Below are 57,671 nucleotides of genomic sequence, written 5' to 3' on the forward strand. Positions count from 1 at the left end.
ACTTAAAAAAATAGCAAAAAAAAACTTTTTTCGCATGGCTATCATACTCCCGTATCAGATGTGAGAGTATGATAGCCTGATGATACTCAGGCCTCCTTTTCTGACAAGGTATTGCTCCTAAAGACTTTAATCTCCTATTGCAATACTTCTATTTCTTATAGTGAAAAAGAGTTCAAAATGGTTGAACAGGATGTTCAGCCTTTTTATTTTAGGGGGGAGTTAGCTTGGGTTGTATTTTTATGCATTTTTTATTATAATAGATTCACACATTTTTAGAGGAGTTAGTAATTTAAATGGATTTTTCATTTTTGCCTAAGTATTGGGCTTATTTTAACTACGGCGTTGTCGTGACTATCTTGATTTCAGCCTTTGTGGTTTTCTTTGGAACTATCATTGGTGTCTTGGTGGCTCTTGCTAAACGTAGTAATATTAAAGTATTGGACTGGTTAGTGAGTTTTTATGTTTGGGTTTTTCGTGGCACACCGATGGTGGTTCAAATTATGATTTCTTTTGCTTGGATGAAATTTCATAATTTACCCACTATTCCGTTTGGTGTTTTAGATATGGATTTTTCTCGCTTATTACCTGGGATGATTATTTTATCACTCAATAGTGGAGCTTATATTTCAGAAACAGTTCGTGCGGGGATTGATGCTGTGCCCAAAGGACAGCTTGAAGCAGCTTATTCTTTGGGGATTCGCCCTAAAAATGCTATGCGCTATGTTATCTTGCCACAAGCTCTTAAAAATATCCTCCCAGCACTTGGTAATGAATTTGTGACAATTATTAAAGATAGTTCGCTTCTTCAAACCATTGGGGTCATGGAATTGTGGAACGGTGCTCAATCTGTTGTAACAGCAACCTATCTACCGATTGAACCGTTATTATTTGCAGCCTTCTACTATTTGATTGTAACGACTGTTATGTCTGCAATGATCAAGCGTTTTGAAAACCGTTTAGGGCAAGGAGAGAAAAAATAATGTCAGAAGCAATTATTAGCATCAAAGACCTTCATAAGTATTTTGGAAACAATGAAGTGTTAAAGGGAATTGACCTTGATATTTCAAAAGGGGAGGTTGTCGTCATCATCGGTCCGTCAGGATCTGGTAAATCTACTTTTCTGCGTACCATGAACCTTCTTGAAGTACCAACAAAAGGAACAGTAACCTTTGAAGGAGTTGATATCACTGACAAGTCAAATGATATCTTTAAGATGCGTGAAAAGATGGGGATGGTTTTTCAACAGTTTAACCTCTTTCCCAATATGACCGTTTTAGAAAATATCACTTTATCACCGATTAAAACAAAAGGCATTCCGAAAGAAGAGGCGGAGAAAAAGGCTTATGCCTTACTAGAAAAGGTAGGCTTAAAGGACAAAGCTGCTGCTTATCCAGCTAGCCTCTCAGGAGGACAACAGCAACGTATTGCGATTGCACGTGGCTTAGCGATGGATCCAGATGTTCTTTTATTTGATGAGCCAACCTCTGCTCTTGACCCTGAAATGGTAGGAGAGGTACTAAGTGTCATGCAAGATTTGGCTAAGTCAGGGATGACGATGGTAATTGTCACTCACGAGATGGGCTTTGCGCGTGAAGTGGCAGATCGTGTGATCTTTATGGATGGTGGTTATATTGTTGAAGATGGGACACCAAAAGAAATCTTTGATGCTACTAAGGAAGCACGAACTAAGGATTTCCTAAGTAAAGTACTATAAATCAATAATGATTCCAATATGAAAAATATGACAGATAAGGATGTTTATCTGTCTTTTTATGTGCTATAATGATGAAAAATTACTACAAAGGAAGGGTGAAAGATAGTTGTTATTAATAGATGCCAAAGTTGATGTGGATTATCAAGTTCAGCATATTGATTTAAACGAGGAAAGTTGCAGGCATTTGGCGACTATGGGTTTAAAGCAGGGGACTCACTTGAAATTAGTCGCCAAAACCAAATCAAATGCTATTGTCATGGTTAAAGGAGCTAGGCTTGCTTTTGATAATGCTATCTTGGAGCGAGTAAGTGTTGTGCTTTACGAGGGAGAAGGGCAGCTGATATCGTTAGCTGACTTACCTGTTGGTCACTTTGCCTATGTCAAAGAGATCAATACTGTTGGAGAAGCGAAACGACGGTTGATGGATATGGGATTGACCAAGCATACGAAGATCTGTCTTAGAAAGGTTGCCCCTTTAGGTGATCCGATTGAAATTAGTCTGCGAGGTTATGAATTAACGCTTCGTAAATCAGAAGCTCAGTTGATTACAGTGGTCGAGGAGGAATAAGAAAAATGGAAATCGCCTTGATTGGAAATCCGAACTGTGGGAAGACCTCTTTGTTTAACCTTATGACAGGAAATCGGCAGCGTGTGGGAAACTGGCCTGGTGTGACGGTTGAAAGAAAGTCTGGTACTTACAAATCCGATAAGTGCTTAGTCATCCAAGATTTACCAGGAATCTATTCGATGTCGCCTTACTCACCTGAGGAGTTGGTAGCTAGAGATTATCTGTTGAGCCATGAGGCAGACGCCATTTTAAATATTGTTGATAGTACAAACTTGGAGCGTAATCTTTATTTGACCACTCAGCTGTTGGAGGCTGGGCTACCTGTGACGATTGTGCTTAATATGAGTGATATTTTAAAAAGTCAAGGGAAAACTATCGATGAAGAAAAGCTGAGCTATCATATGGGTGTGCCTGTAGTGTCAACCAGTGCCACTAAAAACACAGGTATTGAGAAAGCAATCAAGTTGGCTAAAAAATCGGCTCAAGTTGACAGCTCTTTTGCCTATCCGACTTATGATAAAAGATTTGAGGTGGCTTTAGCTGAAATCATAGACGTTTTAGGAACAGCAGTTTTAGCAAGTGATGCACGATTTTATGCCATCAAGTTGTTTGAAGGAGATGAGCAAGTTTGGGAACAGCTTTCCTTGTCTGATTTTCAGAAAAAAGAAATCAAAGATATCATCAAGATCACCGAGGAAATCTATACTGAAGATGCGGAATCCATTTTAATCAATGAGCGCTATGCTTTCATTGAAAAGGTTGCTAAGATGGCACAGACCAAGGAAGATGATTTTGCCTTGACCTTGTCAGATAAGATTGATCAGATTGTGACCAATCGCTTTTTAGCCCTTCCGATTTTTGCTATGGTGATGTGGTTGGTCTACTATTTATCTATTCAAACGGTTGGGATTATGGGAACGGATTGGGCTAATGATGTTCTTTTTGGTGAGTGGGTTCCAAATGCTGTAGGCTCTGTTTTAGATAGTCTCAAGGTTGATGCTTGGATGCAGGGCTTGATCCTAGATGGGATTGTAGCGGGCTGTGGGGCAGTTCTTGGTTTTGTGCCTCAAATTTTTGTCCTCTTTCTATGTTTGGGTATTTTAGAAGATGTTGGTTATATGAGTCGTGTCGCCTTTGTGATGGATCGTATTTTTAGACGTTTTGGCATGTCGGGTAAGACCTTTATTCCCATGTTGATTGCGACAGGTTGTGGGGTTCCTGGTGTCATGGCTAGTCGGACCATTGAAAACGAACGAGATCGCAGAATTACCGTGATGACCACTACCTTTATGCCGTGTTCGGCTAAATTACCCATCATCGCCTTAGTAGCAGGTGCCTTTTTCCCTAAAAATCCTTGGATTGCCCCAAGTGCTTATTTTGTAGGAATTGGTGCCATTATCCTATCTGGTATTGCTCTTAAGAAAACACAGCTACTCGGTGGGATGGCCAGTCCGTTTATCATGGAGTTGCCAAGTTATCACCTTCCAAAAACACGTTCGGTTTTGCGTTATGCTTTTAATAAGGCTATGAGTTTTATTAAACGTGCCGGCTCTGTGATTTTTGTCATGAACATCTTGATTTGGTTCATGAGTACTTATAGCTTTACTTTAGAAGCTGTCGATACAGAAAATAGTATTTTGGCAAATATTGGGCGGTCTTTCTCTGTTTTATTTACTCCACTAGGTTTTGGTAACTGGCGTGCTACTGTCGCAACAGTAACAGGTTTGGTGGCTAAGGAAACCGTGGTTGCTACCTTTGGTATTCTTTATAATGTCAAGGATGCTTCAGAAAGCAGTCACGGCTTATGGTCTAATCTACAACTGGATTACACGGCCTTATCAGCTTATTCTTTCTTAGTCTTTAATCTCTTATGTGCGCCTTGTTTTGCGGCGGTAGGAGCGATTAAGAGAGAGATGAATAGTTTAGGATGGACTTGGTTGGCGATTGCTTTTCAGACGGGATTAGCTTATAGCGTGAGCTTGATTATTTATCAACTTGGTTTATTGCTAACAGGGCATGCTGTGACTATTTGGACAGGCTTAGCTGTGCTTCTTGTCTTGGTCTTTGCTTACTTGATTATGAGAAAGCCAAAGTCTGAGGAAGTTAGGGTAATCAGTTTAGAAAACCTTGTTGGTCAAAGTTCTTAGGAGGTTATGATGTCATTAGCAACCTTAATTATTTTAATTGTTTTAGTTATCTTGTCAGTCTGGATTATTAAAAGTACCCTACAAAAAAAAGGAGCTTGTAGCGACTGTGACTGCTCTTGTGCTATTAAAGATGAGATAAAAAAGAATAATACTGAAATCAATAAATCATGATAATCATCTAACTTATCAAAAAATTCTGAAAAAAGGTGGGTCAAGGCCTACCTTTTTTGTTATAATAGTCTCAATACAATGTTCAAGGAGAGATTATGGCTCAGATAATTGATGGAAAAGCATTAGCTCAAAAGATGCAGAAAAAGTTAGCAGAAAAGGTAGCTCGTTTAAAGGCGGAAAAAGGTGTCGTACCAGGGTTAGTGGTGATTTTAGTAGGGGAAAATCCAGCTAGCCAGGTCTATGTTCGTAATAAAGAGCGTTCTGCCTTGGCTGCTGGTTTTAAAAGTCAGGTTATTCGCTTGCCTGAATCAACTTCACAAGAGGAGTTGTTGGATTTGATTGCGATCTATAATGCGGATACTTCTTTTCATGGAATTTTGGTACAACTACCCTTGCCTGATCATATCAATGAAGAAGCTGTGTTATTAGCGATTGATCCTAATAAAGATGTAGATGGTTTTCATCCGATGAATATGGGTCGTTTATGGAGTGGACATCCTGTTATGGTACCTTGTACACCAGCTGGAATTATGGAGATGTTTAAAGACTATCATATTGATCTGGAAGGGAAGCATGCCGTGGTGATTGGGCGTAGTAATATCGTTGGAAAACCAATGGCTCAACTCTTACTTAATAAAAATGCAACGGTGACCCTCACGCATTCTAGAACGCATCATTTAGCAGAGGTCGCTAAAAAGGCTGATATCTTAGTTGTGGCAATTGGGCGTGGGCATTTTGTGACAAAGGATTTTGTTAAAGAGGGCGCGGTAGTGATTGATGTCGGCATGAACCGTGATGAAAATGGAAAGCTGATTGGGGATGTTAAGTATGATGAGGTAGCTGAACTTGCCAGTTACATCACCCCTGTACCAGGTGGTGTAGGCCCTATGACCATTACCATGCTGATGGAACAAACCTATGAGTCAGCCCTTAGAAGTGTGAACAGATGATAATAGAGGAAAGTTTAGCTAAAAAGGTTGTGGTAAAGCGTGAGCCAAATGCTTACAAATGGGCTTTTGGACGTGTTCTCTTAGTAGGTGGTCAAGCTCCTTTTGGTGGTGCTATTATTATATCAGCCCTAGCCTGTGTGAAAAGCGGAGCAGGCTTAGTGAGTGTGGCAACTGATAGGGAAAATCTGACTGCCCTTCACACTCACTTACCAGAAGCGATGGGATTTGATATGCGCGATCAAGATTTGTTGGCGCGTGAAGTGGATGCAGCAACTGTTATTTTGATTGGTCCAGGCTTAGCTGAAAATAGGCTATCTGAAACTATTTTTAACCAAGTCTTAGAAAGAGTTAGAGCAGATCAAGTCTTAGTGATGGATGCCTCAGCCCTAAATTTATTGGCCAAAAAAGAACGTTCCATCTTACCTCATTCATCGCTTGTATTAACACCTCATCAAAAAGAGTGGGAACGTTTGAGTGGCTTATCGCCTGATGCACAAGATGATTTCACCAATTTTAAAGCTTTGAAAGACTTTCCAGATCAGACAATTTTAGTACATAAACGCCATCAAACACGTGTCTATCAAGGAGATAAAGTGGGTCACATTACTGTTGGAGGTCCTTACCAAGCAACAGGTGGTATGGGAGATACTTTAGCAGGGATGATTGCAGGCTTTCTAGCCCAATTTAACCAAGATCTTTGGGAAAGTGTCGCTGCTGCAGTTTATCTTCACTCAGCCATTGCAGACCATCTTTCACAAGATGCTTACGTCGTCCTCCCAACGCAAATCAGCCAATACTTGCCAAAGGCCATGCGACAATTATTAGAATAATATTGATAAAAAATCCAGTCCTTTGTCTGGATTTTTTTATTGAGAACGCTGCTATACTACACTATAGCAGGTTAAGGTAGTCATTGACATTCCTACCTTAACCTTTTAAATCAAAGTCTTATCACAATATAAACTGACGTGTACTGATAAGGAAGATTAGTAACAAAAAGTGAAGTGGTAATGAGGATCACTTCTTTTTTTGTACTAATACAATTTAAAATTGTAATAGGTAGTATAGGAGATCTTATGGCAAAGTTTGATATTATTACAATCGAAGACAAGATTCAGCAGTTATTGGAAGGTGGTTATGACCAAGCTTCTTTTATCTATGAATTCTTGTCTTTTTATGATATTCCCAAGGCGACTATCACCCGTATCCGTAAAGAACAAAGTGGTGAAATCAAGAACAAGCTCTACTTCAAGACTGTTGCGGCTGATAAGTCAGTAGTGGCAGGTGTTGCTGAGATTGAAGAGGTGATTAAAGATAAGAAGTCACAACCCCGCTACATTATTGTGACCAATTTTGTGGACTTTGCGGCCAAGGATACCAAGACTTTCGATACCATACAGATTCCTTTTAAGGACTTGCCAACTTATGCTGATTTTTTCTTGGCTTGGAATGGTGTAGAGAAGGTAGATTATGCCAAGGAAAATCCTGCGGATATTAAGGCTGCGGAACGCTTCACACGTTTGTATGATGAATTAAAGAAAATCAATCACTTTGATGACCGTAGTCAAGAGGAAAAAGAGTTTAACCTGTTTTTGATTCGCTTGCTTTTTCTTTTATTTGCCGAAGATACAGAAATCATGAAAAAGGGTATCTTTACCAATGCCATCAAAACACGCTCGCGAGAAGATGGCAGTGATTTGAATGCTCTTTTCAATCAGATATTTGCTAGCTTAGATATTGCTAACCGTTTCAGCCAAGAAAGCTGGTTGCAAGAATTTCCTTATGTCAATGGAAAACTCTTTACTGATGCCGCGACCAATTTAGTATTTGATAAGAAAACGAGAAAGTTAATCTTGGAAGCTGGCGAGCTCCTCAACTGGACTGACATCAATCCTGATATTTTAGGGGCTATGATTCAGACGGTTGCTAGTAGTGAACACCGTTCAAGCTCTGGTATGCACTATACTTCAGTTGAAAATATCATGAAGGTTATCAAGCCGCTCTTCCTTGATGAACTGACGGCTAATTATCAGACTATCGTGGATAAAATCAATGAAAATGAAGACAAGGATGTTACTGAAAAAACGAGACGTGAAAATCGTAATACGTTCATTCGGGAACTTGAAAGCCTTTTGAATAGAATCTCTCATATCAAATTCCTTGATCCAGCTTGTGGTTCAGGAAACTTTCTTATCATCACTTATAAAGAAATCCGACGTTTAGAGATTAAAATACTAAAATCACTTCGTGAATTAAGTCAAAATGACTCATTTGCTCTTTTTTCTAACATCAGCCTCAATCAATTCTATGGCATCGAGCTAGATGACTTTGCTCATGAGGTGGCTCGTCTTTCCCTCTGGATAGCTGAGCACCAAATGAATGTGGAAACGGAAAAAGAAATCTCAATAAAACAAGCCTTCCTCCCTCTTCGCGATGCAGGAAATATCACCCAAGGAAATGCCCTGAGACTTGACTGGGATAGGGTTGTACCACACACTCCGACTGATGAAATCTACCTGATAGGAAATCCGCCTTATATTGGTAGTAGTTTACAATCCAAAGAACAGAAGGAAGATATAAAAGCTGTTAGCCTTGGGAATCGTAAGGCTTCAAAAATGGATTATGTAGCTGGTTGGTTTTATAAGGGAGTTTCTTTTATCAATACAGCAAATGCTAAATTAGCTTTTGTAACGACAAACTCTATTTTTCAAGGGGAACAGGTGGCAATCATTTGGCCAACATTGTTAGATAGAATGGAATTTGAGTTTGCGTATACCTCATTTAAATGGGGGAATAGTGCAGCCAATAATGCAGGTGTAACAGTGGCTATTGTAGGAATATCGAATCGAAGTAATGTAAATGAAGAACGTTATATTTATGATGAGAACTTAATTAGACAAACAGCAAAACACATTACTCCTTATTTGACTGAAGGTGACGATATTATTGTTTCTACAAGTAGCAAAGCGCTAAATGGTTTACCTAAGATGTCAAGAGGAAACGGTCCATATGATGGCGGTGGCCTGTTGTTCTCTATATCTGAGTATCAAGAATTTCTAAAAAACTATCCAGATTTGACTTCAATCTTTAAGAAATTTAAAAGTGGGGAAGAGTTTATTAAGGGAACATATAGATATGCTCTATGGCTGAATCAAGATGATTATTTTAAGTTGCAAAAAAATCCTATTATTTCCCAAAGATTAAACCATGTCAAAAATTTTAGATTATCAGCAAAATCTGAAGCAACAAATAAATTGGCTGAAATACCGTGGAGATTCGGTGAAATAAAGGACTTTTCTGAACAAGCTATTTTAATACCTAGAGTGTCTTCTGAAGCACGGAAGTATGTTCCAATGGATTTTATTAGCGGAGGGGATACAATAGTTTCTGATGCAGTAATCACTATCTACAACGCCCCTGTCTATCTTCTTGGTCTTCTCATGTCACGGCTTCACATGACTTGGTTGCGGGCTATCGGTGGAAAGTTAAAAACAGATTATCGTTATTCTGCTGGTCTGGTCTACAATACCTTCCCTGTACCAGAGTTATCCACTAAGCGAAAAAATCAAATCGAAGAACAAGTCTTTGAAATTCTCGACCTACGGGAAGAATTAGGTGGTACCTTGGCAGAACTATACCATCGTGATACCATGCCACAAGCTCTCAGAGAAGCCCATCAGGTACTAGATGGTATAGTTGAACGTGCCTACAAGGAAACACCATTTACCAGCGATGAAGAACGCCTTAGCCACCTTTTGAAACGCTATAAAGAAATAAAGGAGCAGTCATGAGCCAGCTTTTTGAAGTGACCTATGGTCAGAAGAAAACCAGCGTCAATACCAATGAACTGGGCATGCGCGAGATGCAGGCGCGTGTCTATGAAAAAAGAAATAGCCCTTACCTATTGGTCAAGGCACCACCAGCCTCAGGTAAGTCTAGGGCACTTATGTTTGTTGCCTTGGATAAGCTGAAACGCCAAGGTTTGAAAAAGGCTATCATAGCCGTGCCTGAAAAGTCCATTGGCAAGTCTTTCCGTTCGACCAAGCTTTCCGACTTTGGTTATTACTGGGATTGGATCGTCAAAGAGGAGAACAACCTAACAACATCAGGCACTGCCAAAAGCAAGGTAGAAAAGTTTATCAACTTTATCCAGTCTACTGATGAAACAGATGATGTCTTGATCGCAACCCATGCCACGCTCCGCTTCGCATCTGAACAACTGGATGCCAGAGATTTTGATGATTGCTTGCTCGCCATTGACGAGTTTCACCATGTATCTCAGGACGATAATTCTGTCTTGGGAACTGCCCTGCGGGAAGTCTTGCAAAAATCAACTGCCCATGTCTTTGCCATGACAGGTTCCTATTTCCGTGGAGATAGTGTGCCTATCTTGGACCCAGCGGATGAGGCACGTTTTGAGCGTGTGACCTATACCTACTATGAACAGTTGGAGGGCTATCAATACCTCAAGTCCTTTGTCATGAACTACAAGTTTTACCGTGGTCGCTACACGGATGCCTTTCCAGATTTATTGCCAGAGTTCATTGACAAGAAGACCATCATTCACATTCCAAATGTCAATTCTGGCGAGTCTTCAAAGGATAAGTATGGAGAAGTGGATGAGATTTTAGATTGTCTGGGGGATTACCTGCATAAAGATGAGCATGGGATTATTCATCTGCGTTCTAAGACAGGTAAAATCTTGAAGATTGCGGACTTGGTGACAGAAGATGGTCGTGACCTGGTCAGCGCTTATTTGGCGAAAATGGACCGTGAAGAAGAGCTAGATATGATTATAGCTCTAGGGATGGCTAAGGAAGGGTTTGACTGGCCGTTTGCGGAATACGCCCTGACCATCGGCTACCGTTCTTCGCTGACAGAGATTGTCCAGATTATCGGACGGGTTACACGGGACAGTTCAAACAAGACCAGAGCCCAATTTACTAATCTAATCGCAGAGCCTGATGCAGAAGACCAGGAAGTACAATTCTCCGTCAACAATATCATGAAGGCCATTACTGCCAGTCTGCTGATGGAGAATGTTCTCTCGCCGTCTTTCAAGTTTAAGCGAAAGGAGAATGATGGTCAGAAAGCCAATGGAGCCGAAATCTTTATCAAGGGTCTGGCCAAGCCATCAACGGAACGCACCCAAAAAATCATCGAACAAGATATTACAGACTTAAAGGCCTCTGTCTTGCAAGATGATGTGGTGCAGGCAGCTATTTCTGCAGGTGCAGAGAGCAAGGTCATCAATAAACAGTTGATTCCAAGGGTGATTGCGACCCGTTATCCAGACCTGACACAGACAGAGGTTGAAGAAGTTCGTCAGCATTTGGTAGCTGACTTGACCTTATCCAATGCTAAGAAAGATAGCGAGAACAAGAAGCTCTTAAAAATGGCGGATAAATTTATCAACATTGATGACTTGAGTATTGATTTGATTGATAGTGTCAATCCTTTCCAAAGTGCTTATGAGGTGCTATCAAGAGATGTGGACAGTCGAACTTTGAGCCTGATTGCACGGGTATTTGATGCTAAAAAAGTAGAATTTACTATTGATGAACTGCGCATGCTCTATCCTCAAATCAAGGCATTCCAAGCTGAGCATGGACGCTCACCAAGGCGAAATACTTCAGATTTAGAAGAAGAACGCCTTTATTTTGCCTTAGCTAAACTGGACGAACTCCGTCGTGAAAGGGATAATCAATGATAGAAAATTTTGCAACCTTAGATGATATTTTTGCTGATGAAGCTTTTGACAGTCTGGTAGAAGGGATTCGCGTTGTTAAAGTAGAAAAACTACACCCAGAGATTGAGAAATTTATGGAAATTATTCACTGGGTGAAGGAACATGGTCGAGAGCCACAAAGAAGCACTCAAATTAAGGAACGACAGTTATTCAGTCGCTTGAAGGCTATCCGTTCGGATGAGGACAGAAAGGCATTGGTTATTGCTTATGATGAGTTGGATTTGCTAGGAGTGGGACATGGTAGATGACTTAGATGATATTTTAAATGATGATGAGTTGTTTGAAAACTTTGAAACAGACAAGTCCTTATTTAGCACCAAACGTTATCAGGGAACTGTTAGGGCTTCGAGTAAGTCTAGTAGTCGCAAACGTGTTCAGACGGGATTTGAGGTCTATCGGAACTTATTTACCCAAGTTCATGCGGATGTTGCCAGCGGTAAACGACAGATAAAATCTATCGCAGAAACTAGCCAAGGAAACCGTATCAGCCAAAAAAATCCCATCAAACAGGGGAATTTTTATGTTGATAATGGTATCATGCTGTATGTTGCCAAAATTTATGATCCTAAGACAGGTGTGGAAGTCAACCAGTCAACAGATCGTAAGTATAAGGTCCATACGGTTTATGAAAATGGTACGGAGAACCATGTTTGGCTCTTGAGTTTGATTTCTTCTCTGTACGATAAAAAGCGTTCGGGGAGATTGGTGACAGAACCCTTGGACACCATCTCTATACTAGGTGAGGAAGCTTCTAAATATCAGACCACTGGCTACATTTATGTTGTTAGATATGCAGGAAACGATAGTAGATTTACAAAATTGGATAACCTATATAAGATTGGAGTGGCGACAGACATCAAAAAAAGGCTCTCCAATAGCCAAAACGAAGCGACCTATCTGTTTGCTCCAGTTCATCTAGTAGCCAGTTACGACATTCAAAATGTTTCTGCCAATAAGCTAGAAAAATACCTACATGATGCTTTTAGTGATAAGCGGGTTCAATTAGAGACGATCTCTCCAACAGGTAAAACAATTTCAGTAAATGAATGGTTTGTGGTAGATTTAGATGAGATTGAACGGCAAATAAATAAAGTATTAACGTTAATTAGATTGTAAATTATCACAAGAAGTTAGTATCACACTAACTTTTTCAAGAGTCATGTCGAAAAATAATTGATAACAAAACATAACCCCATTGAAGTGCTAGAAGTCGCACCTCAAAAGTTAGAATTTTTCTGTCTAACTTTTGGGGTGTGTTTTATGTTGTTTCGCTCTTTTTATTTTCTTAGAGTGATTGCTGTTTTTCCTGTCTTTTGTCCCACCATTTTTAAGGGAAAAATGCTATAATGGGAGTAATTATGCATAAATGAAGGAGGGAGCATGTCGGATTATTTATCAGTGTCGAGTTTGACCAAGTATTTAAAATTAAAATTTGACCGCGACCCTTATTTAGAGCGGGTTTATTTGACAGGGCAGGTTTCTAACTTTAGAAAGCGTCCCAAGCATCAATATTTTTCGCTCAAAGATGAAAAGGCTGTCATACAGGCAACCATGTGGGCAGGAGCTTTTAAAAATCTGGGCTTTGAATTAGAAGAAGGGATGAAGATTAATGTGATTGGTCGGATTCAACTTTATGAGCCTAGTGGAGCTTATTCCATTGTGATTGAAAAGGCAGAGCCAGATGGGATTGGTGCCTTAGCCATTCAGTTTGAGCAACTCAAAAAAAAGCTGACGGAAGCAGGTTATTTTGACTCTCGTCATAAGCAAGCTCTTCCTCGTTTTGTAAAAAAAATAGGAGTTATCACAAGTCCTAGTGGTGCGGTGATTCGTGATATTATCACAACGGTTTCAAGGCGTTTTCCAGGAGTTGATATTCTCTTGTTTCCTACCAAGGTTCAAGGAGATGGAGCTAGTCAAGAGATTGTAGAGAATATTCGTTTAGCTAATCAACGAAAAGATTTAGATCTTCTGATTGTAGGGAGAGGAGGAGGTTCTATTGAAGATCTCTGGGCATTTAATGAAGAAAGTGTGGTTGAAGCCATCTTTGAATCCCACCTTCCAATTATCTCTAGTGTAGGGCATGAAACGGATACGACCTTGGCAGACTTTGTTGCTGATCAAAGAGCTGCAACACCAACAGCTGCAGCGGAATTGGCTACTCCAATCACTAAAAGTGATGTTCTTGCGAGCCTTCAAGATCGTCAAAATCGTCTCTACCAAGCAAGTAGGCAGTTGATCATCAGACGTCAAGAGCGGCTAGATAAGTTGCTGTCATCGGTGATATTTAGGCAGCCCGAACGGCTCTATGATGGGCATTTACAAAAGTTAGATCGCCTTAGTCAACGTTTAGAGCAATTGACAAGAGAGCGACTGACACAAAAGAGACAGGCAGAGCAACTCGTGCTTCAACGTCTCAAGTCATTTGATTTAAAAGGACAAGTCGGTTATTTAAAAGAGAGAGTAAGGCAACAAGAGCGCCTACTTCTTAGTCATATGTCTAATCACTATGACAATAAATTAGCGCGTTTTGAAAAAGCACAAGATGCCTTGTTATCACTTGATACGACGCGAATTGTGGCAAGAGGTTATGCCATTGTTCGACAAGAAGATACGATTTTGGCAAGTGTTCAAACACTTACTAAAGGAGACCAGATTAGTATTCAGCTAAGAGATGGTCAAATAGATGCAGAGGTAAAAAATGTCAGAAAGTAAAAAAACATTTGAGGAAAATTTACAAGAATTGGAAATGATTGTCAGCAAGTTAGAAACTGGCGATGTGGCTCTTGAAGAAGCGATTACAGAATTTCAAAAAGGAATGCTCTTGTCTAAGGATCTCCAAAAGACCTTACAAGATGCTGAAAAGACCTTAGTCAAAGTGATGAAAGCTGATGGAACAGAAGAGGAAATGGACTAAGTGGTGGATAAAATCAAGAGCATTGACCAAGCAATGAGGTCTTATTATCAAGAGGCCTTGATTTCAAGTGATTTGGTAGAAAGTATTTTATATTCTATTGAGGCAGGCGGTAAGCGTATCCGCCCCTTAATTTTTTTAGATCTTTTAGAAGGATTTGGCGTGGCTTTGACAAGGGCGCATTTTCAAGTAGCTGCTGCACTTGAGATGATTCACACAGGAAGCCTTATTCATGACGATCTTCCAGCTATGGATGATGACGATTACCGTCGTGGGCGTTTAACCAACCATAAAAAATTTGATGAAGCCACTGCTATTTTAGCAGGAGATAGCCTTTTTTTAGATCCATTTGGTCTTTTGGCAAAGGCTGAGCTAAAAGCAGAAGTCGCACTAGCTTTGGTGCGAGAGTTGTCAGAGGCTTCAGGCAGTCATGGGATGGTTGCAGGACAGATGTTAGACATCAGGGGAGAAGAAAAAAGACTACCATTAGAGGAGCTGCAAAAAATCCATGCTCATAAAACAGGAAAGCTTTTGGCCTATCCTTTTGTCGCAGCAGGGCTTCTTGCAGAAGTTGATGGCCATAGTCTAGATCTTTTACGTCAAGCAGGAGAATTAGTTGGTCTAGCATTTCAGGTGAGAGATGATATTTTAGATGTTACTGCTGATTTTGACGAACTTGGTAAGACCCCCAAAAAAGATCTTCTGTCAGAAAAATCAACTTATCCTAGTCTGTTAGGCTTAGACGCCTCAAGAGCTATTTTAAATCAGTCTTTAGACGATGTGTTAGCCATTTTTAAAGAATTAGAAGCTAAACAAGGCTTTAATAAAGATGAAATTACGAAGATAATAGAGAGGTTACGACTACATGGCTAAGGAAAGAGTGGATGTTCTAGCTTATAAACAAGGTTTATTTGATACTAGAGAACAGGCTAAACGTGGTGTTATGGCAGGTCTTGTCGTAGCGGTAGTAAATGGTGAGCGTTTTGATAAGCCTGGTGAGAAGATTGATGATGCAACAGAGTTAAAGTTAAAAGGGGAAAAACTCAAGTATGTTAGTCGCGGAGGCCTGAAACTTGAAAAAGCTTTATCGAGCTTTGGGATTCTATTGACCGATCAAATCACTCTTGACATCGGTGCTTCAACAGGAGGCTTTACTGATGTGATGTTGCAAAATGGTGCTAGATTAGTTTATGCAGTTGATGTTGGGACTAATCAATTGGCTTGGAAACTGCGTCAAGATGAGCGTGTCGTTAGCATGGAACAATACAATTTTCGCCATGCTAAGCCAGAAGATTTTGATCAAGGGCAACCAAGTTTTGCTTCTATTGATGTTAGTTTTATTTCTCTTCGTCTGATTTTACCCGCCTTATATCAGATACTGGCTCAAGACGGTCAAGTAGTGGCTCTCATTAAGCCACAGTTTGAAGCTGGTCGGGAGCAGATTGGAAAAAATGGGATTATCAAAGATCCTAAAGTACATGCCATGGTGTTAGAAAATGTGATTGACTTTGCCCAAGAGTTTGGTTTTTCAATCTTGGGATTAGATTTTTCTCCTATCCAAGGTGGGCATGGGAATACAGAATTTCTTTTACACCTCAAAAAAGGAAATCAGGTGGAAAATGCAGTTTTAGACCGTGTTAACCTAGTTTTAGAAGCAGCACAAAAGGAGTTTAAGTCAGATGAAAAAGAGTGAGCGTTTAGATCTGATTAGAAAAATTGTGACAGAAAATGCCATCGAAACACAAAATGATCTTGTTTCCCTTTTAAAAGAAGAAGGGTTAACGGCGACACAAGCCACAATTTCACGAGATATTAATGAAATTGGTATTGTTAAGATACCGACGGATCACGGCAAATATATTTACGGTCTTTCTAAAGAAAAACCTAAAAAAGTGGCCCCAACGATCAATGTCATTAATGGCAGTTTAAGAGCCATCTCAGAAGAGACGCCTGGACTTCTCAATTTTATCAATATTGATCTTGTCCCAGGAAACACCCGCTTGATAAAACGGGTGCTTTTGGAGCAGTTTGGATCAGATGTCTTTTCTTGTATTGCTGATGACGATAGTATTTTGTTGGTTGCTAAAAGTCAATTAGCTGCAAAGCGTATTCGAGAAAGTTTAGAAATGTGGATGGAGAAGGGCTAAATGTTACTTGAAATTTCCATAAAGAATTTTGCCATTATTGAAGAGATAGCTCTTAGTTTTGATAACGGGATGACCATTTTAACAGGGGAGACAGGAGCAGGAAAATCTATCATCATTGACGCTATGAATATGATGCTAGGAAGTAGAGCAAATATGGAAGTTGTCCGTCATGGTGCGAAAAAAGCTGAAATTGAGGGATTTTTTTCCATTACTAGACAACCTCAGTTAGTGGCCATTTTAGAGGAAAATGGCATCGAAGTGGGTGATGAGCTGATTATTCGACGCGAGATTTTTCAAAATGGGCGCTCGGTCAGCCGTGTCAATGGACAAATGGTGAATTTATCTGTTTTAAAAAGTATTGGTTATTTTTTAGTTGATATCCATGGGCAACATGACCAAGAAGAGCTGATGAAACCACAATACCACATCCATATGTTAGATGCCTTTGGTGACGAACATTTTTGGAGCGAGAAAAAGGCCTACCAGGAGATTTTTGATAGGTATCGACAGTTACGACAAAAAGTTCTCCAAAAGCAAAAAAATGAGCAGGAGCACAAGGCAAGAATTGAAATGTTAGAATTTCAAATAGCGGAACTAGAAACAGCTGCCTTAGTTTCTGGAGAGGATGAAAAATTACAGCATCAGCGTGATAAACTCCTTAATCATAAACAGATTGCAGACACCCTTACTAATGCCCATGCTATGTTGGATAATGAAGATTTTTCAAGTCTCGCCAATATTCGCTCAGCCATGAATGATATGCAGAGTTTGGAAGAGTTTGATCTGGAATATAAGGAAATGTCTGACAGTTTATCTGAGAGTTATTATATCTTAGAAGATGTCACAAAGCGTCTGGGAGATATTTTAGATGGCTTAGATTTTGATGCAGGTCTTCTTTCTCAGATTGAATCTCGACTAGATGTGATCAATAGTATTACACGAAAATATGGTGGGACAGTGGATGATGTTTTAGAGTATTTTGAGAATATCTCTAAAGAATATCAGCTATTAACAGGAAGTGAAAATGGTTCTGATGATCTGGAAGGGCAACTCAAAAAATTGGAGAAGGAGCTTGTTGTTGCAGCTAATCATCTTAAAGAAGCCCGACAAACCCTAGCTTATCAGCTGGAGCAGGATATTAAGCATGAGCTAAATGATCTTTATATGGAAAAAGCAAACTTCAAGGTACAATTTTCAAAAGGAAAATTTAACCGCGAGGGAAATGAACAGATAGAGTTCTATATTTCAACGAACCCAGGTGAAGGCTTCAAACCCTTAGTCAAAGTGGCATCAGGTGGTGAACTCTCTCGTTTAATGCTAGCGCTGAAAACTGTTTTTTCACGTCGTGAGGATAAAACAAGTATTGTATTTGACGAGGTGGATACAGGTGTTTCTGGCCGTGTTGCTCAAGCTATTGCACAAAAAATCCATCGTATTGGAAGTAATGGTCAAGTTTTAGCCATTTCACATTCTCCACAAGTGATTGCGATTGCAGACTATCAGTTTTTTATTGAGAAAAAAAGTGATGAAATCTCAACCGTATCGACAGTTCGTTTATTAAGTCATGAGGAGCGCGTTGAAGAAATTGCTAAAATGTTAGCTGGCCAGAATCTAACAGAAGCAGCTCGTATTCAAGCAAGAGAGCTCTTAAAGAAAGGTTAATATGGCTGAGGAATTACGTCTAAAGTACGACGAGGCATTTCTAGAAGAATTTGTAAAGGCTATTCAAAGTCATTATTCTGACTTTGTTTCAGAGTCTTTTTATCAAGCTGTTTTACAGGATGACTGGGATGATTTAGCATTGATGGACCGTTTTAAACGTATGGCTGATGCTACTTATCACACGCTTGAACTTCCTTATGCAGATGTGGTGGACTTGTTGATAAAACTGAACTCAACCTGTCAAGGATTTGATTATTTATTTCTTAATGACATCATTTGGAAATATGGCTTAGAGGACTTGGATCATTCGTTTCGAGGGATGGCAGTGTTAACCACTGGCTCTTCATCTGAATTTGCTATCCGCTATTTTTTAAACCACAACTTTGATGCCAGCTTTGCTTTTTTAAAAGAGCTGAGCTTATCAGATAATGAACATCATCGTAGATTGGCCAGTGAGGGGACACGCCTACGTTTGCCTTGGGGCCAGGCAGTTCCTGATTTGAAGATACATAGATCAGAGATTTTTGAGCTATTAGAGAGGTTAAAGGCAGATCCGTCTCTTTATGTTAGAAAAAGTGTGGCTAATAACCTTAATGATCTGACCAGATTTTATCCAGATGAAGTCATCGATCATTTAAAGACTTGGAAAAATCAAGATCCCAAAACAGATTGGATCATCAAAACAGCCTTAAGAACATTAATTAAAACTGGCTATCCACCTGCACTGGCTTTTATGGGCTATACTCAGGATTTTGAGATAAAGCAGGCTCAGCTGGCTTTAGATTCTCTTGAGGTACATGATGGCGATACCAGCCAAATTTCATATGCTGTAACGATTCATTCTCCTGTACCAAGTAAGTTTCGTTTAAGTTTGGCATTTGGATTTCAAAAAGCTAATGGTCAGATTGGTGAGAAGATTTTTTATCTTAAGGATACTGATTTTGTAGCTGACCTGACTATCTCTGGAAAAAAAGATTACCGATGGAAAGATTTATCAACACGTCGGCATTATTCTGGGAAACATTATATTAGGCTTCTTCTTAATCATATCGAGATAAAAAAAGTAGATTTTTCATTAAATAAAGACCATTAATCTTTTTTTAAACTGCTCTTTTTTGCTATAATGAGACATAAGATAATTTTTTAGAAAAGACGAATAGGATAATTGTATGACACAAATCAAAATTGTTACCGATTCCTCTATCACAATTGAACCAGAGTTGGTCCAAGATTTAGGAATCACTATTGTTCCTTTATCTGTTATGGTAGATGGTAAACTTTATAATGACAACGATTTAAAAGAGGGAGAATTTCTTTCGTTAATGACCTCAAGTAAAGAATTACCTAAAACAAGTCAGCCACCAGTGGGATTATTTGCAGAGACCTATGATACTTTATCTAAGGATGGAAGTGATTTGATTTCTATTCACCTCTCAAAATCGTTATCAGGAACCGTTGAAGCGGCAAGACAAGGGGCTAACCTGTCAGAAGCAGATGTTGTAGTTGTTGATTCTAATTTCACTGATCAAGCCATGAAATTCCAAGTTGTGGAAGCTGCTAAGATGGCTAAAGCAGGAGCGAGTCGTGATGAGATTTTAGAAAAAATAACAGAAATTCAAGCGAAGACACAATTGTTTATTGGTGTTTCTACTTTAGAAAATCTTGTCAAAGGGGGACGTATTGGGCGCGTGACAGGGCTCTTGAGCTCTCTTTTGAATATTAAGGTTGTCATGGAAATGAAAAACCATGAGCTCGTACCTGTTGTAAAAGGAAGAGGGAATAAAACCTTTACCAAATGGTTAGAAGAATTCAAAGAAAGTCTAGAAGGCAAAGAAGTAGCAGAACTTGGGATTTCTTATGCTGGCACATCAGATTTTGCAAAGAGTTTGGCAGAAGAATTGCAAGATATGGTCCGTCAAAAAATCTCAGTTTTAGAAACTGGCTCTATCATTCAAACACATACTGGAGAGAATGCCTGGGCTATCTTAGTGCGTTATGTTTAAAAAATCATTTTGGACAGGGTTAATCTTCTTTAGCTCTGTTCTCTTCTTATCTGCCATCCTCTGGAATTTTATGATTCCAAAGGAAGATTCCAAACTGACCAAAGAAGACTTTCTCTCAAAGACAGTTTCTAAACTGAATTACGTTGCTATTGGAGATTCCTTGACAGAAGGTGTTGGTGATACCACCAATCAGGGTGGCTTTGTTCCCTTGTTAGCAGATTCTTTATCAAGTGCTTATGGCTATCAAGTGGCGACCTCTAATTATGGTGTTTCTGGGAATACCAGCCAACAAATCTTAAAGCGTATGACAGAGAAAAAAGCCATTCAGGATGATTTAAAAAAAGCTAATCTGATGACCTTGACAGTAGGTGGAAATGATGTGATGGCGGTTATTCGGAAAAATTTAACCACACTAAAGGTTTCTAGTTTTACCCAGCCAGCTAAGGCTTACCAAAAACGTCTCCGTCAGATTATTGAAGTGGCACGATCTGAAAATCCCAATCTCCCGATCTATATTTTGGGGATTTATAATCCATTTTATCTTAATTTTCCAGAGATGACTGAGATGCAAGAGGTAATTGATAATTGGAATAATCAGACGGAGGCTGTCACAGCGGAGTATGAAGGCGTTTATTTTGTTCCCATCAATGAGCTCTTATACAAAGGCTTAGATGGTGAGGAGGGAATTGTGGAAAGCTCTGGTCAGCAAACCCAGATTATCAATGATGTCCTTTTTACAGGGGACCATTTTCATCCCAATAATACGGGTTATCGTATTATGAGTACAGCAGTTATGGAGAAAATCAGTGAAACAAAATCAACTTGGAGTAAAGACTAATTGGTGGAAGTGGGCTTGTTTAGCTTTACTAGCGCTTAATCTTGCTTTTTTTGGAGTTTTAGCTAGCCGTATTATTACTATTCGTGAACCTAATGCCAGTAAGATTACTGAAACCAAAACAGATGCCATTTTAGTTGGTACCTTTACCACAAATAAAGAAAAGTTAAACCAGACCATTCTTTCTTATCTAGAGCCTTACCAATCAAATAAAATGACTTATAAACTCTATGCTTCAAATGATACCATTATGTTTGAGGGAAGTTACAGTTTACTAGGATATGACCTTCCTTTATATGTGTATTTTGAGCCTTATAAGTTGGAGAATGGTGCGGTGCAATTAAAGGTGACTTCTTTTTCAGTAGGGACTCTTCCTCTGCCAGAAAAAGAAGTCTTGCAATACATTAAATCAAGTTATGATTTACCAGATATTGTGGCAGTCAAACCTAGTCAGTCAGCGATTATTATTAATTTGCAAAATATGAAAAATACTAATGGAATTTTCATCAAAGCTAATAAAATTGATTTGGTTAATGACGAGATAACCTTTGATATTTATAAGAAAAATCTATCAAACTAGCCCTAAATACTTGACCTACTAGCTTTTTTTAGATATGATATAACTTGTTAAGCGTTATCGCTAAGAAATATATTGGAGGATTTACTCAAATGGCAAACAAACAAGATTTGATTGCAAAAGTAGCAGAAGCTACTGAGCTTACTAAAAAAGATTCAGCTAAGGCTGTAGATGCTGTTTTCGCAGCTATTGAAAACTACCTTTCAGAAGGTGAAAAAGTACAACTTATCGGTTTTGGTAACTTTGAAGTTCGTGAACGTGCAGCTCGTAAAGGTCGCAACCCACAAACTGGTAAAGAAATCGAAATCGCAGCTTCTAAGGTACCAGCTTTCAAAGCAGGTAAAGCCCTTAAAGACGCTGTAAAATAATTGAACGTGAAAAGCCCATTGTATAAACGTTTCTACGTTGTGCAGTAGGCTTTTTTCTTGTTTAAGGGGCAAATAAGGGGCAAAACTTTAGTAGTTTTCCATGATATCTGCCACATTTGATTTTATTTTCTTTATGATGTGAGGGTTAGATCCTATTGATATTTTTCAAACAAGGAAATAGAAAGTTTTCTAAAAATAGTGTATAATGTCAGTAGTCCTAAGAAAAGGAGAAAAAAGGATGGCGCTTCATTCACATCTTCACCAAGGCAGTCAAGATGATTTTGACCATGTGATCAGTCATCTGAAAGAAAAGCGTATTCGTATTACAGAGACACGAAAAGCTATTATTACTTATCTTATTGCTGCTCATCATCATCCAAGTGCTGAGCAAATTTATAAAGATTTATTGCCAGAGCACCCAAGTATGAGTTTAGCAACGGTATATAATAATCTTAAAGTTCTTATTGAAGAGGGCTTTGTCACTGAAATTAAGTTAAGTAATGATAATACGACTTATTTTGATTTTATGGGACACCAGCATCTTCATGTTGTTTGTGAGCGTTGTGGTAATATCACAGATTTCATGGATGTTGATATCCCTCTCATAAAACAAGAAGCAGCAGAGCAAACAGGTTATGCTATTACAAAAGCCCAGCTAACGACTTACGGGATTTGTCCAGACTGCCTTGCCAAAGAAAAAACCGAGAAGTAGTCTTGGTTTTTTTATTTTATTTAGAATTATTCTAAATAATCTTGACTTATTTATTTAGAATGATTATAATTAAAGTATAAATAATAATGATTCTAAATAAAGAGGTGTTGGTAATGTTTGATAAAGTAAAAAAATATTCAGGAGTATTACAAACCCTTAGTTGTTTACTTCTCATTGTAATGGGATTTAGTTCTCAAGCTTTTATCGGGGCAGAATTTGCGACAGTCTGTTTTGTTCTAGCATTTTTAGTTGGAGGTTATGCTTCGGCTAAAGAAGGGATAGAGGAGTTGGTTTATGACAGACACTTATCGGTAGATGTTTTGATGATTTTAGCTGCAGTTGGGGCAGGTCTAATTGGTTACTGGATGGAAGGCTCTTTACTGATTTTTATTTTCTCCTTATCTTCAACACTAGAAGAATTAGCAATGGAAAAAAGTAAAAACGCTATTTCTAGTTTGATGAATCTCACTCCTGATACAGCACGGTTAATGGATGACAATGGAGATATTAAAGAAGTATTAACAGCAGACCTTAAGGTGGGTGATCACATTCAGGTTAGAAAAGGTGAAGCTGTTCCAATTGATGGGGTGCTTTTATCTGGCTTATCTTATTTTGATGAGGCTATGGTGACAGGTGAGCCAATTCCTGCAAGAAAAGAAGAAGGAGATTTTCTTATTGGAGGAACTTTAAATCAAGGCTCTAGTATTGAAATGGCTGTTACGGTTGAAAATGGAGATACCCTTTTTGATAAGATTATCAGTATGGTAGAGACAGCACAGAAGTCAAAAAGTAAGACAGCTACTTTTATTGAAAATCTCGAGGATCATTATGTTAAAGCTGTTCTTATTTTAGTGCCGAGCTTCATCCTCTTTACAGCTTTAATACTGGGTTGGGATTGGAAAGATGCTTTTTATAGAGGGATGATTCTTCTAACGGTGGCTTCACCTTGTGCTTTAATTGCAAGTTCAACTCCAGCCACTCTGTCCGCAATTTCTCGAGCAGCTAAAAAGGGAATGATTGTTAAAGGTGGCGACATTATGGATAAGTTGGGTGATGTCAAAGCTATTGTGATGGACAAGACAGGTACCTTAACACAAGGACACCCAGAAGTTGTTGATGCTTATTTTACACAAGAAGAGAGCTTGGTTCGACAAATTGTAGCCGCAGCCGAAAAAACCTCAACCCATCCAATCGCAACAGCTTTAGTAGAATTTACCAAAACAAGTCCTAGCTTAACACTAGAGAATCTGGAGGATTTAACAGGTCAAGGTTTAGTAGCAACATTTGCTCAAAAGCGTTGGAAAATTGGAAAAAAAGGCTTTGTTTTAGATGCAGAGATAAAAAAAATAAGTGATCGAGAAAAAGCTTTAATTGATACTTGGGAAAATGAAGGAAAAACCTTGGTCTATGTATCAGCGAATCAAGAGTTAATGGGAATTATGGCGCTGGAAGATCAATTAAAACCAGATAGTCTAGTAGCGGTAAAAGCTCTGCAAAATATGGGAATTAAAACCATTATGCTAACAGGAGATCAGGAAAAGACAGCCCGCCATATTGCAACAGAATTGTGTCTTGATGATGTTGTGGCAAACTGTATGCCACAGGATAAATCGGATCGTATTAAAGAGTTGCAAAAAAAATATGGCTCTGTTGCTATGGTGGGAGATGGTATCAATGATGCGCCAGCCCTTGTCGCAGCAGATGTTAGTTTTGCAGTCGGATCAGGAACTGACATCGCTATTGAAAGTGCTGATGTAGTCTTATTAGAGGATCTTACTCGTATTCCATTTGCGATTTCTTTATCTCAGAAGATGAAGCATATTGTATTAGAAAATATTATTTTTGCTTTAGTCATTATCATTAGTTTAATTGCTGCCAATGTTGTTCAGGTCATTAATCTTCCACTAGGAGTGGTTGGTCATGAAGGTTCTACAATTTTAGTTATTTTAAATGGTCTTCGCCTCCTAGCTTTTGACCAAAAGTTTGAAAAAAGCTATAATAAAGGAAAAACATGCATGAAAGAGAATCCTAATGACACTTGTCCAAAAAATTGCACTTACCCTGATTGTCTTCACCCTCTTGGTTAAACTTCCCCTTTTTGTATTTTTGTATTTTAAAACCAAAAAAAATCCTTTTCTACCAGAGCAAGAAGGTGATCCAGTAAATGATGGTGAGCTTAAAAAATAGTCGGAGTTAGACCCTTGCTAAGAAAGTAATCGTAGAAATAGAAAAAGAGAAGATAGCTAGTTAAGCCATCTCCTCTTTTTAGTTGATATAGTTTAATTTTCCACGGAAGTCATCTAAGCTTTGATAGCCTTTTTCTGTCATGATGTCTTTTAATTCATTAGTAATGCGCTCAAAAATTTCAGGTCCTTCTTGATGGAGGGCAGTTCCGATTTGAACCATGCTTGCACCACAAAGGATATGTTCAAAAGCATCACGTCCTGTTTTGACACCCCCTGTTCCAATAATTTTGATTTCTGGCTTAAGGCGTTGGTAAAAGGCATGGACATTAGCTAGAGCTGTAGGTTTAATATAATCGCCACCGATACCGCCAAAACCATTTTTAGGCTTAATAACCACTGTCTCATCTTGGATAACTAGACCATTTCCGACGGAATTGACACAGTTGACAAAAGCTAGTGGGTATTGGTTAAAAATCTCAGCAGCCTGATCAAAATGAACAATATCAAAATATGGAGGTAGCTTAATACCTAGTGGTTTAGTGTAATAACGAAAGACTTCGCTTAAAATCTGATTGGTTGTTTCAAAGTCATAGGCAATCTGTGGTTTTCCAGGAACATTGGGGCAAGATAGATTAAGCTCTACTAAACCATTATAGTCACTATCCATGACTTTTTTTAAGATAGTGTGTGTTTCATCTGGTGACATTCCTACTAGAGAAAGGAAGTGAGGTTTGGTATTTTCTTTGTATTGTAATTCAGTAACATAATCTAGATAATAGTCAACTCCAAGGTTAGGTAATCCCATCGAGTTGATAGAACCTAGCTCTGTGTCAACATAGCGGGGTTCAGGATTACCTTGACGAGCAGCCAAAGTACCTGTCTTGGTGACGAAAGATCCAGCAGCTGACTGTTCAACTGCCTCAAGCTCTTCTTTGGTCATGCAGTAGACCCCAGCAGCATTCATCAAGCAATTGGTAAAAGTAAAACCTGCAATAGTTGTTTGCGTTGAAACCATAGAAACCTCCAAAAGGATAAATTTTCTCTATTTTAACACGCTTATCATGTAAATTCAATCTTATATGTTATTTGAGTTTTTTGTTTGTGAAGAAGCTTGACAATCTGTCTGAGTTAAAATAAACATTCTTATTGAGAATACATTCCCCATCTTCCCCGGAAGGTGGACTAGGATAACGAGGCTATTTTGTAGGGATATCTCTAACGAGATAAAGAAGTAGTCTGGTTATCCTTTCATAGTTTAGGAGGAAAAAGATGACGTAGTTTTATTTGACCTTGGCAGGTTTATTGGAAGTCGTTTGGGCAACAACTATGAAATTGAGTGATAGTTTTACAAAAATTGGTTACAGTTTGATAACTTTACTTGGTATGATTTTGAGCTTTTATCTGCTCTCAAAAGCTTTACGAGATTTACTTATGGTTTTAGCCTATCCTATCTGGACGGGGATTGGCGCTATTGGGACGGTTATAGTTGGCCTTGTCTTTTTGGGAGACCGCCTATCACCTCTCTCTTATCTATTTTTAGCTTTATTAGTAATTGGTATCATTGGTTTAAAAGTGACAAGTGGGCACTGAGGCTTTTCAAGAAAATTAAGGATTTGACTAGATTTTTTCTTATTTTTTTTGTAAAATGGAAAGAGTAAATGGCGTAAAGCCTAAATAAAAAGGAGACACAACTAATGGTAAAATTGGTTTTCGCTCGCCACGGTGAGTCAGAATGGAACAAAGCTAACCTTTTCACTGGTTGGGCTGATGTTGATCTTTCAGAAAAAGGAACACAACAAGCTAAAGATGCTGGTGCTTTGATTAAAGAAGCTGGAATCGAGTTTGACCTTGCTTTCACATCTGTATTGAAACGTGCTATCAAAACAACTAATCTTGCTCTTGAGTATTCTGATCAACTTTGGGTACCAGTTGAAAAATCATGGCGCTTAAACGAACGTCACTACGGTGGTTTGACTGGTAAAGATAAAGCTGAAGCAGCTGCTGAATTTGGTGATGAGCAAGTTCACATCTGGCGTCGTTCATACGATACTTTGCCACCACTTATGGCTAAAGATGATGCACACTCAGCACACACTGACCGTCGTTATGCACACCTTGATGACTCTGTTATTCCAGATGCAGAAAACTTGAAAGTAACGCTTGAGCGTGCCCTTCCATTCTGGGAAGATAAAATTGCTCCAGCTCTTAAAGATGGTAAAAATGTTTTCGTTGGTGCACATGGTAACTCAATCCGTGCCCTTGTAAAACACATCAAACAATTGTCTGATGATGAAATTATGGATGTTGAAATCCCTAACTTCCCACCGCTTGTATTTGAATTTGACGAAAAATTAAACGTTACTGCAGAATACTATCTAGGAAAATAATCCTAATAAGAATATCCTTAGCTTGTCTAGGGATATTTTTCTTTTTATCTGTCTCTTATTTTAAGAACAAATGGTTTAAAATATGCTAAAATAGAATTCAGCAAGTTTTGTAAAGTGAGGGAAAGTATGGCAGGGTTTAAGCGTCCAAATTTTGGGCGGCAATTTAAGACGAATAAGGTGGCTCAGAGGCTCCACCTTCTTTTTATGATTATTGTCCTTTTGTTTGTTATTTTGCTTTTTCGGCTAGCCTATATGCAAGTTGTTAATCAAGAGTTCTATACAGAAAAACTAACAACTTCCACAGTTTATAAGGTTAGAAATGCGACGCCAAGGGGTGAAATTTATGATGCTACAGGGAGTTTACTGGTTGTAAATGAAGCCAAAGAAGTGGTGGCCTTTACGCGAAGCAATACCATTACAGCACAGGAGATTAAAGAAATCGCCACAGCTCTGTCAAAGTTGATAACCTTGACAGAGACTGAGGTGACGACACGAGAAAAAAAAGATTATTACTTGGCAGATACCTCAACTTATCGTAAGGTCGTAGAGTCCTTACCTGATGATAAAAAATATGACAATTTCGGGAACACCCTGTCGGAAGCAACGGTTTATAAAAATGCAGTTGATGCGGTTTCTAAGGATGACATCAATTATTCTGAGGATGAGCTAAAAATTATTGCTATTTTTAGCCAAATGAATGCTGCGCAAGCCTTTAACACGGTTAGTCTGACAACTGGCGAGCTAAATGATCAGCAGATTGCGGTTATCACAGCTAAAAGCAAAGAATTATCAGGTATTTCTGTCAGAACAGATTGGACTAGAAAAACAGCCAGTAACTCTCTCAGCTCAGTTATTGGAACTGTTTCTAGTGAAAAAACAGGGCTTCCTGCAGAAGAAGTTGATACTTACTTAAAAAAAGGTTATTCGTTAAATGATCGTGTAGGAACGTCTTATTTAGAAAAGCAGTATGAAGACGTTCTTCAAGGAAATCCGACGCTTCAAGAAATTACCTTAGATAAAGATGGATCTGTTAAGGAAACGAAGGAAGTTTCAAAAGGCACCAAGGGGCAGAATTTGAAATTAACCATTGATCTTAAATTTCAAGAAGGTGTAGAAGAGATTCTTGAAAAATATTTTAAACAAGAATTAGAAAATGGCGGAACAGTCTACTCAGAAGGTATATATGCCACAGCGTTAGATCCTAATACTGGAGCAGTCTTAGCTCTTGGCGGGATTAGCCATGATCTTGAAACAGGTGAGTTATCGAAAAACTCTTTGGGAAATATTACCCAAGTTTTTACCCCAGGGTCAGTTGTTAAAGGTGCCACGCTTGCTGCAGGATGGGAAAACGGTGTACTATCAGGGAATGAGACACTTTATGACCAACCGATTGTCTTTTCAGGTGATTCAAATACGATTAATTCCTGGTTTACTTCAGGGTCCCTTCCTATCACGGCAACACAAGCACTAGAATATTCTTCCAATACTTATATGGTTCAGATTGCCTTACGTTTAATGGGAATGGAATACCATACAGGTTTATCTCTAGCAACAGATCAATATAAAGAGGCTATGGAAAAATTACGTGCTACTTATGCACAGTTTGGTTTGGGGGTCAAAACAGGTATCGATCTTCCAGGTGAGTCTGTGGGGATTTTGCCAACAGAGTTTGTGGCAGGTAATGTTTTGACAGAGAGTTTTGGGCAATATGATAACTATACCACACTCCAATTAGCTCAGTATGTTGCCACCATAGCTAATGGTGGAACACGAATTGCACCGCATATTGTAGATGGAATTTATACACCAAATAAAGAAGATGGCATTGGTGATTTGAGCCAAACAGTAGAAGGTCAGAAATTAGGGACAGTCAATATTTCCTCAGAGGAAATGAGCTTGATCCAACAAGGATTTTATCAAGTTGCCAATGGTAGTGGCAGCTATACAACAGGAACAAAGATTGGAAATGGTGCAGCTGTTTCGATTTCAGCTAAAACAGGGACAGCTGAAGCCTATGTCAAAACGGCTGATGGTAACTCGATCTACACTTCTAACTTAAACGCAGTAGCTTATGCGCCAAGTGATCAACCTAAAATTGCCGTGGCAGTTGTTCTGCCTCATGAAACAGAATTAAGAGGAGATGTTAGTGAATATGTTATTCGTGACATCATCAACCTCTATCACTCAATGTATCCCATGAATTAGAAAGGAGTTCTTGTGTTATATCCAACACCCATTGCAAAACTTATTGATAGTTTTACAAAGTTACCTGGTATCGGAATAAAAACGGCAACACGCCTTGCTTTTTATACCATTGCCATGTCTGATGAAGAGGTTAATACCTTTGCTAAAAATTTATTAGCTGCTAAGCGGGAATTGACCTATTGCTCGACTTGTGGTAATCTAACAGACGATGATCCTTGCAGTATTTGTACAGATGGAACACGTGATCGCTCGACTATCTTAGTTGTAGAAGAGAGTAAGGACGTTTCAGCTATGGAGAAAATCCAAGAGTATCATGGACTTTATCATGTTTTACATGGCCTAATTTCTCCAATGAATGGCATTAGTCCAGATGATATCAACTTAAAAAGCTTAATTACTCGATTGATGGATAGTCAAGTTAGTGAGGTTATCATCGCTACAAATGCGACGGCAGATGGTGAGGCAACATCTATGTATATTTCTCGTGTCCTCAAACCAGCTGGCATTAAAGTGACACGTTTAGCGCGTGGTTTAGCTGTTGGAAGTGATATTGAATATGCTGATGAGGTGACCTTACTTCGAGCAATTGAAAATCGAACAGAATTATAAGGAAGTAGATGTTATCAAACACTACTAAATAACCAAGAGAAAAGGAAATATTATGTCTAAAGAAACGTTAGTGTTATTATATGGAGGGCGTTCAGCAGAGCGTGAGGTTTCAGTTTTATCTGCTGAAAGTGTGATGCGTGCAGTCAATTATGATAAATTTTCAGTTAAGACTTATTTCATCACAAAAAAAGGAGAATTCATCAAAACTCAAGAGTTTACAGCAACTCCAGCAGAAGATGAAAAGCTCATGACCAACGATACAATCGTAGCAGAACAAAAGATCAAACCTTCGGATATTTATGAGGAAGGAGCGGTTGTTTTTCCTGTCCTTCATGGTCCTATGGGAGAAGATGGCTCTATCCAAGGCTTTTTAGAGGTGTTAGGTTTACCTTATGTTGGGACTAATATTCTTTCTTCAAGTGTGGCTATGGATAAAATTACGACTAAGCGTGTTCTGGAATCAGCAGGAGTGCCGCAAGTTGCCTATACCGTTTATATTGAAGGAGAGGATTTGGAGAAAGCTATCGCTGAGACTTTAGACAAATTATCTTTCCCAATATTTGTCAAGCCAGCTAATATGGGGTCCTCAGTCGGTATCAGTAAGGCTGATGATGAGCCTAGTCTTCGCTCTGCTATTGACCTAGCTCTAAAATACGATAGTCGTATCCTTATCGAACAAGGTGTCACTGCTCGGGAAATTGAAGTTGGTCTTCTTGGAAATACCCATGTCAAGACAACAGAGGCTGGAGAGGTGGTTAAGGATGTGGCCTTTTACGACTACCAAGCCAAGTATATTGACAATAAAATTACGATGGCCATTCCAGCTGAAATTGATGATCAGGTCATGTCTCAGATGCGTGACTATGCTAGCCGTGCTTTTCGTGCTATTGGAGGTTGTGGCTTATCACGTTGTGATTTTTTCATGACAGAAGATGGCTCTATCTACCTTAATGAGCTTAATACCATGCCTGGATTTACTCAGTGGTCGATGTATCCTCTTTTATGGGAAAATATGGGCTTAGCCTACCCAGATTTGATTGAGGAGCTAGTTATTTTAGCTAAAGAGATGTTTACAAAACGTGAAAGCCATTTGATCTAAAACATGATATAATAAAAGAGCGAAAGCTCTTTTTTATGATATATTTGGAGAAAAAATGAAATTAAGTGTGTATGAAGTAGCCCAAGTTTTGGGTGCTAAAAATGATGTTAATCTTTATCCCAATCAAGAGCTCAACAAAGTTGAGTTTGATAGCCGTTTGATTGAAGAAAATGACCTCTTTATCCCTTTAAAAGGTGCGCGTGATGGTCATGACTTTATTCCTGTGGCTTTTGAAAATGGCTGCGCAGTAACCCTGTCTGAGGTCAGCCTTGATGTTCCTCACATTCTAGTAGATGATTGCTTGGCTGCGCTACAAAGATTAGCGTCCTATTATCTAGAAAAAACTGCTGTAGAAGTCATTGCAGTGACAGGATCAAATGGTAAAACAACGACCAAAGACATGATTCATGATATCTTAGTAACCACTTACAAGACCTACAAAACACAAGGAAACTACAACAATGAAATTGGTCTCCCTTACACTGTCCTTCATATGCCAGACGAGACTGAGAAACTGGTTTTAGAGATGGGACAAGACCACTTAGGTGACATTCATCTCTTATCAGAGATTGCGAAACCAAGTCTATCAGTTATTACCCTTTTTGGAGAAGCCCATCTGGAATTTTTCGGTTCACGAGAAGAGATTGCCAAAGGAAAGTTGCAGATTGCAGATGGAATGGAACCAGGTAGTAAGCTTCTGATCCCAGCAGATCCGATTGCGGATAAGCTCTTGCCGAGCCATGTAGAACTTATTCGCTTCGGTGAGCAGGCTGATTTGCAGGTGACCAGTTTGGTCGAGTCAAAAGATAGCCTGACCTTCACCGTAAACTTTATGGACGGCGACATTTTCCTACCTGTAACGGGCAAGTACAATGCCACCAATGCCATGGTAGCAAGCTATGTTGGTCAGACCTTGGGAGTGGCTGATGAGGCTATCAAGTCTGCTTTGGCTAATCTTAATCTGACACGAAATCGTACCGAGTGGAAAAAAGCAGCTAACGGTGCTGATATTCTCAGTGATGTTTATAATGCCAATCCAACGGCTATGCGCTTGATTTTAGAAACCTTCTCTAGCATCCCAGCTAATGAAGGTGGCAAGAAAATCGCTGTTTTAGCAGATATGAAAGAACTCGGGGAGCAGTCGGTTGACCTTCATAATCAGATGATTTTGAGCCTGTCGCCTGATGTTCTAGATACCGTTATTTTTTATGGTCAAGATATTGAAGGTTTGGCTCAGCTAGCTAGTCAGATGTTCCCACTTGGTAAAGTCTATTTCTTTAAGAAAACAGAAGATGAAGACCAATTTGAAGACTTGGTGAAACAGGTTAAAGAAAGTCTAGAGAAAGATGACCAATTGCTACTCAAAGGCTCTAACTCGATGAAATTATCTAAGCTTGTGGAGATTTTAGAAGAGGGTTAGATTAGATGCTAGAGAAACTGTTTACACCACAGCCTTCTTTTCCTCCGCAACTGACCTTTTTGCATCAAGTAGGACTACTGATGATACTCGCTTTAGGCTTGCTTACCTCTTTTTACTGCTATCAGAGTAGGGTTTTTCGTAGCTGTTTGTGGTTACTGCAGCTGGTTCAGGTTATCAGTCTATATATGTGGTATTTGCTGATGGATATGCCTTTGTCTGAAAGTTTACCTTTTTATCATTGCCGCCTTGCAATATTGGTTATGCTTTTTTCAAAACAAAGTTCGATGAAAACCTACTTTGCTTATCTAGGTTTATTTGGGGCTAGCGTCGCTTTACTTCATCCTATCTTTGATCCTTACCCTTTTCCCCATATCACGAGTTTGAGTTATGTGATGGGCCATCTAGCATTGGCTATAAATTGTAGTAACTATTTGCTACTGGAAAAAGTAGAGAGCCATCTGACACTTTCTCAGGTGATCAGATGGTCCTTGCTGATGAATGCCCTCATCTTACTGGCTTGTTTAGTAACAGGTGGAAACTATGGCTTTATGCTGAAAACACCTTTGATTAATAGTCACTACCTACCATTAAATGTTGTATTGGTAACGGCGGTGGTTATTGGGGCTATAGTACTACTTCAGGCTCTTGTGACTGGCTTTACCATCTTTTTAAAAGCAAAAGAAGAGCTTGAAGCCTAGCGGTTTTTTGGTTATAATAAAAGAGTTGCACAGGCAGCTCTTTTTGTCTGTCTAGAGAATGTTTAGCATTGATGATTACAAAAAAATAAAAGGAAGAAACATGTCGATTCAAGAAGAAATTAAGAAACGTCGTACCTTTGCCATCATCTCTCACCCAGATGCTGGTAAAACGACTATTACAGAACAATTGCTTTACTTTGGTGGTGAGATTCGTGAGGCTGGTACGGTTAAAGGGAAAAAAACTGGGAACTTTGCCAAGTCTGACTGGATGGATATCGAGAAGCAACGTGGTATCTCGGTAACCTCATCTGTCATGCAGTTTGATTATGCAGGTAAGCGTGTCAATATCCTAGATACACCAGGACACGAGGATTTCTCAGAAGATACCTACCGTACCTTGATGGCCGTGGATGCTGCGGTGATGGTAATTGACTCAGCCAAGGGGATTGAGGCACAGACGAAAAAACTGTTTGAAGTTGTCAAGCATCGCAATATTCCAGTCTTTACTTTTATCAATAAGTTGGACCGTGATGGGCGTGAGCCTTTGGATTTATTAGAGGAGTTAGAGGAAGTCCTAGGTATCGCTTCTTACCCAATGAACTGGCCAATCGGTATGGGAAAAGCTTTTGAAGGGCTTTATGATTTACATAATCAGCGTTTAGAGCTTTACAAAGGTGATGAACGTTTTGCCAGTTTTGAGGAAGGGGCTAATCTCTTTAGTAATAACCCGTTTTATGAGCAAGTATTAGAGGATGTTGAGTTATTAGAAGAGGCTGGAAATGAATTTTCCAAAGAGGCCATCCTTGAAGGGGATTTAACACCTGTTTTCTTTGGATCTGCCCTGACAAACTTTGGTGTTCAAACCTTCCTTGATACTTTCTTAGAATTTGCACCAGAGCCACACGGTCATAAAACCACTGAAGGTGAAATGATTGATCCACTTAATAAGGATTTTTCAGGATTTGTCTTTAAAATTCAAGCTAATATGGATCCTCGTCACCGCGACCGTATTGCCTTTGTGCGCGTGGTTTCAGGTGAGTTTGAACGTGGCATGTCGGTTAATTTACCACGTACAGGAAAATCTGCTAAACTATCTAATGTCACCCAGTTTATGGCTGAATCTCGTGAGAATGTTGAAAATGCTGTGGCAGGAGATATTATTGGGGTTTATGATACTGGGACTTATCAGGTCGGTGATACTATGACGGTTGGAAAAAATAAGTTTGAGTTCGAACCTCTGCCAACCTTTACCCCAGAAATTTTCATGAAAGTTTCTGCTAAAAATGTTATGAAACAAAAATCCTTCCACAAAGGAATCGAACAACTGGTACAAGAAGGAGCCATTCAGCTTTACAAAAACTATCAAACAGGTGAGTATATGCTAGGCGCTGTTGGGCAACTTCAGTTTGAAGTCTTTAAACACCGCATGGAAGGGGAGTACAATGCTGAAGTGGTCATGACACCTATGGGTAAAAAGACGGTTCGTTGGATTAAACCAGAAGACCTAGATGAGCGTATGTCCTCTAGCCGTAATATCTTAGCTAAAGACCGCTTTGACCAACCCGTTTTCCTCTTTGAAAACGACTTTGCCCTCCGCTGGTTTGCGGACAAATATCCAGACGTGGAATTGGAAGAGAAGATGTGAGAGTAGTGCAGAAATCGGTAGTTTGCTTTGCAAACTCGATTTCGTCGCACTACCTCCGCAAGGGTCTCCCAAGAATCCAAACGAAGTGAAGGATGATTGGCCGAGACCTACTGCGTCTCTGTACAGAAATCAGTAATCAACAAAGCTGATGTGATGTCGTCATCTTTCCCTTGCAAGATCGTCCAGTAATGTGTTGATGCCTGTCGCGTCGAGGTCCAGTGTACCTTTTCTAGTTGGAAATGGGAACTGATGAGAGTCAGTTTCCAATGATTCAGTTTTGAAAATCAGGTTAAAAGCGTTGTGAAGTTACTTTGATGGACTTTAGCCTTATTTTTAGAGTTAAAAAAATTTCTGTTATTATCTGAAAAGCAAGCCTTTCCTAAAGGTTTTTGCTTTTTTTATGGGAAGATTTTAAGTACAATAGTATTAAATGAGTAAAGGAGAACTGTTATGGGTTTATTTTCAGGTTTAATGGGAAATGCTTCTCAAAAAGATAATGACAAAGTAGAAAGAGATTTGGCTGACGTGCTGCTAGAAAATGAGCAGGTTGAGATGGCTTTTGCTTTAGTCCGTGACTTAATTGTGTTTACAGAATATCGCTTAATTTTAGTGGATAAACAAGGAATGACAGGAAAGAAAGTCTCTTATAAATCAATTCCCTATGGATCGATTTCACGTTTTACAGTTGAAACCTCAGGGCATTTTGATTTGGATGCAGAATTAAAGATTTGGATTTCCTCAGCTGCAGAACCAGCAGAAATCTTGCAGTTCAAGAGTGATAATAGTGTGATTCAGATTCAAAAAGCACTAGCTGCAGCTGTTTTGAAATAAAAATGATGTCGTTTCTTTATTTTTGTGATAAAGAGAGAAAACGTTATCTTCTAGTAATGAAGAATAATTCGTGCAATATCCTATTTGGTGTGTTATACTAGGTAAGTTGTTTAACAAAATTTAGGTTTGATAAGGCAGCCTCGCACTGCCTTTTTAGAAAGAAGAAAAACACATTGAAATTTACAGAACTTAATTTATCTGATGCTATTTTAGCTGCAATTGAAAAAGCAGGCTTTGAGACTCCATCACCAATCCAAGAGCAGACTATTCCACTGGCTCTTGAAGGAAAAGATGTGATTGGTCAAGCACAGACAGGAACAGGTAAAACTGCAGCATTTGGCTTACCGACCTTAAATAAAATTGATGTTGAGAATCCCGCTATTCAAGCTTTAGTCATTGCTCCAACTCGTGAGCTGGCAGTTCAGAGTCAGGAAGAACTTTTCCGTTTTGGACGTGAAAAAGGGGTTAAAGTACGTTCCGTTTATGGTGGATCAAGTATTGAAAAACAAATCAAAGCCTTAAAATCTGGAGCTCACATCGTTGTGGGAACACCAGGGCGTTTGCTTGATTTGATTAAGCGTAAGGCTTTGAAACTAAATGGTATTGAAACCCTAATCTTAGATGAAGCTGATGAAATGCTTAATATGGGCTTTTTAGAGGATATCGAAAGTATTATTAGCCGTGTTCCAGAGAGCCGTCAAACCCTTCTTTTCTCAGCGACAATGCCAGATGCCATTAAACGCATCGGTGTTCAGTTCATGAAAAATCCTGAGCATGTTAAGATTGCGGCTAAAGAGTTGACAACGGATCTTGTTGATCAATACTATATCCGTATCAAAGAAAATGAAAAGTTTGATACCATGACACGTTTAATGGATGTGGATCAACCCGAATTATCAATTGTTTTTGGACGTACAAAACGTCGTGTTGATGAGTTAACACGTGGATTGAAACTACGAGGCTATCGTGCAGAAGGTATTCATGGTGATCTTGATCAAGGGAAGCGCCTACGTGTTCTTCGTGATTTTAAAAACGACAATCTTGATATTTTAGTAGCAACAGATGTTGCTGCACGTGGGCTAGATATTTCAGGTGTGACGCATGTTTATAACTATGATATTCCACAAGATCCTGAAAGCTATGTTCACCGTATTGGACGTACAGGTCGTGCAGGAAAATCTGGTTTATCCATCACTTTTGTCTCACCAAATGAGATGGGCTACCTAAAAATCATTGAAGATCTGACAAAAAAACGTATGAAAGGGATGAAACCTGCAACAGCAGAAGAAGCCTTTAAAGCATCAAAACGCGTTGCTCTTAAAAAGATTGAACGTGATTTTGCTGATGAAAAAGTACGAGCTAACTTTGATAAGTTCAAAGGTGATGCCATTAAATTAGCTCAAGAGTTTACACCAGAAGAGTTAGCACAGTATATCTTGACCTTAACTGTTCAGGATCCTGAAATGATGCCAAAAGTTGAAATTGCAAATGAAAAGCCATTACCATTTAAATATGTAGGTGGTAAAGGTGGCGGTAGAGGCCGTTCAGATCGTCGTAGTAACGATCGCAATCGTGGTGGTCGTAATCGCTCAGATCGTAATGGTGAGCGCCGTGAGTTTAAACGTACATCAAATAAAAACCGTAAAGATTTTTATAACAAGGACAACAAAAAACCACACCGTACCTCAAGTGAAAAGAAAAATGGCTTTGTTATCCGCAACAAAGGTGATAAATAATTCAATGGAAACCTAAAAAAGCTGAACAGATGTTCGGCTTTTTTAGTGAGCAAATGATTTGCTATCTGGTTTGAAAGTGATACACTATAGTCACTAATTCGTATGAAAAGGAGAAAAAATGGCAAAAGTCTTATTTGTAAAAGGTCATCCTTTAGAAAAAGAACAATCCTATTCCTTAAAAGCATTTGAAGTCTTTAAAGATAGTTATCAATCGCTTTATCCAGATGATGAGATCATTGAAATTGATGTTTATGATGGTACGATTCCATCACTTGACAAGGAATTGCTAGAGGCCATGTCTTTAGCTAAAAAAGGTGGGGAGTTGACGAGTTCACAAGCAGATAAGCTAGATCGCTTTAATCATTCAACAGAAACCTTTTTATCTAGTGATAAAGTTGTTATTGCTAACCCTTTATGGAATCTGCAGATTCCGAGTCATCTCTTATCTTGGATTAATACCATTACGGTGGCTGGAAAAACCTTTAAATACACTCCAAAGGGAGTTGTAGGGCTTGCAACCGATAAAAAACTTCTCCATATTCAAGCTAATGGTGGTCTTTATAATGGTCAAGACCCTGCTAGTCAATATATCAAATCCATTTTTAACTTTTGGTTGTTTCAACCAACATATCGCCATAGCCGAGTGTCGTAGAAGTAACAAAGCTATACCATAGACTATCTCCATAAGTTGTAAAATCTGGCTCTACCCAAAGTAAAATACCAGAAGCTACAAAAAGGTAGAGAATGAAAGAACTGATAAAGGTAGTGAAACCTGTGACGGTTAAAATATGCCAAAGAATTTTATAACGTTTCATGCGGATCTCCTTTTTGATGAGTAGAGGTAAATTGTTTGGATAGGATAAATAGGAATGTGATAAGGATACTAATTGGCCATAGATTAATTGGGAAAAAGAGTGAGATAAAAATTGCAGCTAGCCATTCTTTTTCAAGAAGTGAGATAGCTAAACTAAGAGCAACAACTAAGATGATAAAGAGGGCATCATGGTTCGGAAAATATTGAGCAATAGCAAATCCGTGCATGATAGCAGCAAAGCTAATGGGAAAAATATCACCTCCTGTCCACCCAGTCCAAACACAGATATCTAAAAAAATCAGTTTTAAAATGGACAAAAAAATCAAGCTGATAAAAGGTGTGGTCATCCCCAATTCAACTAAGTCGTGCATAGAGTGTTGACCTGAAAATAAAAGAGAGGGGGCAAAAGAGGCGGTGATGAAAATACTGATTGCTCCGATACTAAGTTTTGTCACTAATGACAGCTGGAGCTTTTCTATTTGTTTTTTCATCTTGCTTCTGACCAATTGGTAAATGGCTCCAAAACCATAAGCATAAGTAAGAAGTGGGATAAGTAGAAGGAGTTCAGAAAGTCCCCACTGAGAAGTTCCTAATTTGGTGATAAATGAAGGTTGATCGGTAGCCTTCATTAAGAGAGAAAGCACGATTAAACCATTTAAGCTGAATAGCCCAATTAACAGTTTACGCTGCTTTTCACTAAGAAGTGTAGCACTTTCTTGATAGTTTGTCAGATATTGGTAGGGATGAAAGAGCATGGCAAGCTTTTGAGTGAGTTTAGCTGTCTTAAAGTTATCAGGGTGTTGACTAAGATAGCGCATCTTATCTGCTTGCCAGATGGAATAGGCAATAACAGCACCAAGTAAAGGTGCTTCAGGTCCTACTCCGGCTCCCAGAGACAGAATGATAAGTGCTAGTAAAAGGCTTTTCCAAGTGTGGTGATAGTCGACAGTTTGTTTTTCTTTTAGCTCATGTATGAGATCATGGCTGGTTTTAGGAAGGTTACCCCACTTCTTTTTGAGGAGTAAGAGTAAGAGGAAACCTAAAAATAATAAGAGAAAATGGTAGAGACCGCTACTTTTTAGATGATGCGGCAGACTATGCCATAAAAAGTGAGAACTTGCCTTTTCTAATATCAAAAATAAAAAGGCAATTAGGGCAATCCCTGTGCTTAATAACATACCGTAGAGAATCAGCCCGTATTTTGATTTAGTGGTCATGAGGTTGTCTTTCTATATAGTCTAACTTTTCTTTTCTAGATTTTTTTTTAAAAGCAGCTTCAGCTTTCATGGCTGAACTTTTATCGGGAAATCTTTCTGAGTAAAGCAGTTTTACGGGGCGACGATGGCGCGTATATTTTGCCCCTTTTCCACTGTTATGGGTTTTTATGCGTCGCTCAAGATCAGTGGTATATCCCGTGTAAAGAGTATGATCAGAACACTCCACAACATACATGTAAGCACTAGCTTTTTCCAAAATAAATCTCCGAAATCTCTTTTGTGTAGCTGCCATCTTCATTGTGAACAAATAATGGGGGGAGGATTTTTAATCCCTCTAATGAGCCATCTTTGATCGCTTCAATTAAGAGCATGTTGGCTTCTTTACCGACTTTAGGGTAAACAAATTGAATCCGTTTCGGTGCTAATTTATAAGTCTTTAAAGTATCAATAATTTCAAGAAAACGATCAGGTCGGTGAACCATAGCTAAACGCCCATTAGTTTTTAAAGCTTGTTGACTAACACGACAGATTTCATCAAGATTAGTTGTGATTTCATGTCGGGCGAGTAGGTAGTGTTCACTAAGATTTTTAATAGAGGTCTCGCTAGCTTTGAAATAAGGTGGATTACAGAGAATCAAATCAATCTGAGAACGTGGAACATGGTCAAGAAGGTTTTTCAAATCATCATTGATAATAGTGACTTGTTCTTCTAGATGGTTGAGAGAAATAGAGCGTCTAGCCATGTCAGCTAAACGTTCTTGCAACTCAACGAGAGTGATATGGGCCTTGGTTTGACTAGAGGCAAATAAGCCTACAGCACCATTACCACTACAAAGATCAACAATTTTTCCTTTGCTGGGTAGTTTTGGAAAACGTGAGAGAAGCACACTATCGACAGAATAGCTGAATACTTCTTTATTTTGAATAATTTTGACATCAGTAGAAAAGAGCTGGTCAACCCGCTCTTTTTTTTGTAATAGATTAGTTGGCATTAAGACAGTACTCCGAATTTATAACCTTGATCCCTGTAGTATTTGATGATATGAGGAAGAGCTTCAACTGTTAATTCTTTATCATAAGCATCGTGCATGAGAACCACTCGCACATCACTTTCTGGAAAATGACTATAGGATAAGGTGTGATAATCTAGCATCTCTTGGAGATTGTTTGGTCGAATATTGGCTGCTTCAGCATCACCTACACTAGCATTCCAATCAATCCACTCAAAACCATTTTGAGCAAGAACAGCATTGCTTTCTTCTATGCCTTGCCATGACATTGCTCCACCTGGGTAACGCCAAACTTTTGAATTAAAGTCAGCTCCCAAGATATTTTTCAAGTATTGTTGCTCTTCTTGAGCTTCTGATAGGATTTGCGTGACATTTGGTACTCCTCCAGGATAAAGAAGGCCCATGTCATGTGAAACACTATGAAGACCGATAGCATGTCCTTCTGCAATTTGCCTTTGGAAAACGTCTGCAAATTCATCATAAACAGTTCTACCAATGACAAAAAAGGTTGCAGGGACTTGCTGATCTTTTAGGATATCTAAAATACGCGGTGTGATGTTATGGTTGGCACCATCATCTATGGTGATAAAGACCAATTTTTCTCCTGTGTATTCTTTTTCCCCTCTCATATAAGCTCTGATCTCAGCAGTATCATAAGCGTAGCTAGAGGCGGCGTTATTATGGTTTGTACCAGTAGCGAGAGCAGTGGGTTCTAAGACAACTTCTTCTTTTGGTTTAACTTTTTTTTCATATTTGATAAAAGGAAAAATGGCATTAAGTTTTTCATAGTCTATACTTCTTGTCCCTAGAACATAGAGAAGTGACAGAATGGTAATCAAACTGGCAAGTCCAATCATACCATTGATAGCAGGCAATTCCTTTTTCTTTGTTGATGACTGATGAGACAAAATTAAGCTCCTAAAAAATTTCTTTTATTACTATAATACACACAAAACCTATCCTTGTCTACTAACTCTATCAAAATTTTAAAAATTTTAGTATAATAGGAGAAATAATGTGAAGAAGGAGATAAGCAGATGTTTTATGCTTACTTACGTGGTTTAGTGGTATCATTATTGTGGATTGTTAACGGTAATGTTCACTATCATCATACGCATAACATTTTAGATGAAGAAGAAAATTATATTTTAGTCGCTCCACATAGAACGTGGTGGGATCCTGTTTATATGGCTTATGCGGCGAGACCTAAACAGTTTATTTTCATGGCTAAAAAGGAATTGTTTGCTAATCGTGTTTTTGGTTGGTGGATTAGGATGTGCGGTGCTTTTCCGATTGATCGAGAAAATCCAAGCCAACAAGCCATTAAACATCCTATCAACGTCTTGAAAAAAGGGAACCGTTCTTTAGTCATGTTTCCAAGTGGTAGCAGACACTCTACAGATGTTAAAGGTGGGGTAGCTGTGATTGCTAAGATGGCTAAGGTTAAGATTTTACCTTGTGTGTATGTAGGTCCAAGAAGTTTAAAAGGGCTTTTAGCACGCGAGCGTGTTGATATGAACTTTGGAGAAGCTATTGATATATCAGATATTAAGCGTATGAATGATGAAGGGATTGAAGAGGTTGCAAGACGTGTTCAAAGGTCCTTTGATGCCCTTGATCAAGAAGCGCAAGCTTATCAAGATGGTAAAAAGCCAAATGTTTTATGGTTTTTCATTCGTATTCCAGCAGCCGTGATTGCTCTTGTTGTGGTAGTGTTCACCTTAGTGTTTAGCTATTTGGCAAGTTTTGTTTGGGATCCTGAAAAACACATCAAATTATAGAGCCAAGATAGAACTCTGTCACTTTCTCATTTTAAAGTAACAGTCTGAAAAGCGCCATTGGTGCTTTTTATTTATTAAGGCTCTTAACAACGGATGTTTTAGATGTTCGAAGAGTATTAGATAAATTCCTGTTCTTCCAACCATGCTCGAATAACAGAAAGGGTTTTACCTTGAAATTTTCCAGTTGGGTACATATGATCAGCCCCTGTTAGTGAGACTAGAACAGAATTTTTGTAATTATGTGCTGTTTTTCTGGCGATGGCAGAAACAGTCATTTTGTCCTCGCTTCCCGTGATGACTAGAACTGGTCCTGTAATCTTACTGAAATCCACGTAGCCTGCTCTGCTTTTATCTAGGAATGGAAAGGCCATTTGTGTTTAAACCTTGCCTGAGTCAGGGACGAGGTTTTGATAGAGCTTTTCTTTTATACTAGGATCCTGCGCATTGAGGCAGTAAGAAAAGAAGGCTTTTTTATAAGGTGGAATAGGTTTTTTCCAAAATCCCCAGCGAAGAAAATGGGGTAAGAAACTGGCAAGCATGGTTGGATAAAGAGCGAAGATATCGGCAGTTGGGGCAGGGCCCATGAGAATCATGCCAGCAACAGGGGTCCGTTCCGCAACCATTTGGGCTAAGAGGCATCCAAGTGAGTGCCCCAGAAGTAACGGTGGCTCTTCTAGACTTTCGACCAAGGATACCAAGTCATCCGCGTAGTCTGTCAAACTAACGTCACCGACTTTTTTGATCCCTTCTTCATATGGTAAATCGTGATAGCGTAAACTAGGGGTATGGATCTGTAAGCCAGTTTTTTCTAACTGACTAGCAAAGTCTCCCCAGAATGTGCCATCACACCAGGTACCGTGTATTAAAACGATGCTTTTCATAGGTTTACTCCTCACTTTTTCTTAATTATAGCATGAGAAATCGAATTGTGAACAAATTTCAACCGATCTATCATATTTGTCATATTATTTTAAGTTCTATGAAAGAAATTTCTAATAGTATAGACGGAATAGAAAAAAGAAAGGAAAAATCGATTTGAAATTTCAAATACATTCTCAATTAAGTAAAGTGGGCATACTTGCAATGTTTACGGGAGGCTTATTATGGCTTGGAGTAATGACTGTTCATGCAGAGGATACAGCCGTAAGTGATACTCCGACAGTCTCAGCCTTAGCTCAGAAAGTAACAGCTGAGAAAAGGGAGTCAGAGCAGGCTGCGGCGGAGAAAGCAGCTGCCGAAGCTGCAGCACAAGCAGCATTAGCTACGAATATGGTTTCAGAGGTGACAGTTGAATATACATCCAATACTTACCCAGCAGGTCAATGTATATGGGGAGCAAAAGAAATGGCTCCATGGGTTAAGAACTATTGGGGAAATGCCGGAGATTGGGCAGCCAGTGCAGCTTCATTAGGCTATGAAGTTGGAACAATAACAAAAGTTGGCGTAATTGCAGTATGGACAGATGAAAATGGTGGCTACGGGCATGTTGACTATGTGACAGATGTGGCTACCGACGGTCAAATTCAAGTCATGGAATCAAACTATGCTGGCTCCTATTATCTAAGTAACGTTCGTGGATATTTTGAACCAACAACAACCAGTGAGGAAACGGTAAGTTATATTTACTCCCCTGCTGGAGTATAGTTGTTATTGATAGGATTGTATGATGATTAAATTCTTCGAAAATCAACAAAATCCCAGGTGAGTGAAAATTTAAGTGTAGTTTTTTAGCATGTTACCATAAAATTAGAAAGTGAAAGAGTTCTATCTATATCAAGAAGACATGACTGGGATTAAGCTCAACGTTAGTTCTCAAGAGATATATCGACATCATTTTTTAAAAAAAGTAAGAAGGTCTAATAAATAGGCCTTTTTATAAATTAAAAAACAGATTCGCGGATCATTCAGAAAATTCTTGTAAAATAATGTGATGAAAGGGCTTTACTTTTTAGTAGTAAATAATATATAATAACACCAAAAAAACGTTTGCATATTTTGGCTAGAAAATAAGAGAGGAGATATATGACGACGTTGGCAGATGTGGCGAAAAGAGCCAATGTTTCAAAGATGACAGTTTCCAGGGTTCTGAATCATCCAGAACTAGTAACGGAAGAGTTAAAACAATTGGTCTTGTTAGCAATGAAAGAGTTAGATTACCAACCGAATATTGTGGCAAAAGCCCTTGCACAACAACGAACTCTGACAGTTCAAGTCATTATCCTAGAAGAAATGGAGACTGTCGAGCCTTATTATGCTGAGTTGATAGCAGGAATTTCACTCGGCCTGAGCGAAAAAAACTATACAATGCAGATTGTGACGGATCGGAATCAAGTGACGGAACAATGTGACGGCTACATTGTCACAGGTGCGCGTATAGAAGATTATGGCTGGCTGCGAAGGTTGATGAAACCCGTAGTCTTATTTGGCGAAAATATGGTGGGACTTCCGTTTGTAGATACACACAATAAGGAAGCAACCTACCAAGCAAGTCGCTTTGCCTTTGAGAAAGGCTATGAACAGGTCGTATTTGTTGGTATAGATTTGCCAGATGCCTTTGCACAATCTAGGGAAGCTGGGTATGTTGAGGCAATGGAGGAATCGGGATATCCCCCAAAAATTTATCGTCTAGAAAACAGGTCTAGGGTAGCAGAAGACTTTATAAGACAATTGGACTTGTTATCGCCCAATACTTGTTTTATATGTGCTTCTGATCGCATAGCGCTTGGTATTGAGCGGGGGTTATTGTTTTCATCAAAGAGAATCTCAGAAGATTATGGGATTATTGGGTTTGATGGAATATTTATTGACCGTGTTTCTCGTCCTCAATTAACCACTATGCGGCAACCGTTCCGAAAAATGGGGAGAATCACTGTTAAGCAGTTAATGACTTTGGTGGAGGGCTGTGAATTAAAGGAACAAAAGCGGTATTGCCAAGCTAGCTTGGTAGTGAGAGAAAGTACTAGAGCATAAAATGAATGATGCTACATGACAAATAGAGGGGTTGTAAAATCCAGTGTAGATGGGTAGGATGACTGGATAAAAAACGAGGACAATCCCTTTTTTGATTAGGAAAGCTGTTACCGGTAACATTTAAGAAAACGTTTGCAAAAGAAAATCTTTTATATATACTATTATTATATTATACACACCAAAGGAGAATGGTATGAGTAAAAGTCGTTTCCGTTTACATAGGAAAGCTCCTATGTTCGAAAAAAAGGAAATTTTTGGAATTCGTAAGTTTACGATAGGAGTTGCATCCGTCGGTATTGCGACAGCCTTTTTAATGTCTGGACCTGGTCAAACAGTTTATGCTGAGGAAGTGGCTACTCCTGCGGAAGCTATTATAACCAATGTTTCTGATCAGCCTGTCAAAACAGTTGAGCCAGCCCCAGTTGCAGAGGCTACGCCTACAGCCTTGGATATCACACCAAGTTCAGAAGAAACGGTGACTGAGTCCACATCAAATTCAACTGGAGTATCAGAAACAGTTGAGACTCCAGCAGTAACTGAGGTTGTTGAAACAGTAGATAATGCATCTGCAGAACCGCTGGCAACTACTGAAACACCCGTGGCAGAAAGAGCTGTAGCAGAAACAGCTACATTATCCACCCCAGCAGAAGCGCCAATTGAAGAAGGTAGTATTCGTCTGCACTTTGAAAATGTAGACGAAGTAGCACCAGAAAGTCAAGGTTTGTGGACTTGGGGAGGAGTTGAAACACCATCTGATGGAAATAAATGGCCAACTGATACGGTGAATTTCTCGAGTAGCCAAGTGGATGACTACGGCCATTATGTTGATATTAAAAAATCTGAGACACCAGGCACAATCGGTTATTTGGTCCTTAAAGATGGGGAAAAAATAACAGAATCGGACCAAAAAGTGGAGCTTCTTGTTCCGGAACAAAATGAGGCTTGGGTTGCTAGCGATTATACTGTTTCTAGCTATGAGCCACTCAAGGATGATAATGTTCTCCGCATCAATTACACACGTGAAGACAACAATTATGATGGTTGGGGCGTATGGACTTGGGGAGATACGACTGAGGCGAGTGATGGTTGGCCAGCTGGCGCTGTTGATTTTCAAATTGGGAAATACGGTGCTTATGTTGACATTCCTCTTTCGAATGGTTTAGATTCTAAGCTTGGATTTCTACTAATCAATCAGAATAATCCAGATCTTGCTGGCAATAAATCGATTGATTTAGCTTTTGCAGATCGTAAACGGCATAGCCAAATTTTCCTTCGAAACGATGACGACAAAGTTTACACAAATCCATATTTTATCGAAGAGAAAGTAGAATTAGATACAAGTAAAGCTACTCCGGGTACAAAAAATGTGACTGTTGAGGCTAGTAGCAAAGCACCATTCAACTACAATGAGAGCGGCTTGGTATTTGTTACTGTCACTAACCCTGAAAATGCTGAGATAGTTAAAATGGAAGTCGATACAAGTGCCATCGGTGGAGGCCTTGTACCAATCTCTTCTGAGCTCAATCGTGTGACCATTAAAGCGACGTCTAGCACAGCGCCAGGTACATATAGTCTTCCTGTAAAGGTCTATGACAAGGACAATGGTTACTACGAAACAAAATTGGATGTGACCATTACGGAGCGCATTAAGGCAGAAGGTGAAAAAGACTGGGATGAGCAAGTCATCTACTTCATGATGACCGACCGTTTCTACAATGGTGACGTTAGCAATGATCAGGTGGTTGACGGAGACGTGACCAATCCTCGCGGTCTTTACCAAGGTGGTGACTTCAAAGGAGTAACAGCCAAGCTGGATTACTTGAAAGAATTGGGTGTGGATTCTATCTGGTTGACTCCGATTGTAGAAAATATTCCGCAAAATGTTGGTAGCGCTACAGATGGGGATTATTATGCTTACCATGGTTATTGGGCATCCAATTTTGAGAAACTTAATCCACATTTGGGAAGTTTAGCTGATTTCCATGAATTGATTGATGCCGCAGCCGAAAAAGGCATCAATATTATTGTTGACGTAGTGCTTAACCATGCTGGCTATGGTACAGAAGAAACCTTTGCAGGTATGGTACGGACTAAGGAAGAAGATAAGCAGGGGGATGACCAGTTAGGTTCGCTTTCAGGACTACCTGACTTCAAGACAGAAGAAGCAGCTGTTCGCAATCAGTTGGTTGCTTGGCAGGCATCTTGGTTGGAACGCTCAACAACTGCCAAGGGCAACTCCATCTATGCTTTCCGTGTCGATACAGTCAAACACGTTGATGATACTACCTGGCAGAATTTCAAAAATGAATTGGTGGATAGAGACCCTGACTTCCACTTGATTGGGGAAACTTGGGGAGCTAACTATAAAGATACCAAGGGTGACTTGGGTATCGGTACTATGGATAGCTTGTTGGACTTTGGCTTCAAGGATATTGCCAAATATCTAGTCAATGGTCAACTGAAAGCAGCTGGAAAAGAGCTGGAAGAACGTAGCAAGGTTCTGACTAGTGCAGCTTCTCTGGGTCAATTCTTGGGCAGTCATGACGAAGATGGTTTCCTTTACAGTCTCGGTGGCGCAGAAAAAGAAGGAAATCTGGATAAATTGAAATTGGCTGCTAGTCTTTTGATTACTGCTAAAGGTCAGCCGGTCATCTACTACGGTGAAGAAGTGGGTCAATCGGGACAAAACAACTGGCCAGTTTATGACAATCGGTACGATTTCGATTGGAGTAAGGTAGAGACAAGTGACATAGAGGACCATTACCAAAAATTGTTGGCTTTCCGCAATGCCAATTCAACATTGCTCTCACGTGGTGATACAAGCACCCTTGCTGGAAATGATAGCCAAGGATGGCTTATCAGCAAACGCAGTTACCAAGATCAAGCTGCCTATCTTGTCTTCTCAACCAATACTGAGAGCAAGGAAATGGCGCTTGAAGTATCTGGCAAGGATGTAGTGGTCACAGATGCCTACACAGGAAAAACGTATCAAGCTATCGAGAAAGACGGTAAATGGGTTGTTCAAGTCGAACTTCCAACGATCGGTCAAGGTGGCACCATGCTCCTTCAGACTCAAGCAGGTGACATTGTCAATGCAAGTGTGCAAGGAGCGACTGAAGAGCCAATTGAAGCAGGCTACTTACGTGTTCACTTTAAAACTCTACCATCTGATAATCTATCTAGTCTAGGTCTATGGACATGGGATGATGTCGAAAAACCATCGTCAGATGTTGGGGCTTGGCCAACAGGTGCAACCAATTTCAGTACCGCTAAACAGGATGACTATGGCTATTATCTGGATATCAAGATGAAAGACGAAACAGCTAGCAAGATTAGTCTTTTGATTAATAACACTTCTGGTGAGAACATCACAGGTGATAAGATCATTGAACGGATTAGCACCAAGATGAATGAAGTTTGGTTTGATGAAAACTATCAACTCAGCCTCTATCAACCACTCAAAGAAGGCTATATCCGTATCAATTACTTCCGTACAGATGGCGATTATGACCAAAAAGGTCTCTGGATCTGGGGAGACGTGACTGATGTTGCCTTGGGTGACTGGCCAAATGGTATTGATTTTGAAAACCAAGGCAAGTACGGTGCCTATATTGATGTCAAATTGACAGATTTACCAAGTTCCATTGGCTTCTTGCTATTGGATGAAAGCAAGTCAGGAGATGATGTGAAGATTCAGCAGAAAGATTATAGCTTTACAGATTTGAAAAATCAGACACAAATCTTCCTCAAGGATGATGATGCGACTATTTACACCAACCCTTATTTTGTCAATAATGTTCGTGTAACAGGCGTTTCTCATGTTGGCCTGACAGCTCTAGAAGCAGCCTTTACAACGCTTGAAGGTGCGGATAAGGAAAGTATTTTAGAAAAATTGTCTGTAACAGATAAGAATGGTCAGACAGTTGCTGTGACGGACCTTGTCTTGGATGCTACAAGCAACAAGGTGCGAGTCCTCGGGGATTTCAACCAAGAAAATGCGGGCTATACCCTCAAATATGGCAATGATAGTTTCACAACAACTATGAGCTGGCAATTGAAGGATGAGCTCTATGCGTATGATGGGGAGCTTGGTGCGCGTGTGCGTCAGGCTGGTAGTGTCGTTGATATGACTCTCTGGTCTCCAAGTGCAGACAGTGTAGCAGTTGTTCTTTATGATAAGGATGACCAATCTAAGGTGGTCGGTAAATTGGCCATGACCAAGGGCGATAAGGGACAATGGGATCTTGAATTGAATGGTCAATCAGGTCTTGGTATTTCGGACTATCGTGGTTACTACTACCATTATGAAATCACTCGTGGGGATCAAGCTGTTCTTGTTTTAGATCCATATGCTAAATCTTTAGCGGAGTGGAATAGTGATTTGGCAGATACAGATCCATCTTATCGGATTGCCAAGGCTGCGATTGTGGATCCATCAGAAGTTGGTCCAAGTGGTTTGGACTATGCCACAATTCCTAGCTTCAATCAGCGTGAAGATGCCATTATCTATGAAGCCCATGTTCGTGACTTCACATCAGACCCTGCTATTTCTGATGAATTGACAGCTCAGTTCGGTACCTTTGCGGCCTTTGCAGAGCGACTCAGCTACCTCAAAGACCTGGGTGTGACCCATATTCAGCTGCTCCCAGTTATGAGCTACTATTATGTCAATGAATTGAAAAATGCAGAGCGGATGAGCGAGTACGCATCAAGCAACAGCAACTACAACTGGGGTTATGATCCACAGAGCTACTTTGCCTTTACAGGTATGTATTCTACAGATCCGACAGATCCAATGAAACGCATCGAGGAATTCAAAAACCTGGTCAATGAAATCCACAAACAAGGCATGGGTGTGATTTTGGATGTGGTCTATAACCACACTTCTAAGACCTTCTTATTTGAAGATTTAGAGCCAAACTATTACCACTTCATGGAGGCAGATGGTACGGCTAAATCAAGCTTTGGTGGTGGTCGTCTGGGAACTACTCACTACATGAGCCGTCGTGTCTTAGTTGATTCCATCAAGTATCTTGTGGATGAGTTTAAGGTAGATGGTTTCCGTTTCGATATGATGGGGGATCATGATGCCGAAGCAATTGAGCTGGCCTTTACTGAAGCTCAAAAACTCAATCCAAACATTATTATGCTTGGTGAAGGATGGAGAACTTTCACAGGCGATGCTAATCAGCCTGTTCAGCCAGCGGACCAAGACTGGATGAGCTCAACAGATACGGTTGCGGTATTCTCAGATGACATTCGTAACACACTTAAATCTGGTTATCCAAACGAAGGTCAGCCAGCCTTTATCACAGGTGGTGCTAAGAGTGTTGAGTCTGTCTTCAATAACATCAAGGCACAACCAGGCAACTTTTTGGCAGATGATCCAGGTGATGTGATCCAATATATTGCTGCGCATGATAACTTGACCCTCTTTGATATTATCGCTCAGTCCATCAAGAAGGATCCGTCAGTTGCTGAAAACTATACAGAAATTCACCAACGTCAACGCTTGGGTAATTTGCTAGTCTTGACTGCTCAAGGGACACCGTTTATCCATTCTGGTCAGGAGTATGGACGGACCAAACAGTTCCTTCACCCTGATTATCAGTACCCTGTAGCAGAAGATCAAGTGCCGAACAAAGCTCATTTGTTGACAAATGCTGATGGTACACCATTTGATTACCCATACTACATTCATGACTCTTACGATTCATCTGATGCCGTCAACAAATTTGACTGGACCAAAGCGACAGATGAGGCGCTCTATCCAGAGAATACCCGTACTCAGGCCTTTACAAAAGGATTGATTGCCTTGCGTAAATCTACAGATGCCTTCCGTTTGGGTACAAAAGACCAAGTCGATCAAATGGTTAGCTTGATTTCAATTCCAGGTCAAAATGGTATTGCTACAAATGATGTGGTTATTGCCTATCAAACTATTGCAAGCAACGGTGATCGCTATGCTGTCTTTGTCAATGCTGACAGTAAGGAACGTAGTTTTGTTCTTTCAGATATTTACAAAGACTTACTGCAGGGTCAAGTACTGGTTGACGGTGAACGTGCAGGTGTAGAAGCATTGTCTAATTTAGTGGGTGTCGAATTGACTGATAGCGCAGTTGTTCTTGCACCTTTGACTGCAACAGTGATTCGTTTGCCTTATATCATCACAGAAGTTCCAGATACAGCACCTACTGCTGAAGAAAAACCAACCTTAGACTTTACTACGAAAGAACGTACAGAAGAATCTGTCCTTCCGATTGCAGAGGAAGTTCGCTATGATGCAACTCTCGCAAAAGGTCAATCTTATGTGCTTCAAGAAGGTAAGGCAGGTAAGAGAGTCTTGGTTTATCAAGATGTCTTGGTTGACGGCAAGGTGACCGCTACTAACTTGTTATCAGAAACAGTTGTAGATGGCGAGGCACGGATTGTTGTTCAAGGTAGTTTAGTTACAGAAGTTCCAGATACAGCACCTACTGCTGAAGAAAAACCAACCCTAGACTTTACTACGAAAGAACGTACAGAAGAATCTGTCCTTCCGATTGTAGAGGAAGTTCGCTATGATGCAACTCATGCAAAAGGTCAATCTTATGTGCTTCAAGAAGGTAAAGCAGGTAAGAGAGTCTTGGTTTATCAAGATGTCTTGGTTGACGGCAAGGTAATTGCTACTAACTTGTTATCAGAAACAGTTGTAGATGGTGAAGCACGCATTCTTGTCCAAGGTAGTAAGGAAATAACACAAGAGGTAGCTAAGTCAGATCCAATTGTTAAGCAAGAAGAATTAAAACCAAGTTTTTCTACTCCAACAGCTCAAGTGTCTGAACAAACTACAAGTGCATCAAACAAAGAAAGCCTACCAGCTACAGGTGACCGACAAACTGATTTGGCACTTCTAGGTCTCGGACTTGCTGGACTTGGTTTGACAGTTGCTGCACAAGGAAGAAACAAAAAATCAGAAGAATAGTATTCTTCGGTCGTAACAATAGTTTTTACAGTTTTTGGGAAAAGCTCAAAATGTAGCAAAAATTATTGAGATAGACCACATTATAAAACGCATAGAATCAACGGTTCAAGTGACATACTGATTCTATGCGTTTTTTAATGGGCTCTTTGTCAACTGTAGTGGGTAGATGAAAAGCTAACATCTAGAGAGGACGAACTTCGTTCTCTCTTTCTTTATGTTCAAAGCAATCAAAATCCGTTTTTTAAAGTTTTCAAAGTTCCTGAAACCAAAGGCATTTCTCTTAATGACTTTGATGAGATTATTGGTAGCTTCCAGTTTGGCGTTGGAATAAGGCAATTCTAGTACATTTAAAACCTTGTCTTTATCCTTTAGAAATGTCTTAAATACTGTCTGGAAAATAGGATTAACAGTGGCTATTTCCTGTTCAATGAGTTCAAAGAAATGACCTGAATTTTTCTCTTGGAAATGGAACAAAAGAAGTTGGTAGAGTTCATAGTGCTGTCGGAGGTCATCTGAGTAAGATAGGAGTTTTTCTAGAATTTCTTTGTTAGTCAAGTGCATCCGAAACATAGGGCGATAAAATCGTTTATCGCTGAGTTTACGGCTATCTTGTTGTATCAATTTCCAGTAGCGTTTCAAAGCTCGGTATTCCTGCGATTTTCTATCAAGTTGATTCATGATTTGGATGCGGACACGGTTCATAGCACGACTAAGGTGTTGCACGATATGAAAGCGATCGAGTACAATTTTTTCATTTGGGAGTGAAACAGTCTGAGAATAGACTGTTTCAGCCTGAGCTTAGAAATTGGAAAGCGAAGGAGGCAGCCAATTTGTAGTAGGGACTAAACATATCCATGGTAATGACTTTGACGCGATTTCTAACCTTTCTAGGATAGCGTAGAAAGTGGTTTCGGATGGTTGCTTGAGTTCTTCCGTCCAGAATGGCGATGACATTTAGGGAGTCGAAATCTTGAGCGATAAAGCTCATTTTCCCCTTTTTGAAGGCATACTCGTCCCAGCTCATCACCTCAGGTAAGGTATTCCAATCCGTTTCAAACTTGAATTCATTGAGTTTTCTCATAACTGATGATGTTGAGATAGATAGCCTGTGTGCAATATGTTGCATTGCTTGATTTTCGATGAGTAATTGGGCGATCTTCTGGTTAACAGCGACTGAAATTTGGTGGTTCTTCTTAACAAGAGGAGTTTCAGCGACAGCCATTTTTCCGCAATCTTTACACTTGAAGCGACGCTTTCTAAGGCGGATAAGTAGCGGGTAGCCAGCAGTTTCTAGGTAGGGGATTTTAGAGGCTTTCTGGAAGTCGTATTTGGCCATTTGTCCCTTGCATTTTGAGCATTTAGGGGCTGTATAATCCAAGTGACCGTGGAGTTCTAAGTGAGTTCCCTTATCAAATTCATCAGTGATAAGGATATTTTGGTCTTTAATTCTAAGAAAATTTGTGATAAGATTTAGTTGTTCCATGTGAGTCTTTCTAATGTCAGTTTCGTCGCTTTTCATTATAGGTCATATGGGACTTTTTTCTATACTCAAAAAGGCTCCATAATCTCTACAGTGGATTTACCCACTACAGTCTTATAGAGCCCGAAAAAGTGAGATCACTAACGCAAAAGTGACCTCACTTTTTATTTACCTTTACGAATAGAATCAATGGAGGTAAGTTTATGTTTGATTGGATTATGGATTTTATTGAGGATAAAAAGGTGTGGGTGGTAAGCCTAGTTTTAGGGGGTCTAGCGATGATACTTGCTGTATTTCTTTTGTTAGAAAAGACTCCTACCACTGAGTCCCAAACTCAACTTATGAGTTCAACCATTGAAAGTTCAATATTGACTTCTTCGGTTTCAAGTCATGAAGAAAGAGAAGCTAGTGATGAGCTTGTGGTTGATATCAAAGGTGCTATTCAAAAGGAGGGGGTCTATCACCTTAAACAAGGTAGTCGGGTGACAGATTTAGTCGAAAAAGCAGGAGGCTTAACGCAAGATGCTGATAAAAAAAGGATCAACTTAGCTGCTAAGCTCACGGATGAAGAAGTTATTTATGTTGCGCGTGAAGGTGAGGAAGGTGTAGATGACGTTTCTGTAGCTTCTTCAATGTCATCAGATTCTTCTCAGACTTCAAGTGAAAAACAAATCAATCTTAATAAGGCTACAGTCACTGATTTAACCAGTATTTCAGGTATCGGTGAGAAACGAGCACAAGATATTATTGATTACCGTGAACAAAATGGTGGTTTTCAGTCTATTGAGGATTTGAAAAATATCTCAGGTATTGGCGAAAAAACGTTTGAAAAGTTAAAGGATAATGTCAGTGTGGATTAAAATCTTTCCTTTAAAGCCCATTGAAATAGCATTTTTGTTGATTTGGCTATACGGGAGTTTTTACCTTCAAAATTGGTACTTACTCCCTATTTTTTTAGTATATTTACTTTGGATTGTTGTTAGTCGTGGACTTAAGTTAGGAGTCAGGCTAGTTTTAACGTTACTCCCTTTTGCTCTTTTCTTTTTATTTTTAAATTGGAAAGTGGATCTCTCATACCACTCAGCTCCTAAAGAGCTCACACAAATCACTATGCTCGTTGATACCATTAAAGTTAATGGTGATAGTTTGTCTTTTAGAGGACAAAATTCAGGAAGGACTTATCAGGCTTATTATCAATTGCAATCTGAGCAGGAACAAGCTTACTTTAAACGTTTGGATCAAACGGTCTTATTGATGGTTGAGGCTAAGACGCAAGAAGCTGAAAGAAGACGGAATTTTTCTGGCTTTGATTATCGAGCCTATTTGAAGTCGCAGAAAATTTATCGAACGCTTAAGGTTTCAAAGATTAAATCTATTCACAAGACAAGCAAATGGAACATAAGATGGCAAATTGCACAGTGGCGACGACAATTATTGGTTTTTATTGAGACGCATTTTCCAGCGCCTATGCGACATTATATGACAGGTTTACTCTTGGGTTATTTAGATGTCAGTTTTGATGAAATGGAAGATCTTTATTCTAATTTGGGAATTATTCATCTTTTTGCTTTATCAGGAATGCAAGTGGGCTTTTTTATGAATAGAGTGCGCTATGTTATCTTAAGGTTCGGGGTGACACAGGAACATTCATTTTGGCTACAGATTCCTCTCTCCTTTTTATATGCAGGTTTAACAGGTTACTCCATCTCTGTTATCAGAAGTCTTTTACAACTTAGCCTGTCTCTAATGGGCTATAAAAAACTAGATAATTTTGCCCTGACCTTAATTTTACTAATGCTTATCCTACCAAATGCCTTGGCCAGCACTGGAGCGGTCTTAAGTCTAGCTTATGCCTTTATTTTAACTATTATGAATTGGGAGCATTTGAAAGGGGTTAAAAAGCTACTAGCAGAAGTCATGACCATTAGTTTAGGGATTTTACCATTTTTAATGTGGTACTTTGCAAATTTCCAACCCTTATCTATTATCTTAACAGCTCTTTTTGCTTTAGTATTTGATTTCCTCATTTTGCCGCTTTTGAGTATGGTCTTACTATTAAGTCCCTTATTTGTTATGGATTGGTGGAATCCTTGTTTTGAGTGGTTGGAAGTTGTGATTCGTTTTGTCGCTAACTATTCCCCAAAGCCACTGATATTAGGCACTCCAATGTTGATAGTTGGTGCGGGCATGTTATTTTTTCTAGCGCTATGGCATGATTTTTATTTTGTTAAAAGCTGGCGCAGACTTAGTATTTGTTGTTTGCTTTGCTTATTTTGTTTTACCAAGCAACCTCTAACCAATGAAATTACTATTGTTGATGTTGGGCAGGGAGATAGTATTTTTATAAGAGATCAAAAAGGAAAAACAATTTTGATTGATGTAGGAGGCAAAGTTAATTTTAAGGCTCAGGAAAAATGGCGGAAAAAGGTATTGGATACGAATGCCGATAGAACCTTAATCCCTTATTTAAAAAGCAGAGGAGTAGGTAAAATTGATCAATTGGTATTGACCCACACCGATACTGATCATGTTGGTGACTTAGAATCGGTAGCAGATGCTTTTACGATTGGAGAGATTTTAGTCAGTCCAGGGGCTTTAGGGAAAGTAGATTTTGCAAGACGTTTACAGGCACTAGGTTATCCTGTTAGCGTGGTACAGGCAGGAGATCGCTTATCTATAATGGGAAGTTCCTTGCAGGTTTTATATCCTTTTTCAGTAGGAGATGGCGGTAATAATGATTCTATTGTCTTATATGGAGAATTGCTATCTAAGCGATTTTTATTTACAGGTGATCTGGAAGATGGAGAATTGGACTTGATCAAAGCCTATCCCAGCCTTGATATTGATGTTTTGAAAGCAGGGCATCATGGATCAAAAGGGTCGTCCTATCCAGAATTTTTAGCACAGGTCACACCAGAGATTGCGCTGATATCTGCAGGAAAAAACAATCGCTACAAACATCCACACCAAGAAACTTTAGAGCGTTTTGAGAAAGCAAAAATACGTGTTTATCGAACTGATCAACAAGGCGCTATACGGTTTAGAGGGCGTAAAAGCTGGACGATTGAAACGGTGAGGTGAGTGTATTTTTTCAACAAAAATGTTATAATAAGACTCAGTTTTTAACATCAGGGAAAGTACAGGTGAAATTTTTACTGGAGAGTTTTCTATAAGATAAAGCATTAGAAAGTAATAAAAGGTATAGGAAGAAGAGGAAAAGATGTCTTATTTAGTTGATTATGAAAAAAGAGGAAAAATAATACCAGCTAAACACTTTGTGCTATTAAGTCAGTCGCCAAGAAGACGGCAATTATTATCTTTTTTATCTCCAGAGATTGCATCTGTTGAAGTGGATGAACGTGGTATTGAAGCTACTTATATGGAGAAATTGAAGCATTTGCCTTTTTTAGAGCGTGCTGCTAGGACGTGTTGTGAGATTTCTAAAGCCAAGTCAGCTGGAAAAGATGATAAGGAAACCTTGTATATTTCAGCTGATACCATGGTGGTTTTTAATGATCGCATCTATAACAAGCCGAAAAATCAAGAAGAAGCAAGAGAGATGTTTTACTCATATTTTGGACATAAGCATCATGTGGTGACTTCGGTTTGTTTACGGACACGAGATGCCATAGAGGTATTTTATACCATAGCAGAGGTAAGTTTTGTTAAGTACTATCCTGCTTTACAACCAGTCATCGAAGATTACCTATCTTCTAGATCTCCCATGGATAAGGCTGGTGCTTATGGTTTTCAAGATTTAGATCCTCGTTTTATAGACTATGTTGCAGGTGATATTCATACTATTATTGGTTTGCCTGTGGCAGAAGTGTCTAAACGAATATATTCATAAGACACCGTTATCTAATGGTGTCTTATTTAATAATAGAAATAGTGATGTCATCATTATTGGATAAAGTATGGGAGCAAGGGTGTAAAGAAAGGGAACTTGAATGTCGTTAATCTGAAATCTATGAGTGTTAAAAATTATGGTAGAATAGATAAGAAGTTAGGATGGAGGAGATGTGATGAAAAAATTAGGATTAGCCTTTATTGTAATCCTATGCGGGTTACTCATACCTGTTAGGATTCAGGCAGAGGATCTTTT

At 39.3% G+C, this 57,671-nt stretch carries 49 protein-coding genes and 3 pseudogenes (1 of these 52 running past the window's edge); 43 read left to right on the forward strand and 9 right to left on the reverse strand.

Features of this window, described 5'->3' with window-relative positions:
• Window positions 1-293: 293 nt before the first annotated feature.
• The 24 genes and pseudogenes from ACQRDX_RS00005 to ACQRDX_RS00120 all read left to right on the forward strand — a co-directional run.
• Window positions 294-980: an amino acid ABC transporter permease gene (locus tag ACQRDX_RS00005; protein WP_354367455.1), complete on the forward strand. Its 687-nt coding sequence runs from the start codon at window positions 294-296 to the stop codon at window positions 978-980.
• Window positions 980-1,714 carry an amino acid ABC transporter ATP-binding protein gene (locus ACQRDX_RS00010; protein ID WP_427893457.1) on the forward strand — a complete coding sequence of 245 codons (735 nt, stop codon included), beginning with the start codon at window positions 980-982 and terminating at the stop codon, window positions 1,712-1,714. Before ACQRDX_RS00005 ends, ACQRDX_RS00010 begins: the two co-directional genes overlap by 1 nt.
• A 106-nt stretch (window positions 1,715-1,820) precedes the next feature.
• Window positions 1,821-2,282 (forward strand): FeoA family protein, encoded by a 462-nt coding sequence (locus ACQRDX_RS00015; RefSeq protein ID WP_354367451.1) that lies wholly within the window; start codon window positions 1,821-1,823, stop codon window positions 2,280-2,282.
• 5 nt (window positions 2,283-2,287) lie between these two features.
• Window positions 2,288-4,429, forward strand: a complete 2,142-nt coding sequence (feoB, locus tag ACQRDX_RS00020; RefSeq protein WP_427893460.1) for a ferrous iron transport protein B — start codon at window positions 2,288-2,290, stop codon at window positions 4,427-4,429.
• Window positions 4,430-4,438: 9 nt separating this feature from the next.
• The gene (locus ACQRDX_RS00025; protein ID WP_427893462.1) at window positions 4,439-4,600 is read left to right on the forward strand and encodes a FeoB-associated Cys-rich membrane protein; all 162 of its coding nucleotides are present in this window, start codon (window positions 4,439-4,441) and stop codon (window positions 4,598-4,600) included.
• Between the two features lie 95 nt (window positions 4,601-4,695).
• Complete coding sequence (locus ACQRDX_RS00030; protein WP_427893464.1) at window positions 4,696-5,550, forward strand: bifunctional methylenetetrahydrofolate dehydrogenase/methenyltetrahydrofolate cyclohydrolase; 855 nt, start codon at window positions 4,696-4,698, stop codon at window positions 5,548-5,550.
• Entirely contained in the window at window positions 5,547-6,380 is an 834-nt protein-coding gene (locus ACQRDX_RS00035) for an NAD(P)H-hydrate dehydratase (RefSeq protein ID WP_427893466.1), read from the forward strand. Before ACQRDX_RS00030 ends, ACQRDX_RS00035 begins: the two co-directional genes overlap by 4 nt.
• Before the next feature lie 246 nt (window positions 6,381-6,626).
• Window positions 6,627-9,341: a DNA methyltransferase gene (locus ACQRDX_RS00040; RefSeq protein WP_427893468.1), complete on the forward strand. Its 2,715-nt coding sequence runs from the start codon at window positions 6,627-6,629 to the stop codon at window positions 9,339-9,341.
• Window positions 9,338-11,260: a DEAD/DEAH box helicase gene (locus ACQRDX_RS00045; protein WP_427893470.1), complete on the forward strand. Its 1,923-nt coding sequence runs from the start codon at window positions 9,338-9,340 to the stop codon at window positions 11,258-11,260. Before ACQRDX_RS00040 ends, ACQRDX_RS00045 begins: the two co-directional genes overlap by 4 nt.
• On the forward strand, window positions 11,257-11,547 hold the full coding sequence (locus ACQRDX_RS00050) for a hypothetical protein (protein ID WP_222381393.1): 291 nt from the start codon (window positions 11,257-11,259) through the stop codon (window positions 11,545-11,547). The genes ACQRDX_RS00045 and ACQRDX_RS00050 overlap by 4 nt, the downstream gene beginning before the upstream one ends.
• The gene (locus ACQRDX_RS00055; protein WP_427893472.1) at window positions 11,537-12,415 is read left to right on the forward strand and encodes a GIY-YIG nuclease family protein; all 879 of its coding nucleotides are present in this window, start codon (window positions 11,537-11,539) and stop codon (window positions 12,413-12,415) included. The genes ACQRDX_RS00050 and ACQRDX_RS00055 overlap by 11 nt, the downstream gene beginning before the upstream one ends.
• Window positions 12,416-12,679: 264 nt before the next feature.
• On the forward strand, window positions 12,680-14,011 hold the full coding sequence (gene xseA / locus ACQRDX_RS00060; RefSeq protein WP_427893474.1) for an exodeoxyribonuclease VII large subunit: 1,332 nt from the start codon (window positions 12,680-12,682) through the stop codon (window positions 14,009-14,011).
• Window positions 13,998-14,213 (forward strand): exodeoxyribonuclease VII small subunit, encoded by a 216-nt coding sequence (locus tag ACQRDX_RS00065; protein WP_354367435.1) that lies wholly within the window; start codon window positions 13,998-14,000, stop codon window positions 14,211-14,213. Before xseA ends, ACQRDX_RS00065 begins: the two co-directional genes overlap by 14 nt.
• Entirely contained in the window at window positions 14,214-15,083 is an 870-nt protein-coding gene (locus ACQRDX_RS00070) for a polyprenyl synthetase family protein (protein WP_427893476.1), read from the forward strand.
• Window positions 15,076-15,903 carry a TlyA family RNA methyltransferase gene (locus ACQRDX_RS00075; RefSeq protein ID WP_427893478.1) on the forward strand — a complete coding sequence of 276 codons (828 nt, stop codon included), beginning with the start codon at window positions 15,076-15,078 and terminating at the stop codon, window positions 15,901-15,903. The genes ACQRDX_RS00070 and ACQRDX_RS00075 overlap by 8 nt, the downstream gene beginning before the upstream one ends.
• The gene (locus tag ACQRDX_RS00080) at window positions 15,890-16,357 is read left to right on the forward strand and encodes an arginine repressor (protein WP_427893480.1); all 468 of its coding nucleotides are present in this window, start codon (window positions 15,890-15,892) and stop codon (window positions 16,355-16,357) included. The genes ACQRDX_RS00075 and ACQRDX_RS00080 overlap by 14 nt, the downstream gene beginning before the upstream one ends.
• Window positions 16,358-18,019 (forward strand): DNA repair protein RecN, encoded by a 1,662-nt coding sequence (gene recN / locus ACQRDX_RS00085; protein ID WP_427893482.1) that lies wholly within the window; start codon window positions 16,358-16,360, stop codon window positions 18,017-18,019. It abuts the gene before it with no gap.
• A 1-nt stretch (window position 18,020) separates the two neighbouring features.
• Window positions 18,021-19,112 carry a DNA alkylation repair protein gene (locus ACQRDX_RS00090; protein WP_427893484.1) on the forward strand — a complete coding sequence of 364 codons (1,092 nt, stop codon included), beginning with the start codon at window positions 18,021-18,023 and terminating at the stop codon, window positions 19,110-19,112.
• Between the two features lie 76 nt (window positions 19,113-19,188).
• The gene (locus ACQRDX_RS00095; RefSeq protein ID WP_354367423.1) at window positions 19,189-20,022 is read left to right on the forward strand and encodes a DegV family protein; all 834 of its coding nucleotides are present in this window, start codon (window positions 19,189-19,191) and stop codon (window positions 20,020-20,022) included.
• Window positions 20,015-20,860: an SGNH/GDSL hydrolase family protein gene (locus ACQRDX_RS00100; protein WP_427893487.1), complete on the forward strand. Its 846-nt coding sequence runs from the start codon at window positions 20,015-20,017 to the stop codon at window positions 20,858-20,860. Before ACQRDX_RS00095 ends, ACQRDX_RS00100 begins: the two co-directional genes overlap by 8 nt.
• The gene (locus ACQRDX_RS00105) at window positions 20,829-21,437 is read left to right on the forward strand and encodes a YpmS family protein (protein WP_427893489.1); all 609 of its coding nucleotides are present in this window, start codon (window positions 20,829-20,831) and stop codon (window positions 21,435-21,437) included. The genes ACQRDX_RS00100 and ACQRDX_RS00105 overlap by 32 nt, the downstream gene beginning before the upstream one ends.
• A gap of 89 nt (window positions 21,438-21,526) precedes the next feature.
• Window positions 21,527-21,802 carry an HU family DNA-binding protein gene (locus ACQRDX_RS00110; protein WP_354367417.1) on the forward strand — a complete coding sequence of 92 codons (276 nt, stop codon included), beginning with the start codon at window positions 21,527-21,529 and terminating at the stop codon, window positions 21,800-21,802.
• Between the two features lie 238 nt (window positions 21,803-22,040).
• The gene (locus tag ACQRDX_RS00115) at window positions 22,041-22,514 is read left to right on the forward strand and encodes a Fur family transcriptional regulator (RefSeq protein ID WP_354367415.1); all 474 of its coding nucleotides are present in this window, start codon (window positions 22,041-22,043) and stop codon (window positions 22,512-22,514) included.
• Between the two features lie 113 nt (window positions 22,515-22,627).
• Window positions 22,628-24,487, forward strand: a pseudogene (locus ACQRDX_RS00120) (heavy metal translocating P-type ATPase); the annotation flags it as partial.
• 292 nt (window positions 24,488-24,779) lie between these two features.
• Here ACQRDX_RS00120 and ACQRDX_RS00125 read toward each other — a convergent pair.
• Window positions 24,780-25,715, reverse strand: a complete 936-nt coding sequence (locus ACQRDX_RS00125; RefSeq protein WP_427893492.1) for a dihydroorotate oxidase — start codon at window positions 25,713-25,715, stop codon at window positions 24,780-24,782.
• A gap of 269 nt (window positions 25,716-25,984) precedes the next feature.
• Here ACQRDX_RS00125 and ACQRDX_RS00130 point away from each other — a divergent pair, with 269 nt between their 5' ends.
• From ACQRDX_RS00130 to ACQRDX_RS00180, 11 genes are all read left to right on the forward strand, one after another.
• A complete protein-coding gene (locus ACQRDX_RS00130) occupies window positions 25,985-26,290 on the forward strand; it encodes a DMT family transporter (RefSeq protein ID WP_427893494.1) in 306 nt (101 codons plus the stop codon).
• A gap of 104 nt (window positions 26,291-26,394) precedes the next feature.
• Window positions 26,395-27,087 (forward strand): phosphoglycerate mutase, encoded by a 693-nt coding sequence (locus ACQRDX_RS00135; protein ID WP_354367409.1) that lies wholly within the window; start codon window positions 26,395-26,397, stop codon window positions 27,085-27,087.
• Between the two features lie 126 nt (window positions 27,088-27,213).
• The gene (pbp2b, locus tag ACQRDX_RS00140; RefSeq protein WP_427893496.1) at window positions 27,214-29,292 is read left to right on the forward strand and encodes a penicillin-binding protein PBP2B; all 2,079 of its coding nucleotides are present in this window, start codon (window positions 27,214-27,216) and stop codon (window positions 29,290-29,292) included.
• A 12-nt stretch (window positions 29,293-29,304) separates the two neighbouring features.
• Window positions 29,305-29,901, forward strand: a complete 597-nt coding sequence (gene recR, locus ACQRDX_RS00145) for a recombination mediator RecR (protein WP_427893498.1) — start codon at window positions 29,305-29,307, stop codon at window positions 29,899-29,901.
• 52 nt (window positions 29,902-29,953) lie between these two features.
• Window positions 29,954-31,000 (forward strand): D-alanine--D-alanine ligase, encoded by a 1,047-nt coding sequence (locus ACQRDX_RS00150; RefSeq protein ID WP_427893500.1) that lies wholly within the window; start codon window positions 29,954-29,956, stop codon window positions 30,998-31,000.
• Window positions 31,001-31,055: 55 nt separating this feature from the next.
• Entirely contained in the window at window positions 31,056-32,420 is a 1,365-nt protein-coding gene (locus ACQRDX_RS00155; protein ID WP_427893502.1) for a UDP-N-acetylmuramoyl-tripeptide--D-alanyl-D-alanine ligase, read from the forward strand.
• Window positions 32,421-32,425: 5 nt separating this feature from the next.
• Entirely contained in the window at window positions 32,426-33,118 is a 693-nt protein-coding gene (locus ACQRDX_RS00160; RefSeq protein WP_354367399.1) for a TIGR02206 family membrane protein, read from the forward strand.
• A 100-nt stretch (window positions 33,119-33,218) separates the two neighbouring features.
• Complete coding sequence (locus ACQRDX_RS00165; protein ID WP_427893504.1) at window positions 33,219-34,763, forward strand: peptide chain release factor 3; 1,545 nt, start codon at window positions 33,219-33,221, stop codon at window positions 34,761-34,763.
• A gap of 450 nt (window positions 34,764-35,213) precedes the next feature.
• Window positions 35,214-35,594, forward strand: a complete 381-nt coding sequence (locus ACQRDX_RS00170; RefSeq protein WP_427893506.1) for a PH domain-containing protein — start codon at window positions 35,214-35,216, stop codon at window positions 35,592-35,594.
• A gap of 173 nt (window positions 35,595-35,767) precedes the next feature.
• Window positions 35,768-37,330: a DEAD/DEAH box helicase gene (locus ACQRDX_RS00175; protein ID WP_427893508.1), complete on the forward strand. Its 1,563-nt coding sequence runs from the start codon at window positions 35,768-35,770 to the stop codon at window positions 37,328-37,330.
• A gap of 118 nt (window positions 37,331-37,448) precedes the next feature.
• Window positions 37,449-37,982, forward strand: a complete 534-nt coding sequence (locus ACQRDX_RS00180; RefSeq protein ID WP_427893510.1) for an NAD(P)H-dependent oxidoreductase — start codon at window positions 37,449-37,451, stop codon at window positions 37,980-37,982.
• Here ACQRDX_RS00180 and ACQRDX_RS00185 read toward each other — a convergent pair.
• From ACQRDX_RS00185 to ACQRDX_RS00205, 5 genes and pseudogenes are all read right to left on the reverse strand, one after another.
• Window positions 37,945-38,145 (reverse strand): annotated as a pseudogene (locus ACQRDX_RS00185) (ion channel); the annotation flags it as partial. The gene ACQRDX_RS00180 and the pseudogene ACQRDX_RS00185 overlap by 38 nt on opposite strands.
• Window positions 38,132-39,361, reverse strand: a complete 1,230-nt coding sequence (locus ACQRDX_RS00190; protein ID WP_427893512.1) for a chloride channel protein — start codon at window positions 39,359-39,361, stop codon at window positions 38,132-38,134. The pseudogene ACQRDX_RS00185 and the gene ACQRDX_RS00190, both read right to left, overlap by 14 nt.
• A complete protein-coding gene (locus ACQRDX_RS00195) occupies window positions 39,351-39,617 on the reverse strand; it encodes a GIY-YIG nuclease family protein (protein ID WP_427893514.1) in 267 nt (88 codons plus the stop codon). Before ACQRDX_RS00195 ends, ACQRDX_RS00190 begins: the two co-directional genes overlap by 11 nt.
• Window positions 39,604-40,353 (reverse strand): tRNA1(Val) (adenine(37)-N6)-methyltransferase, encoded by a 750-nt coding sequence (locus ACQRDX_RS00200; protein WP_427893516.1) that lies wholly within the window; start codon window positions 40,351-40,353, stop codon window positions 39,604-39,606. Before ACQRDX_RS00200 ends, ACQRDX_RS00195 begins: the two co-directional genes overlap by 14 nt.
• Complete coding sequence (locus ACQRDX_RS00205; RefSeq protein ID WP_427893518.1) at window positions 40,353-41,279, reverse strand: polysaccharide deacetylase family protein; 927 nt, start codon at window positions 41,277-41,279, stop codon at window positions 40,353-40,355. Before ACQRDX_RS00205 ends, ACQRDX_RS00200 begins: the two co-directional genes overlap by 1 nt.
• 129 nt (window positions 41,280-41,408) lie before the next feature.
• Between ACQRDX_RS00205 and ACQRDX_RS00210 the strand changes: the two genes are divergently transcribed.
• Window positions 41,409-42,152: a lysophospholipid acyltransferase family protein gene (locus ACQRDX_RS00210; protein ID WP_427893520.1), complete on the forward strand. Its 744-nt coding sequence runs from the start codon at window positions 41,409-41,411 to the stop codon at window positions 42,150-42,152.
• Window positions 42,153-42,268: 116 nt separating this feature from the next.
• On the opposite strand, the gene ACQRDX_RS00215 is transcribed toward ACQRDX_RS00210, so the two are convergent.
• Window positions 42,269-42,484 carry an alpha/beta fold hydrolase gene (locus ACQRDX_RS00215; RefSeq protein WP_427893522.1) on the reverse strand — a complete coding sequence of 72 codons (216 nt, stop codon included), beginning with the start codon at window positions 42,482-42,484 and terminating at the stop codon, window positions 42,269-42,271.
• Between the two features lie 45 nt (window positions 42,485-42,529).
• Complete coding sequence (locus ACQRDX_RS00220; protein WP_427893524.1) at window positions 42,530-43,033, reverse strand: alpha/beta fold hydrolase; 504 nt, start codon at window positions 43,031-43,033, stop codon at window positions 42,530-42,532.
• A 202-nt stretch (window positions 43,034-43,235) separates the two neighbouring features.
• On the opposite strand from ACQRDX_RS00220, the gene ACQRDX_RS00225 reads away from it, so the two are divergent.
• The 3 genes from ACQRDX_RS00225 (at window position 43,236) to ACQRDX_RS00235 (ending at window position 52,086) form a co-directional block, all read left to right on the forward strand.
• A complete protein-coding gene (locus ACQRDX_RS00225; protein ID WP_427893622.1) occupies window positions 43,236-43,796 on the forward strand; it encodes a CHAP domain-containing protein in 561 nt (186 codons plus the stop codon).
• A gap of 378 nt (window positions 43,797-44,174) precedes the next feature.
• Complete coding sequence (locus tag ACQRDX_RS00230; protein ID WP_427893526.1) at window positions 44,175-45,122, forward strand: LacI family DNA-binding transcriptional regulator; 948 nt, start codon at window positions 44,175-44,177, stop codon at window positions 45,120-45,122.
• A gap of 193 nt (window positions 45,123-45,315) precedes the next feature.
• Window positions 45,316-52,086: a pullulanase gene (locus ACQRDX_RS00235; protein WP_427893528.1), complete on the forward strand. Its 6,771-nt coding sequence runs from the start codon at window positions 45,316-45,318 to the stop codon at window positions 52,084-52,086.
• Window positions 52,087-52,260: 174 nt separating this feature from the next.
• Here the strand turns inward: ACQRDX_RS00235 and ACQRDX_RS00240 are convergent.
• Window positions 52,261-53,569: pseudogene (locus tag ACQRDX_RS00240) on the reverse strand (transposase).
• Between the two features lie 200 nt (window positions 53,570-53,769).
• On the opposite strand from ACQRDX_RS00240, the gene ACQRDX_RS00245 reads away from it, so the two are divergent.
• The 4 genes from ACQRDX_RS00245 to ACQRDX_RS00260 all read left to right on the forward strand — a co-directional run.
• Window positions 53,770-54,426, forward strand: coding sequence for a helix-hairpin-helix domain-containing protein (locus ACQRDX_RS00245; RefSeq protein ID WP_427893530.1), 657 nt, complete (start codon window positions 53,770-53,772; stop codon window positions 54,424-54,426).
• The gene (locus tag ACQRDX_RS00250) at window positions 54,416-56,647 is read left to right on the forward strand and encodes a DNA internalization-related competence protein ComEC/Rec2 (protein ID WP_427893532.1); all 2,232 of its coding nucleotides are present in this window, start codon (window positions 54,416-54,418) and stop codon (window positions 56,645-56,647) included. The genes ACQRDX_RS00245 and ACQRDX_RS00250 overlap by 11 nt, the downstream gene beginning before the upstream one ends.
• A 139-nt stretch (window positions 56,648-56,786) precedes the next feature.
• On the forward strand, window positions 56,787-57,416 hold the full coding sequence (locus tag ACQRDX_RS00255) for a Maf family protein (protein ID WP_427893534.1): 630 nt from the start codon (window positions 56,787-56,789) through the stop codon (window positions 57,414-57,416).
• A 175-nt stretch (window positions 57,417-57,591) separates the two neighbouring features.
• Window positions 57,592-57,671, forward strand: the start of a protein-coding gene (locus ACQRDX_RS00260; RefSeq protein ID WP_427893536.1) for a DUF1958 domain-containing protein. 1,150 nt of this gene lie beyond the right edge of the window; the window shows 80 of its 1,230 coding nt (coding positions 1-80); it begins with the start codon at window positions 57,592-57,594; its stop codon lies beyond the right edge, outside the window.

Source organism: Streptococcus sp. SGI.013 (assembly GCF_050315295.1).
GTDB lineage: Bacteria > Bacillota > Bacilli > Lactobacillales > Streptococcaceae > Streptococcus > Streptococcus porcorum.

What these genes read in the sequence shown, in the direction of transcription:
- ACQRDX_RS00005 (WP_354367455.1), top strand. Translation starts at nt 294, where the DNA reads ATGGATTTTTCATTTTTGCCTAAGTATTGGGCTTATTTTAACTACGGC.
- ACQRDX_RS00010 (WP_427893457.1), top strand. Translation starts at nt 980, where the DNA reads ATGTCAGAAGCAATTATTAGCATCAAAGACCTTCATAAGTATTTTGGA.
- feoB (WP_427893460.1), top strand. Translation starts at nt 2,288, where the DNA reads ATGGAAATCGCCTTGATTGGAAATCCGAACTGTGGGAAGACCTCTTTG.
- ACQRDX_RS00025 (WP_427893462.1), top strand. Translation starts at nt 4,439, where the DNA reads ATGTCATTAGCAACCTTAATTATTTTAATTGTTTTAGTTATCTTGTCA.
- ACQRDX_RS00030 (WP_427893464.1), top strand. Translation starts at nt 4,696, where the DNA reads ATGGCTCAGATAATTGATGGAAAAGCATTAGCTCAAAAGATGCAGAAA.
- ACQRDX_RS00035 (WP_427893466.1), top strand. Translation starts at nt 5,547, where the DNA reads ATGATAATAGAGGAAAGTTTAGCTAAAAAGGTTGTGGTAAAGCGTGAG.
- ACQRDX_RS00040 (WP_427893468.1), top strand. Translation starts at nt 6,627, where the DNA reads ATGGCAAAGTTTGATATTATTACAATCGAAGACAAGATTCAGCAGTTA.
- ACQRDX_RS00045 (WP_427893470.1), top strand. Translation starts at nt 9,338, where the DNA reads ATGAGCCAGCTTTTTGAAGTGACCTATGGTCAGAAGAAAACCAGCGTC.
- ACQRDX_RS00050 (WP_222381393.1), top strand. Translation starts at nt 11,257, where the DNA reads ATGATAGAAAATTTTGCAACCTTAGATGATATTTTTGCTGATGAAGCT.
- ACQRDX_RS00055 (WP_427893472.1), top strand. Translation starts at nt 11,537, where the DNA reads ATGGTAGATGACTTAGATGATATTTTAAATGATGATGAGTTGTTTGAA.
- xseA (WP_427893474.1), top strand. Translation starts at nt 12,680, where the DNA reads ATGTCGGATTATTTATCAGTGTCGAGTTTGACCAAGTATTTAAAATTA.
- ACQRDX_RS00065 (WP_354367435.1), top strand. Translation starts at nt 13,998, where the DNA reads ATGTCAGAAAGTAAAAAAACATTTGAGGAAAATTTACAAGAATTGGAA.
- ACQRDX_RS00075 (WP_427893478.1), top strand. Translation starts at nt 15,076, where the DNA reads ATGGCTAAGGAAAGAGTGGATGTTCTAGCTTATAAACAAGGTTTATTT.
- ACQRDX_RS00080 (WP_427893480.1), top strand. Translation starts at nt 15,890, where the DNA reads ATGAAAAAGAGTGAGCGTTTAGATCTGATTAGAAAAATTGTGACAGAA.
- recN (WP_427893482.1), top strand. Translation starts at nt 16,358, where the DNA reads ATGTTACTTGAAATTTCCATAAAGAATTTTGCCATTATTGAAGAGATA.
- ACQRDX_RS00090 (WP_427893484.1), top strand. Translation starts at nt 18,021, where the DNA reads ATGGCTGAGGAATTACGTCTAAAGTACGACGAGGCATTTCTAGAAGAA.
- ACQRDX_RS00095 (WP_354367423.1), top strand. Translation starts at nt 19,189, where the DNA reads ATGACACAAATCAAAATTGTTACCGATTCCTCTATCACAATTGAACCA.
- ACQRDX_RS00100 (WP_427893487.1), top strand. Translation starts at nt 20,015, where the DNA reads ATGTTTAAAAAATCATTTTGGACAGGGTTAATCTTCTTTAGCTCTGTT.
- ACQRDX_RS00110 (WP_354367417.1), top strand. Translation starts at nt 21,527, where the DNA reads ATGGCAAACAAACAAGATTTGATTGCAAAAGTAGCAGAAGCTACTGAG.
- ACQRDX_RS00115 (WP_354367415.1), top strand. Translation starts at nt 22,041, where the DNA reads ATGGCGCTTCATTCACATCTTCACCAAGGCAGTCAAGATGATTTTGAC.
- ACQRDX_RS00125 (WP_427893492.1), bottom strand. Translation starts at nt 25,715, where the DNA reads ATGGTTTCAACGCAAACAACTATTGCAGGTTTTACTTTTACCAATTGC.
- ACQRDX_RS00135 (WP_354367409.1), top strand. Translation starts at nt 26,395, where the DNA reads ATGGTAAAATTGGTTTTCGCTCGCCACGGTGAGTCAGAATGGAACAAA.
- pbp2b (WP_427893496.1), top strand. Translation starts at nt 27,214, where the DNA reads ATGGCAGGGTTTAAGCGTCCAAATTTTGGGCGGCAATTTAAGACGAAT.
- ACQRDX_RS00150 (WP_427893500.1), top strand. Translation starts at nt 29,954, where the DNA reads ATGTCTAAAGAAACGTTAGTGTTATTATATGGAGGGCGTTCAGCAGAG.
- ACQRDX_RS00155 (WP_427893502.1), top strand. Translation starts at nt 31,056, where the DNA reads ATGAAATTAAGTGTGTATGAAGTAGCCCAAGTTTTGGGTGCTAAAAAT.
- ACQRDX_RS00160 (WP_354367399.1), top strand. Translation starts at nt 32,426, where the DNA reads ATGCTAGAGAAACTGTTTACACCACAGCCTTCTTTTCCTCCGCAACTG.
- ACQRDX_RS00165 (WP_427893504.1), top strand. Translation starts at nt 33,219, where the DNA reads ATGTCGATTCAAGAAGAAATTAAGAAACGTCGTACCTTTGCCATCATC.
- ACQRDX_RS00170 (WP_427893506.1), top strand. Translation starts at nt 35,214, where the DNA reads ATGGGTTTATTTTCAGGTTTAATGGGAAATGCTTCTCAAAAAGATAAT.
- ACQRDX_RS00180 (WP_427893510.1), top strand. Translation starts at nt 37,449, where the DNA reads ATGGCAAAAGTCTTATTTGTAAAAGGTCATCCTTTAGAAAAAGAACAA.
- ACQRDX_RS00190 (WP_427893512.1), bottom strand. Translation starts at nt 39,361, where the DNA reads ATGACCACTAAATCAAAATACGGGCTGATTCTCTACGGTATGTTATTA.
- ACQRDX_RS00200 (WP_427893516.1), bottom strand. Translation starts at nt 40,353, where the DNA reads ATGCCAACTAATCTATTACAAAAAAAAGAGCGGGTTGACCAGCTCTTT.
- ACQRDX_RS00210 (WP_427893520.1), top strand. Translation starts at nt 41,409, where the DNA reads ATGTTTTATGCTTACTTACGTGGTTTAGTGGTATCATTATTGTGGATT.
- ACQRDX_RS00220 (WP_427893524.1), bottom strand. Translation starts at nt 43,033, where the DNA reads ATGAAAAGCATCGTTTTAATACACGGTACCTGGTGTGATGGCACATTC.
- ACQRDX_RS00225 (WP_427893622.1), top strand. Translation starts at nt 43,236, where the DNA reads ATGTTTACGGGAGGCTTATTATGGCTTGGAGTAATGACTGTTCATGCA.
- ACQRDX_RS00230 (WP_427893526.1), top strand. Translation starts at nt 44,175, where the DNA reads ATGACGACGTTGGCAGATGTGGCGAAAAGAGCCAATGTTTCAAAGATG.
- ACQRDX_RS00235 (WP_427893528.1), top strand. Translation starts at nt 45,316, where the DNA reads ATGAGTAAAAGTCGTTTCCGTTTACATAGGAAAGCTCCTATGTTCGAA.
- ACQRDX_RS00245 (WP_427893530.1), top strand. Translation starts at nt 53,770, where the DNA reads ATGTTTGATTGGATTATGGATTTTATTGAGGATAAAAAGGTGTGGGTG.
- ACQRDX_RS00255 (WP_427893534.1), top strand. Translation starts at nt 56,787, where the DNA reads ATGTCTTATTTAGTTGATTATGAAAAAAGAGGAAAAATAATACCAGCT.